Source organism: Alkalibacter mobilis (assembly GCF_015594845.1).
Lineage (GTDB): Bacteria > Bacillota > Clostridia > Eubacteriales > Alkalibacteraceae > Alkalibacter > Alkalibacter mobilis.
In genome coordinates this window covers 1-57671 of sequence record NZ_JADNRK010000004.1, presented here as the reverse complement: position 1 = coordinate 57671, position 57671 = coordinate 1, and the positions used below count along the sequence as shown (strand labels likewise).

Annotated in this window: 60 protein-coding genes (1 of these 60 running past the window's edge); 57 read left to right on the top strand and 3 right to left on the bottom strand. The window is 41.1% G+C overall.

Annotated features, from left to right (window positions below; all coding sequences use genetic code 11):
* The 34 genes from IWB18_RS03385 to IWB18_RS03220 all read left to right on the top strand — a co-directional run.
* Positions 1-857, top strand: the 3' portion of a protein-coding gene (locus IWB18_RS03385) for a hexokinase family protein (RefSeq protein WP_195682196.1). The gene continues 442 nt to the left of window position 1, outside the view; 857 of the gene's 1299 nt are visible here — the last part of the coding sequence; its start codon lies beyond the left edge, outside the window; it ends in the stop codon at positions 855-857.
* Positions 858-1256: 399 nt separating this feature from the next.
* Positions 1257-2366: an aminopeptidase gene (locus IWB18_RS03380; RefSeq protein WP_195682195.1), complete on the top strand. Its 1110-nt coding sequence runs from the start codon at positions 1257-1259 to the stop codon at positions 2364-2366.
* A gap of 102 nt (positions 2367-2468) precedes the next feature.
* Positions 2469-2894, top strand: coding sequence for a CBS domain-containing protein (locus IWB18_RS03375; protein ID WP_225877745.1), 426 nt, complete (start codon positions 2469-2471; stop codon positions 2892-2894).
* A gap of 85 nt (positions 2895-2979) precedes the next feature.
* Positions 2980-3522: a chromate transporter gene (locus IWB18_RS03370; protein WP_195682194.1), complete on the top strand. Its 543-nt coding sequence runs from the start codon at positions 2980-2982 to the stop codon at positions 3520-3522.
* 3 nt (positions 3523-3525) lie between these two features.
* Entirely contained in the window at positions 3526-4053 is a 528-nt protein-coding gene (locus IWB18_RS03365) for a chromate transporter (RefSeq protein WP_195682193.1), read from the top strand.
* Positions 4054-4121: 68 nt separating this feature from the next.
* Positions 4122-5186, top strand: coding sequence for a peptide chain release factor 1 (gene prfA, locus IWB18_RS03360; RefSeq protein WP_195682192.1), 1065 nt, complete (start codon positions 4122-4124; stop codon positions 5184-5186).
* 358 nt (positions 5187-5544) lie between these two features.
* Positions 5545-6609: an L-threonylcarbamoyladenylate synthase gene (locus IWB18_RS03355; RefSeq protein ID WP_195682191.1), complete on the top strand. Its 1065-nt coding sequence runs from the start codon at positions 5545-5547 to the stop codon at positions 6607-6609.
* Between the two features lie 29 nt (positions 6610-6638).
* Complete coding sequence (locus IWB18_RS03350) at positions 6639-7097, top strand: low molecular weight protein arginine phosphatase (protein WP_195682190.1); 459 nt, start codon at positions 6639-6641, stop codon at positions 7095-7097.
* A 17-nt stretch (positions 7098-7114) separates the two neighbouring features.
* Complete coding sequence (gene rpiB / locus IWB18_RS03345; protein ID WP_195682189.1) at positions 7115-7564, top strand: ribose 5-phosphate isomerase B; 450 nt, start codon at positions 7115-7117, stop codon at positions 7562-7564.
* A 12-nt stretch (positions 7565-7576) separates the two neighbouring features.
* Positions 7577-8206, top strand: a complete 630-nt coding sequence (gene upp / locus IWB18_RS03340; RefSeq protein ID WP_195682188.1) for a uracil phosphoribosyltransferase — start codon at positions 7577-7579, stop codon at positions 8204-8206.
* Positions 8207-8471: 265 nt separating this feature from the next.
* Positions 8472-8912 (top strand): deoxycytidylate deaminase, encoded by a 441-nt coding sequence (locus IWB18_RS03335; RefSeq protein WP_195682187.1) that lies wholly within the window; start codon positions 8472-8474, stop codon positions 8910-8912.
* 185 nt (positions 8913-9097) lie between these two features.
* On the top strand, positions 9098-9361 hold the full coding sequence (locus tag IWB18_RS03330) for an AtpZ/AtpI family protein (RefSeq protein ID WP_195682186.1): 264 nt from the start codon (positions 9098-9100) through the stop codon (positions 9359-9361).
* A complete protein-coding gene (locus IWB18_RS03325; protein ID WP_195682185.1) occupies positions 9339-9722 on the top strand; it encodes an ATP synthase subunit I in 384 nt (127 codons plus the stop codon). The genes IWB18_RS03330 and IWB18_RS03325 overlap by 23 nt, the downstream gene beginning before the upstream one ends.
* Before the next feature lie 69 nt (positions 9723-9791).
* Positions 9792-10454, top strand: a complete 663-nt coding sequence (atpB, locus tag IWB18_RS03320) for a F0F1 ATP synthase subunit A (RefSeq protein WP_195682184.1) — start codon at positions 9792-9794, stop codon at positions 10452-10454.
* A gap of 30 nt (positions 10455-10484) precedes the next feature.
* The gene (gene atpE, locus IWB18_RS12780; RefSeq protein ID WP_225877744.1) at positions 10485-11276 is read left to right on the top strand and encodes an ATP synthase F0 subunit C; all 792 of its coding nucleotides are present in this window, start codon (positions 10485-10487) and stop codon (positions 11274-11276) included.
* A gap of 80 nt (positions 11277-11356) precedes the next feature.
* The gene (atpE, locus tag IWB18_RS03310) at positions 11357-11611 is read left to right on the top strand and encodes an ATP synthase F0 subunit C (protein WP_269747898.1); all 255 of its coding nucleotides are present in this window, start codon (positions 11357-11359) and stop codon (positions 11609-11611) included.
* Positions 11612-11630: 19 nt separating this feature from the next.
* Positions 11631-11882, top strand: a complete 252-nt coding sequence (atpE, locus tag IWB18_RS03305; RefSeq protein ID WP_195682182.1) for an ATP synthase F0 subunit C — start codon at positions 11631-11633, stop codon at positions 11880-11882.
* A gap of 72 nt (positions 11883-11954) precedes the next feature.
* Positions 11955-12458 carry a F0F1 ATP synthase subunit B gene (locus IWB18_RS03300; protein WP_195682181.1) on the top strand — a complete coding sequence of 168 codons (504 nt, stop codon included), beginning with the start codon at positions 11955-11957 and terminating at the stop codon, positions 12456-12458.
* Complete coding sequence (gene atpH, locus IWB18_RS03295) at positions 12455-13012, top strand: ATP synthase F1 subunit delta (protein ID WP_195682180.1); 558 nt, start codon at positions 12455-12457, stop codon at positions 13010-13012. The genes IWB18_RS03300 and atpH overlap by 4 nt, the downstream gene beginning before the upstream one ends.
* A complete protein-coding gene (gene atpA / locus IWB18_RS03290; RefSeq protein WP_195682179.1) occupies positions 13013-14518 on the top strand; it encodes a F0F1 ATP synthase subunit alpha in 1506 nt (501 codons plus the stop codon). It begins immediately after the preceding gene.
* Between the two features lie 27 nt (positions 14519-14545).
* Entirely contained in the window at positions 14546-15418 is an 873-nt protein-coding gene (gene atpG, locus IWB18_RS03285) for an ATP synthase F1 subunit gamma (protein WP_195682178.1), read from the top strand.
* A 31-nt stretch (positions 15419-15449) separates the two neighbouring features.
* Positions 15450-16853: a F0F1 ATP synthase subunit beta gene (gene atpD / locus IWB18_RS03280; protein WP_195682177.1), complete on the top strand. Its 1404-nt coding sequence runs from the start codon at positions 15450-15452 to the stop codon at positions 16851-16853.
* Between the two features lie 13 nt (positions 16854-16866).
* Positions 16867-17265, top strand: coding sequence for an ATP synthase F1 subunit epsilon (gene atpC / locus IWB18_RS03275; RefSeq protein ID WP_195682176.1), 399 nt, complete (start codon positions 16867-16869; stop codon positions 17263-17265).
* A 419-nt stretch (positions 17266-17684) separates the two neighbouring features.
* On the top strand, positions 17685-18695 hold the full coding sequence (gene mreB, locus IWB18_RS03270; RefSeq protein WP_195682175.1) for a rod shape-determining protein: 1011 nt from the start codon (positions 17685-17687) through the stop codon (positions 18693-18695).
* 129 nt (positions 18696-18824) lie between these two features.
* On the top strand, positions 18825-19850 hold the full coding sequence (locus IWB18_RS03265) for an LCP family protein (protein WP_195682174.1): 1026 nt from the start codon (positions 18825-18827) through the stop codon (positions 19848-19850).
* 11 nt (positions 19851-19861) lie between these two features.
* Positions 19862-20677, top strand: coding sequence for an ABC transporter permease (locus tag IWB18_RS03260; RefSeq protein ID WP_195682173.1), 816 nt, complete (start codon positions 19862-19864; stop codon positions 20675-20677).
* A gap of 9 nt (positions 20678-20686) precedes the next feature.
* Positions 20687-21889, top strand: a complete 1203-nt coding sequence (locus tag IWB18_RS03255) for an ABC transporter ATP-binding protein (protein ID WP_195682172.1) — start codon at positions 20687-20689, stop codon at positions 21887-21889.
* Positions 21890-21912: 23 nt separating this feature from the next.
* On the top strand, positions 21913-23499 hold the full coding sequence (locus IWB18_RS03250; RefSeq protein ID WP_195682171.1) for a CDP-glycerol glycerophosphotransferase family protein: 1587 nt from the start codon (positions 21913-21915) through the stop codon (positions 23497-23499).
* Entirely contained in the window at positions 23496-24641 is a 1146-nt protein-coding gene (locus tag IWB18_RS03245; protein WP_195682170.1) for a CDP-glycerol glycerophosphotransferase family protein, read from the top strand. Before IWB18_RS03250 ends, IWB18_RS03245 begins: the two co-directional genes overlap by 4 nt.
* 1 nt (position 24642) lies before the next feature.
* On the top strand, positions 24643-25788 hold the full coding sequence (locus IWB18_RS03240) for a CDP-glycerol glycerophosphotransferase family protein (RefSeq protein WP_195682169.1): 1146 nt from the start codon (positions 24643-24645) through the stop codon (positions 25786-25788).
* Positions 25789-25813: 25 nt separating this feature from the next.
* Positions 25814-26536, top strand: a complete 723-nt coding sequence (locus tag IWB18_RS03235; protein WP_195682168.1) for an IspD/TarI family cytidylyltransferase — start codon at positions 25814-25816, stop codon at positions 26534-26536.
* Positions 26533-27633, top strand: coding sequence for an alcohol dehydrogenase catalytic domain-containing protein (locus IWB18_RS03230; RefSeq protein ID WP_195682167.1), 1101 nt, complete (start codon positions 26533-26535; stop codon positions 27631-27633). The genes IWB18_RS03235 and IWB18_RS03230 overlap by 4 nt, the downstream gene beginning before the upstream one ends.
* A gap of 15 nt (positions 27634-27648) precedes the next feature.
* On the top strand, positions 27649-28515 hold the full coding sequence (gene galU, locus IWB18_RS03225) for a UTP--glucose-1-phosphate uridylyltransferase GalU (RefSeq protein ID WP_195682166.1): 867 nt from the start codon (positions 27649-27651) through the stop codon (positions 28513-28515).
* 65 nt (positions 28516-28580) lie between these two features.
* Complete coding sequence (locus IWB18_RS03220; RefSeq protein WP_195682165.1) at positions 28581-29597, top strand: glycosyltransferase family 4 protein; 1017 nt, start codon at positions 28581-28583, stop codon at positions 29595-29597.
* Between the two features lie 384 nt (positions 29598-29981).
* On the opposite strand, the gene IWB18_RS03215 is transcribed toward IWB18_RS03220, so the two are convergent.
* Positions 29982-30539, bottom strand: coding sequence for a hypothetical protein (locus tag IWB18_RS03215; protein ID WP_195682164.1), 558 nt, complete (start codon positions 30537-30539; stop codon positions 29982-29984).
* A 271-nt stretch (positions 30540-30810) separates the two neighbouring features.
* Here IWB18_RS03215 and IWB18_RS03210 point away from each other — a divergent pair, with 271 nt between their 5' ends.
* The gene (locus IWB18_RS03210) at positions 30811-31035 is read left to right on the top strand and encodes a DUF1659 domain-containing protein (RefSeq protein ID WP_195682163.1); all 225 of its coding nucleotides are present in this window, start codon (positions 30811-30813) and stop codon (positions 31033-31035) included.
* 109 nt (positions 31036-31144) lie between these two features.
* Positions 31145-31363 carry a DUF2922 domain-containing protein gene (locus IWB18_RS03205; protein ID WP_195682162.1) on the top strand — a complete coding sequence of 73 codons (219 nt, stop codon included), beginning with the start codon at positions 31145-31147 and terminating at the stop codon, positions 31361-31363.
* 185 nt (positions 31364-31548) lie between these two features.
* Here IWB18_RS03205 and galE read toward each other — a convergent pair whose 3' ends face one another.
* Together galE and IWB18_RS03195 are read right to left on the bottom strand one after the other, a co-directional pair.
* Positions 31549-32541: a UDP-glucose 4-epimerase GalE gene (gene galE / locus IWB18_RS03200; protein WP_195682161.1), complete on the bottom strand. Its 993-nt coding sequence runs from the start codon at positions 32539-32541 to the stop codon at positions 31549-31551.
* A 234-nt stretch (positions 32542-32775) separates the two neighbouring features.
* Positions 32776-33786, bottom strand: coding sequence for an LCP family protein (locus IWB18_RS03195; RefSeq protein ID WP_195682160.1), 1011 nt, complete (start codon positions 33784-33786; stop codon positions 32776-32778).
* A gap of 255 nt (positions 33787-34041) precedes the next feature.
* On the opposite strand from IWB18_RS03195, the gene IWB18_RS03190 reads away from it, so the two are divergent.
* The 21 genes from IWB18_RS03190 to IWB18_RS03090 all read left to right on the top strand — a co-directional run.
* Positions 34042-34731 (top strand): YveK family protein, encoded by a 690-nt coding sequence (locus IWB18_RS03190; RefSeq protein ID WP_195682159.1) that lies wholly within the window; start codon positions 34042-34044, stop codon positions 34729-34731.
* A 42-nt stretch (positions 34732-34773) separates the two neighbouring features.
* Positions 34774-35427, top strand: coding sequence for a CpsD/CapB family tyrosine-protein kinase (locus IWB18_RS03185; protein ID WP_195682158.1), 654 nt, complete (start codon positions 34774-34776; stop codon positions 35425-35427).
* 21 nt (positions 35428-35448) lie between these two features.
* Positions 35449-36318 carry a glucose-1-phosphate thymidylyltransferase RfbA gene (gene rfbA, locus IWB18_RS03180; protein ID WP_195682157.1) on the top strand — a complete coding sequence of 290 codons (870 nt, stop codon included), beginning with the start codon at positions 35449-35451 and terminating at the stop codon, positions 36316-36318.
* A gap of 4 nt (positions 36319-36322) precedes the next feature.
* Positions 36323-37336 carry a dTDP-glucose 4,6-dehydratase gene (gene rfbB, locus IWB18_RS03175; protein ID WP_195682156.1) on the top strand — a complete coding sequence of 338 codons (1014 nt, stop codon included), beginning with the start codon at positions 36323-36325 and terminating at the stop codon, positions 37334-37336.
* Between the two features lie 154 nt (positions 37337-37490).
* Positions 37491-38759: a glycosyltransferase family 4 protein gene (locus tag IWB18_RS03170; protein ID WP_195682155.1), complete on the top strand. Its 1269-nt coding sequence runs from the start codon at positions 37491-37493 to the stop codon at positions 38757-38759.
* A gap of 29 nt (positions 38760-38788) precedes the next feature.
* The gene (locus tag IWB18_RS03165; RefSeq protein WP_195682154.1) at positions 38789-40096 is read left to right on the top strand and encodes a nucleotide sugar dehydrogenase; all 1308 of its coding nucleotides are present in this window, start codon (positions 38789-38791) and stop codon (positions 40094-40096) included.
* An 8-nt stretch (positions 40097-40104) separates the two neighbouring features.
* Positions 40105-41190, top strand: a complete 1086-nt coding sequence (locus IWB18_RS03160) for a Gfo/Idh/MocA family protein (protein WP_456298275.1) — start codon at positions 40105-40107, stop codon at positions 41188-41190.
* The gene (locus IWB18_RS03155; protein ID WP_195682152.1) at positions 41187-41759 is read left to right on the top strand and encodes an N-acetyltransferase; all 573 of its coding nucleotides are present in this window, start codon (positions 41187-41189) and stop codon (positions 41757-41759) included. The genes IWB18_RS03160 and IWB18_RS03155 overlap by 4 nt, the downstream gene beginning before the upstream one ends.
* A gap of 354 nt (positions 41760-42113) precedes the next feature.
* Entirely contained in the window at positions 42114-43256 is a 1143-nt protein-coding gene (locus tag IWB18_RS03150) for a DegT/DnrJ/EryC1/StrS family aminotransferase (protein ID WP_195682151.1), read from the top strand.
* Position 43257: 1 nt separating this feature from the next.
* A complete protein-coding gene (locus tag IWB18_RS03145) occupies positions 43258-44376 on the top strand; it encodes a glycosyltransferase family 4 protein (RefSeq protein ID WP_195682150.1) in 1119 nt (372 codons plus the stop codon).
* Positions 44377-44386: 10 nt separating this feature from the next.
* Positions 44387-45511: a glycosyltransferase gene (locus tag IWB18_RS03140; RefSeq protein ID WP_195682149.1), complete on the top strand. Its 1125-nt coding sequence runs from the start codon at positions 44387-44389 to the stop codon at positions 45509-45511.
* Between the two features lie 29 nt (positions 45512-45540).
* A complete protein-coding gene (locus IWB18_RS03135) occupies positions 45541-46827 on the top strand; it encodes an O-antigen ligase family protein (RefSeq protein WP_195682148.1) in 1287 nt (428 codons plus the stop codon).
* Positions 46824-47855 carry a glycosyltransferase gene (locus IWB18_RS03130; RefSeq protein WP_195682147.1) on the top strand — a complete coding sequence of 344 codons (1032 nt, stop codon included), beginning with the start codon at positions 46824-46826 and terminating at the stop codon, positions 47853-47855. The genes IWB18_RS03135 and IWB18_RS03130 overlap by 4 nt, the downstream gene beginning before the upstream one ends.
* A 24-nt stretch (positions 47856-47879) precedes the next feature.
* A complete protein-coding gene (locus IWB18_RS03125) occupies positions 47880-49112 on the top strand; it encodes a glycosyltransferase (protein WP_195682146.1) in 1233 nt (410 codons plus the stop codon).
* Between the two features lie 29 nt (positions 49113-49141).
* A complete protein-coding gene (locus IWB18_RS03120; RefSeq protein WP_195682145.1) occupies positions 49142-50644 on the top strand; it encodes a lipopolysaccharide biosynthesis protein in 1503 nt (500 codons plus the stop codon).
* Positions 50645-50784: 140 nt separating this feature from the next.
* Positions 50785-52845 (top strand): copper-translocating P-type ATPase, encoded by a 2061-nt coding sequence (locus tag IWB18_RS03115; protein ID WP_195682144.1) that lies wholly within the window; start codon positions 50785-50787, stop codon positions 52843-52845.
* A gap of 408 nt (positions 52846-53253) precedes the next feature.
* On the top strand, positions 53254-53874 hold the full coding sequence (locus tag IWB18_RS03110) for a sugar transferase (RefSeq protein WP_195682143.1): 621 nt from the start codon (positions 53254-53256) through the stop codon (positions 53872-53874).
* A 53-nt stretch (positions 53875-53927) separates the two neighbouring features.
* Positions 53928-54791 (top strand): NAD-dependent epimerase/dehydratase family protein, encoded by an 864-nt coding sequence (locus IWB18_RS03105; protein ID WP_195682142.1) that lies wholly within the window; start codon positions 53928-53930, stop codon positions 54789-54791.
* Complete coding sequence (locus IWB18_RS03100; protein WP_195682141.1) at positions 54791-55621, top strand: glycosyltransferase family 2 protein; 831 nt, start codon at positions 54791-54793, stop codon at positions 55619-55621. The genes IWB18_RS03105 and IWB18_RS03100 overlap by 1 nt, the downstream gene beginning before the upstream one ends.
* Before the next feature lie 28 nt (positions 55622-55649).
* Positions 55650-56897, top strand: coding sequence for a TolB-like translocation protein (locus IWB18_RS03095; protein WP_195682140.1), 1248 nt, complete (start codon positions 55650-55652; stop codon positions 56895-56897).
* Positions 56898-56913: 16 nt separating this feature from the next.
* Positions 56914-57671, top strand: a 758-nt coding sequence (locus tag IWB18_RS03090; protein ID WP_195682139.1) for a glycosyltransferase, incomplete at its 3' end; no start/stop codon positions are given.

The following is a 57671-nucleotide window of genomic DNA, read 5'->3' as shown; positions in this document are numbered from 1 at the left end:
TCATGATATCCATGACAAAAGAAGTAAAGGTCAAAGACATAGAAGGTATAAAAGTTGCAGAAGCGCTGAATTATAAACTAAGAAAACCCAAAAATATAACCGTATTGAATGATACGGTGGCAGGATTATTGGGAGGTGTCGCAACTCATTGGGGAGCTGGTTACGACGATTTCATCTGTTTGATCCTTGGAACCGGAATGAATGTGTGCTATATAGAAAATAATTGTGAGATCTTAAAGGAAGATGACCTGAAAAATAAACCCGGTTTCACTATCATAAATTTGGAATCCGGAGCCTATGATAAATTCCCGAGAGGATCTGCGGATATGCGATTAGATGAAAAGACAGAAAATCCCGGAAAACAACTGACGGAAAAGATGCTTTCCGGAGCATATCTCGGAGACCTGGTTTTGGAAATCTTAAGGCTGGCCGCAGAGGAATCCTGCTTCAAATCCGTGTCAAAAGATGATCTTCGGGAGCTTGAAACTTTGCAGACAGCGGATGTCCTGGATTTTTTCGATTTCCCCGACAATGAGAAAGGAATTTTGAACAAATTTTTTAAGGATATCGAAGACAGACGGTTTGCCCATGAAGTGATAAAAAATCTTTTGGAAAGGTCGGCCAGGTATATAGCTGCAAGTATTTGTGCAATACTGATGAAGACTGGTAAAGGCAAAAATCCGCACAAACCGGTATGCCTTATAGTAGAAGGAACAACTTTTTACGCTTCTTCTAAATATCAGAAGATTTTTGACAATTACTTAAAAATGATCAAAGATGAATTCGGGTTTCATGTAAAGCGAGTTAAGGTCGAAAACGGAGCCTTGATAGGGGCGGCTTTCAGCACCCTGCTGTAAAACTATGGAACTCATCAAGTATCATAAACCGTCATACCGATCTTGTTGAAGGATCTTGTAAATGCCGTCATTCTGAGTGAAGCGAAGTAGCTTATCAAAAATCAAACTAAATAGATTCTTCCCTCGGTAAACTCTGGTCAGAATGGCGATCCATAGCGATTGTCACCCTGAACAAATGTGAAGAGGCTCATCAAGTATCATAAACCGTCATACTGATCTTGTCGAAGGATCTTGTAAATGCTGTCATACTGAGTGAAGCGAAGTAGCTTATCAAAAATCAAACTAAATAGATTCTTCCCTCGGTAAACTCTGATCAGAATGACGATTCATAGTGTTTGTCATCCTGAACGAATGTGAAGGATCTACTCAATTATTAAAACAAACGAAAGGGGCAACAAAATGGACGAAAGAATAAAAAAACTGGCTCACAACCTTGTAAACTACTCCTGCGAGGTAAAAGAAGGAGAAAAAGTACTCATTTGGGTAAATGGAGAAAGTGCGAAGCCTCTGGTTCGCCAACTCGTAAAAGAAGTCCACGCCAAAGGGGGCTACCCTTTTGTATCCATTGTGGACAGTTCAATAAACAGGGAGCTGTTGCTCGATGCAAAGGAAGAGCAGCTTAAAATATTGAATGATTATGAACTTTATCAGATGAAAATGATGGATGCCTACATAGGTGTAAGAGCATCTGACAACATAACTGAACTGGCCGACGTCCCGGCTGACAAGATGGCCATGTACAGCAAGCTGACAAGACCTGTTACGGATGAAAGGGTCAACAATACAAAATGGGTCGTTTTAAGATATCCAAACGCTTCCATGGCTCAACTTGCAGGATCGAGCATAGAATCCTTTGAAGATTTTTATTTCAAGGTGTGCAATCTGGATTACAACAAGATGTCCAAGGCCATGGATCCCTTGCTTGAAATGATGAATGAAACTGACAAGGTAAGGATAACCGGACCGGGAACAGACCTGGAATTTTCCATAAAAGACATACCAGCTGTAAAGTGCGACGGAAAACTCAACATTCCAGACGGAGAAGTTTATGCAGCTCCTGTCAAGGACTCGGTAAACGGAGTTCTATCATATAATGCACCATCCCAGTATCAGGGTTTTACTTATGAAAACGTGAAATTTACTTTCAAAGACGGTAAAATCATAGAAGCTACGGCCAACAACACAGAAAAGATAAATCAGGTATTGGATACCGATGAGGGCGCAAGATACATAGGAGAGTTTGCCATTGGGGTAAATCCGTACATACTGGGTCCAATGAACGACATTTTGTTCGATGAAAAGATAATGGGCAGTTTCCACTTTACTCCGGGAATGTGCTACGAAGATGCTTCAAATGGAAATCAATCTGCAGTGCACTGGGATCTCGTGTGCATACAGACAAAAGAGTACGGTGGCGGAGAAATTTATTTTGACGATGTTCTGATCAGAAAAGACGGATACTTCGTCCACCCAAGGTTGGAAGGTCTTAATCCCGAGAACCTTGTTTAAACAAAAAATGATAAAATGAGAGTTTGTTAAGATCTAGTTAAGCTATAACCTTTATAATGGTGTATAATGATAGTATGATCACTATACAAAGAGGTGAAGGATTTGGATAGCATTTTATTTTTGCTTGTTCCAAAAAGAGACGTGGTTTTTCTACCCAACAACTGCTCAGTACAATTTGCACTTGATGTCATGGAAGAAAATGCTTACAGCGCCATTCCCATTATAAACGAAAAGGGCAGGTATGTAGGGACGTTGACCGAAGGGGATCTCCTTTGGGAAATCAAGAATAACCCCGGTATGAATTTTGACAATACCCGCAAGTTTACCTTAAAGGACATAAAAAGAAAGCGCAAGGTACAATCGGCGGGAATAAACGAAGATCTGGGCATCATCATCGAACTTAGCAAAACCCAGAATTTTGTTCCCATAACTGATGATGACGGGGTCTTTATTGGCATCATCACCAGACAGGAAGTTATAGATTATTTGTTGAAAAAAGATAGCATCATAAAAGAAGAGGCTATATGAAACGTGCCCACTTTGATTTCGGCCAGTCCGCAAAAGAAGTGGGTTTTTGACCGTAAAAGGACATATAAGTTTCGAAGGAGGGAAAATGAAGATCTTATTCGAAATATTCAAATCGTTTTTTAAAATAGGTGCATTTACAGTAGGCGGGGGTTATGCCATGCTCCCACTCTTTGAGGATGAATTCATAAATAAAAAGAAATGGTTCACCGACCAGGATTTTTTGAACATGCTGACGGTGGCTACTGCTTCACCCGGACCACTTGCTGTCAACAGCGCCGTATACACGGGTTATCATGTGGCGGGAGTCAAAGGCATAATTGCCGCAGTTGTCGGCGTAATAATATCACCGGTGGTGATAATCCTGATACTGGCCGCAAATTATGAAAAGTTTCGGAGCTTGGAATTTGCAAATCCCATATTCAGTGGAATCAGACCGGCTGTAGTAGGTCTGATGTTTGCTGCGGTTTTCAATCTGGTCAAAAAAAACAGGCTCAGATGGACATGGTACACTTTATCCATCCTGTCTTTCGCTCTGATCAGTTTTATAAAAGTAGATCCGGTCATTGTCATAGGCGGGGCCGCACTTTTGGGGGTGCTGTTTCAGAAGTACCTCGAAAGGAGGCGCTAATTCATGTTCGATGCAATAATCGAAGTGTTCGTCACATTTTTTAAGATCGGTATGTTTACTTTCGGCGGCGGATACGCAATGATCCCCATCATGCAAAGGGAGATCATAAACGTTCAGGGCTGGATGTCTGCGGCGGAGTTTCTTGACATCGTCGGGGTGGCCGAGATGACTCCCGGAGTCATCGCCGTCAATATGGCCACATTTTTGGGTTATCGTTTAAGCGGAACGGCCTGGGGAGGTATAATTGCGACTTTGGGAGTGATACTGCCTTCATCGGTGATCGTGTATCTGTTGAGCCACTATTTTAATAAATTCAAAGATTCATTATATGTAAGAAGAGCGCTGGAGTTCATCAGACCGGTGGTAATAGGAATGATCGCATCGGCGGGATTTCTTTTGATCGAGGACGCAATCGTCGATTACATGGGGATAGCCATAGCAATAGTTACATTCTTGCTGTCGGCCATCAAAAGGGTCAATCCCATCATAATCCTTTTGACAATGGGAGCTTTTGGATACTTCTTCTACTAGCTATGTGATTGTATTGAAAGGCGAATAGTGGTATAATCCCAACGTGAAGTTAATTGGAGGATGAAAAAATGCTTGATAAATTGGAATTTATAGAATCAAAATACGAGGAACTTGGCGAAAAGCTGAGCGATCCGGATATAATAGCAGATCAGGACAATTGGAGAAAGTACGTCAAGGAGCACTCTCATCTTGAGCCCATAGTAAATCAGTACAAGGAGTACAAAAAGGTTGAAAAAGGCATAGAAGAGTCAAAAGAAATGCTTAGAGACAAACTGGACAAAGATTTTAAGGATATGGTGGAGTCGGAACTTTCCGAGCTTAACGAAAGAAAAGAAGAGCTTGAGGAAAGTCTCAGGATTTTGTTGTTGCCTAAAGACCCTAACGACGACAAGGGAGTAATGGTCGAAATCAGAGCAGGTGCAGGCGGAAGTGAAGCGGCTTTGTTTGCCGGCGAACTTTACAGGATGTACACCAGATACGCCGAGAGAAACGGCTGGAAATACGAAATAATGAGCTCCAACATTCCGGACATGGGCGGGATCAAGGAGATAATATTCTTGATAGATGCAGACGGAGCGTACAGCAGATTAAAATACGAAAGCGGCGTTCACAGGGTCCAAAGGATACCGGCCACGGAATCGGGGGGAAGGATACATACTTCCACCGCTACGGTTGCGGTACTGCCGGAAGCTGAAGACGTTGAAATTGAAATCAATCAGAATGACATAAGAGTTGATGTGTACAGATCTTCCGGAAATGGCGGTCAGAGCGTTAACACCACGGACTCTGCGGTAAGACTTACCCACGTTCCTACAGGATTGGTAGTTACCTGCCAGGATGAAAAAAGCCAACTCAAGAACAAGGAAAAGGCAATGAAGATCCTTAAAACCAGGCTTTATGAGATCGAGCAGGAAAAGCAAAATGCCGAACAGGCTCAAAACAGAAAAAGCCAGGTAGGAACAGGTGACAGAAGCGAGAGGATCAGAACGTACAACTATCCTCAGGGAAGGATAACCGACCATAGGATCGGACTTACCCTGTACAAGCTCGAAGAGTTTTTAGACGGTGCCTTGGATGAAATGATCGACGGACTTACTACGACTGATCAGGCTGAAAAACTGAAAATGCAGTAAACTTGACAGAGAAATTTCGAAAGGGATTTCTCTGTGATTATGTGGACCCGTCCCTACCGGCACCTGAGCTTGTCGAAGGATCGATTCAATTACGTCATATTGAGTAGATTCTTCTCTTCACTGCGTTTTGATCAGAATGACGATCTATGATGCTTGTCATCTTGAGCTTGTCGAAGGACCAATTCAATTACGTCATACTGAGTGAAATGAAGTATCTAATTAAAGACCTGAACTAAGTAGATTCTTCTCTTCACTGCGTTTTGATCAGAATGACGATCTATAATGCTTGTCATCCTGAGCTTGTCGAAGGATCTACTTAGCAATAGAATAATCAGCACTAAACGGAAGCAGGAATAATATGAATACAAAAATAATAAAAATAGAATCTGACGATCTTGCACGCAATGATGAACGGGAAAAAATCCAATACGCCGCAGAGGTCATAAAAGGCGGAGGAACCGTGGTTTTCCCTACCGAGACCGTATACGGCCTTGGCGCAGACGGCATGAGAGCCGACAGTGTCAAGAAGATATATACGGCAAAGGGCAGACCTTCAGACAATCCCATGATACTGCACATAAGCAATCTGGAAATGTTGAAGAAACTTACGGTCCACGTAAGCTCCAAAGCCAGAGCCTTGATGGAAGAATTTTGGCCCGGACCACTTACCCTGGTCATGAAAAAGACGCCGGAAGTTCCATTGGAAACGACCGGAGGGCTTGATACCGTAGCAGTAAGGATGCCCGATCACCCTGTCGCAATGGCTTTGATAGAAGCAGCAGGAGTTCCTTTGGCCGCTCCAAGTGCCAACCTGTCGGGAAAACCATCCCCTACAAGTGCGGCTCACGTAATAGAAGATTTAGACGGCAGGGTGGATGTGATCATTTCATCACAACGGTCAAGGATAGGGCTTGAATCGACGGTGGTGGACGTGACAGAAGAGGTGCCTGTACTTCTCAGACCGGGGGGCATAAGTCTTGCACAACTTCAGGATGTTGTTGGAGAAGTGAAAATCGACAAAGGTGTAAAAGAGAGTCTCAAGGAGGGGGAAACTCCAAAAGCTCCCGGAATGAAATACAGACATTATGCACCTGAAGGTAAAATGATTTTGGTTAAAGGACCCATCCAAGGGGTAATTTATAGGATGAAGAGTATCCTTGAAGACGAGAACTTCTCAGAAGAGAATCGAGTGGCATTGGTGCCCACGGAATTTTTAGATGAATTTGCAGGATATGCTGTCATCGACATGGGATCCATCAACAGCCCGCAAGAAATAATGGAGCGACTTTACAGTTCCCTGAGAAAGTGCAATCAAATCAAGGCGGATACAATACTTGCACCGCTTTTTGAAGATGAAGAAAAATTCTTGGCTGTAAACAACAGGCTGTCAAAAGCTGCCGGTTACAACATAGTGACCGTTTGAATTTAACAGCGGATACACAGGGGGAAAAGATGAAAAGAATACTTTTGGTTTGTACGGGAAATACATGCAGAAGCAGCATGGCAAAGGGTATTTTTGAGCAGATCATTGAAAAAGAGGGTCTTAAAGATCAAATATCCATTGATTCTGCAGGCACATCCGTATATTATAGTGAAGGGGCAAATCCCAAGGCCATCGAAGCCGTGGGAGAAATGGGGATAGACATTTCAGGCCACGTTTCCAAACAGATAGATGAAAAGCTGATTGCAGATGCAGACATGGTCTTGACCATGACCCGGACTCAAAAGTCCCATCTTCACCATCTGTTTCCCGGATATGCATTCAAGATCACTACCATCAAGGAACAGGCTGAAGAGAATTTCTACATAGATATTTCCGACCCCTTTGGGTCAGGACTCAGCACATACAGAAAAACCGCATATGAACTGCAAAAAACCATTAAAACTTTGGTTGAAAATAAAAAAATATAAATCAGGAGATGATAAGCATGAAAATCGCAATAGGATCAGATCACGGCGGATTCCAACTGAAAGAGACTGTAAAAGAATACCTGCTTGATAAAAACTACGAAGTTGAAGATTTTGGAGCATACGATACCGAATCGGTGGATTACCCTGAAATCGGCGAGAAAGTGGCGCTGTCCGTAAAGGACGGAGAATCCGAGAAGGGAATAATCGTCTGCGGCACAGGTCTTGGGATCTCTATTTCCGCCAACAAAATACCGGGAATAAGAGCGGCTTTGGTAAGCGATACATTCTCCGCAAAAATGTCTAGAGCACACAACGATGCGAACATTCTTGCCCTGGGCGGAAGGGTTCTTGGAACCGATCTTGCCTTGGAAATAGTCGATACCTGGCTTAAAACCGACTTTGAAGGCGGCAGACACGAAAGAAGAGTCAACAAGATAAAAGATTTGGAATCCAAATACAATAAATAAGAGGAGGCTAATATGTCAAAATTAATAGTAATGGACCATCCCCTGATCGTCCACAAAATCAGCATGATAAGGGACAAAAACACAGGAGCCAAGGAGTTTAGGGAACTGGTCAATGAAATCTCCATGTTGATGGCATACGAAGCAACCAGAGATCTTCAACTTGACGAAGTCGAAATTGAAACACCCATAACTACCATGAAAACCAAGGTTTTTTCCGGCAAGAAACTTGCCATCGTGCCCATTTTGAGAGCGGGCCTCGGCATGGTCGATGGACTTTTATCATTGATACCAGTCGCCAAGGTAGGCCACATCGGACTTTACAGGGATCCTGAGACTTTAGAACCAGTTGAATACTACTGCAAGCTTCCCACTGATATAGCAGACAGAGAGATCATTCTTGTGGATCCGATGCTTGCAACAGGAGGATCTGCATCTGCAGCCATCGATTTCTTGAAGGAAAGAGGAGCTGCAAACATCAGGTTCATGTGCCTGATCGCATCAAAAAAAGGCGTGGAAGTCCTTCAAAATGCCCATCCTGACGTTGACATTTACGCAGGAGCTGTGGACGAAGTACTAAATGACCACGCGTACATCGTGCCCGGTCTGGGAGATGCAGGAGACAGATTGTTCGGAACTAAATGATTTGATTGCAATGATAACGGACAGTGACCATTTTTATTGGTACACTGTCTTTTTTTTATATGATCCAAACCGTATCTCATGCAACGGACTGATTTTGATATTTCCACTATAATGGGATTGACGACAAAACGGCGATAGTGTGAAGAGATTGTTTTTAACATTGATACACGTTATAATAGGGATTATACTTAAGCCACAGTTTGTAATCGTGTCCACAGTACATTGTATACAATTGTTTGAATAATTTCGTCAGGAGATGTTTGAAATGGATAGACCCTCGTGGGATGAATATTTTTTAGAGATACTTCAGGTGGTCAAAAAAAGGTCCACATGCCTCAGAAGGCAGGTTGCCGCCATAATAGTCAAGGATAAGAGAATAATAGCCACCGGATACAACGGAGCTCCCAGCGGGATCGCACACTGCGGCGAAGTTGGGTGCCTGAGAGAAGAGATGAACATACCTTCCGGATCCAGACACGAACTTTGCAGGGGGATCCATGCAGAACAAAATGCCATCATACAATCCGCCATGCACGGCGTCAGCATCAAAGATTCAACAATATACATAACCCATTCTCCATGCATATTGTGCGCCAAGATGATAATAAACAGCGGAATAAAAAGAATAGTCTACAGTGGAGATTATCCCGATTACATGTCTCTGAGATTTCTTGCGGAAGCAAAAATAATTGTAGATAAGGCATAATAATTGTTGTAAATTTAACATTCATGTAGTAGAATAAAATAACTACTTGTATATACAGCAGTACAATCTGATCAAAAATGAATGCTTTTTCATCGTTTTACAATATAAATATCAAGCAAATGCAAAGTGGATTTACGCAATTCCAAATGGAATTGACATATAATTAACCAAAATCGAGGTGTAAGATGAATAAAAAGAACCCCTGGGCGAATTTGGCCTTGCTGACCCAACTGGGGATATCCATGTTCGTGCCCATAGCCGGATGTTTTTTCATAGGGAAATATTTGGACAGCCGCTTTGGAACGGGAAATCTGTTTTTATTCATAATGACGATAATGGGTGTCTTGGCTGCATTGAGAAATATGTTTGTAATTGGAACCAGAGCCTCAAGAAACAACGAAAAGGATAGTGAAGAGGATAATGGAAATGACTCAGAAAGCAAACTATGATTTTGAAGCAAGTACGGTAATCAAAGCAACTGTGATCGCCGGTGCTGTAATCGGCGCCGCCATGTTTTTACTAAGCGATGACGGTCCCAGTCTTCTTATGGGTCTGGTGTTCGGGATGGTATTCAGCATCCTTAATTTCAGGCTTCTGCAATTAACCATCAAAAAATCCATGTCAATGCCTGCATCCAAAGCTCAGGCATACGTCACCAGCAGATATTTCGTTAGATATCTTCTTGCAGGGGCGGTCCTTTATGTGTCCATAAACAATGAAACCATGAACGTACTCGGTACTGTAATCGGTCTTCTTCTTATAAAATTCGTGATATTCATACTAAATATATATACGGGAATCAAAAAGTAGGTGCCCTTTGCCGAAATAAAATTCGGCTTGAAATAAATGACAAAATACTTTTAATCGAGAGGTGAAAAAATGAGCGGTCCAAAGATTTACGCCGAAATACTCGGCTTTCCCATAACCGAAACCATGGTGAACACCTGGCTGGTAATGGGACTGATCATCATCTTTGCGTTTCTATCCACCAGGAACATGAAAAAAGTTCCCGGCAAGCTTCAGGTTGTGGCAGAGATGGTGGTAAGTGCAATCGACAACCTGACAGAAAACACAATGGGCAAAAAAAACATGGCTTTCGCTCCTTACATGCTGGCATTATTCATGTATCTGGGCATTGCCAATCTACTCGGTCTGGTGGCTTTGAGGCCTCCAACTGCAGATTTGACCATGACTTTTGGTTTGGCGCTGTTGACCTTCTTCATGACACAGTTCTTCGCGATCAAATCAAAGGGGATAGGCGGGTTTTTAAAAGGGTTCATCGAACCGATACCTTTGCTTCTTCCCATCAACATCATCGGCGAGTTTGCAAACCCCATATCATTGTCCTTCCGTTTGTTCGGAAACATGCTGGGTGGAGTCATTATCATGTCACTTATCTACAGCGGACTTACGAATCTGATGTTCTTCGCAGCCGGGATACCCATCCTTGCCCACCTGTACTTTGACATTTTCTCAGGATTGCTGCAGAGTTTTATTTTCGTAATGTTGTCCATGGTATTTATTTCCATGGCGATGGACTAAACGGATGATCAACAGGAAGGAGGTTTGATGATGGAAACCAATTTTATCCAATGGTTCTTTGACTTTATTATGGGATATGAGCCAAAAGTAATTATAGCCTGTGCATCCGTTCTAGGAGCCGGATTTGCAATGATTGCTGGTATTGGCCCGGGAATCGGTCAGGGTTATGCTGCCGGAAAAGGCGCAGAAGCCACAGGACACAGTCCCAAGGACAGCAAGAATATCATATCCACAATGCTTCTTGGAGCTGCAATAGCCGAGACTTCAGGCATACTGGCTCTTGTAGTAGCACTTATTCTGATTTTCGGAAATCCACTGGTAACTTCCACAGGGGGGATGGTAGTAATAGCCAGCTCCGCATTGGGAGCGGGTATTGCCGTTATAGCTGGAATGGGCCCGGCCATAGGTCAAGGTTACGCAGCAGGGAAAGCCACTGAAGCGGTAGGGATAAATCCAAGGAACTCAAAAGGTGTGACCCTTGTAATGCTGGTAGGCCAGGCAGTTGCTCAGACTACCGGTATCTTGGCTCTTGTTATATCACTTATTCTATTGTACGGTAACCCTTTTGCTTCCATGGAAGGTGCTTTTATAATAGTGGGTGCATCCGCTCTTGGAGCGGGGATCGCCATGATTGGCGGTATCGGACCGGGTATCGGCCAGGGCTATGCAGCGGGCAAGGCAGCTGAAGCCACGGGCAAGAGACCGGATCAGCAGAGCAATATAACCAAGATAATGTTTTTGGGCCAGGCAGTTGCCCAGACAACAGGTATATACGCTCTTATTGTATCTTTGATACTTATGTATTCGAATCCATTTGTATAAAATGCACTTTATCAAAAAATAATTGAATATGAAAACCCAATCAAAAACAGCACGAAACGTGCAATAACAAGAGGAGGATAATGATGATAACAGGTATAGAACTAATAAAAGCATGTTCCGCAATCGGCGCCGGATTGGCCATGATAGCAGGTATCGGACCTGGGATCGGCCAGGGATACGCAGCCGGCAAGGGAGCCGAAGCCGTCGGAAGACAGCCTGAAGCGCAGGGAGATGTTACAAGAACAATGCTTCTTGGAGCCGCAGTAGCAGAGACTACCGGTATCTACGGACTTATCGTAGCGATGATATTATTGTTTGCAAATCCATTTATTTAAGCACAGGGGAGGATAAAAAATGATAACAGGTATAGAACTAATAAAAGCATGTTCTGCAATAGGAGCAGGACTGGCAATGATAGCAGGTATCGGACCTGGGATCGGCCAGGGATACGCAGCCGGCAAGGGAGCCGAAGCCGTTGGAAGACAGCCTGAAGCTCAGGGAGATGTTACAAGAACAATGCTTCTTGGAGCCGCAGTAGCGGAGACTACCGGTATCTACGGACTTATCGTAGCAATGATACTGTTGTTTGCAAATCCGTTTATTTAAACGCGGTATGGTTGTTGAATCGTTCGATGCACCCTGGGTGCAAAATATAGACCTGAGAGGGGAGGTAACCTAATGGGAAACACTGGAATGGTAAATCTGGATTTTATGCAAATCGCAGCAAATATATTCAACTTTCTGGTACTGGTTTTCATCGTTAAAAAGTTCTTCTATGACAAGATAAAGGCATTCATGGAGTCCAGAGCTCTAGAGATAAGCTCTGAAATGACGGAGGCTGAAAAATTAAAGGCAGAGGCCGAAAAATACAAGGTGGAGTATCAGGAGAAACTAAGCAATATAGAAAACGAGTCAAGAGATATCATCAGAAGCGCCACAACTAAAGCCAACGAAAAAAGAAACGAGATCCTCAAGCACGCCGATATGGAAGCCGACAGAGTTTTTGAAAGAAATCAAATTGAGATCCGACGCGAGAAGGAGAAAGCGCTGGAAGAACTCAAGGGTGAGATCGTTGAATTGTCGATCCTGGCAGCTACAAAAGTCGTAGAATCGGAAATGGACAACGAGAAACACCGCAAACTTATCACAAACTTTATTGAAGAGGCGGGAGAGGCGCAATGAGTCTGGTAGGAAAAAAATATTCCCAGGCTTTGCTGGAAGTCGCTAAGGAACAGAAAATCGTCGATGAAATCTACGAGCAATTCAGGATGGTCATGAGAAGTTTCAGAGATAATCTGAAATTGTGGGAAATTCTTATATTGCCGAGCACTCAGACCGACGAAAAAAAGATTATCCTTGAAAAGATCTACAAGGATCAAATCAACGGGTACCTTTACAATTTCCTTATGTTGTCCGTGGACAAAAATCGAATCGAAGATATCAAGGATGTCTTTGACTCTTTCAGAGAGTTGTACTTTGCGGAGAACAACCTGGTCGAGGCAAACGTGGTAAGCGCCATCGAACTGGACGAAAAGGACAAAGAGCGACTGAAAGACAAGCTTGAGAAAAAATACAATAAAACAGTCATGTTGACCACTGAAATTGACAAGAGCATCATAGGCGGATTGATAGTATACATAGGCGACCAGGTAATCGACGGAAGCGTTAAGAGAAAAATATCTTTGCTCAAGAATGAGTTGAAAGAAATAAGACTACAAGAGTTAGGGGTGAATTAATTGAATCTCAGACCTGAAGAAATTAGCAAGGTGATCAAGGAACAGATTTTACAATATGAGCACAAGCTGGAAACAGCTGATGTAGGTACAGTGATTCAAGTAGGAGACGGTATTGCCCGTATCCACGGACTGGAAAATGCCATGGCCGGAGAGCTTTTGGAATTTCCCCAGGATGTATTTGGAATGGTATTGAACTTGGAAGAAGACAACGTCGGTTGTGTACTTTTAGGTGACGACACCAAGATAGTCGAAGGCGACAAGGTCAAGTGTACAGGAAAAATAGTAGAGGTTCCCGTAGGAGAGGCCATGATCGGAAGAGTTGTAAATTCTCTTGGACAACCTATCGACGGTAAAGGACCCGTTGTCACATCCAACACCAGACCGGTAGAAGTAAAGGCACCCGGCGTTATCGAAAGACAATCGGTCGATACTCCGCTTCAAACTGGTTACAAGGCCATTGACTCAATGATCCCAATAGGCAGAGGCCAAAGGGAACTTATCATCGGAGACAGACAGACCGGTAAAACAGCACTGGGAATAGACACCATCATCAATCAAAAGGGTGAGGACGTAATATGCATATACGTCGCCATCGGACAAAAGGCATCTACCGTAGCTCAAATCGTAAGCAAACTTACTGAAATGGGAGCAATGGATTACAGTATAGTAGTAGCATCTACAGCCAGCGAGCTGGCACCACTTCAATATCTGGCTCCTTACACCGGAGTCACCATAGGTGAATACTTCATGGCCCAGGGAAAAGACGTCCTTATAATTTACGACGATCTTTCCAAGCATGCGGTGGCATATCGTGCAATGAGTCTTCTTCTTAAAAGACCACCAGGAAGGGAAGCTTACCCTGGAGACGTATTCTACCTTCACTCCAGACTTTTGGAAAGAGCGGCCAAGCTGAAAAGCGGGGGTTCATTGACGGCTTTGCCTATAATCGAGACACAAGCCGGAGACGTATCCGCATATATCCCTACCAACGTAATATCGATAACAGACGGACAGATATTTTTGGAGTCGGAATTATTCTTCGCAGGTATCAGACCGGCCGTAAACCCAGGTATATCAGTATCCAGGGTAGGTGGCGCGGCTCAGATAAAAGCCATGAAGAAGGTTGCCGGACCGCTTAGGATAGAGTACGCCCAGTACAGGGAACTTGCCTCTTTCGCACAATTCGGTTCCGATCTTGACGAAGCCACCAAGGCGCAACTTGCCAAGGGAGAAAGAGTTGTTGAACTTCTTAAGCAGGATCAATACGCACCGATGAAAGTTGAACATCAAGTTTTGGTCATCTACGCCATAACCAATGATTTTGCAGCAAAAGTACCTGTTGACAAGATCAAGGAATACGAAAAAGGACTAGTCGAATACGCCGACTTGAACTATCCTGAAACCCTTAAGTTCATAAAGGACGAGGGAGCCCTTTCAGATCCTATAGTCGATCAGTTGACGGAGTTGTTGACTAAATTTACGGATTCGTTTGTAAAGGAACTGTAAAATGTCCATTAACGGAGGTGAATGACCATGGCGGAGAATATTCGTGATATTAAAAGAAGAATAAAAAGCGTCAACAGTACAAAGCAGATCACCCATGCCATGGAACTGGTTGCTTCTTCCAAGTTGAGAAAAGCCAGGATGAGAGCTGAAGCCAGAAAGTCATACTTTGAAACCATGCTTACCAGCATGCGTGAAATGGCAGCCCAGTGCGAGAGGATAAAGAGCGTTTATCTCGAGCAAAGGGAAATCAAAAAGACATTGTACATAGTCGTGACCGCTGACAGGGGACTTGCTGGAGGCTACAACGCCAACGTAATAAAGCTGGTGACCAATGCAGTCAAGGACAAGGAACAGGCGGCACTTATCACTTTGGGTTCCAAAGGAAGGGATTACTTTCAAAAGAGAGGTTACGACGTGATCCACGACGTGATCGGAGTTTCGGAACAACCTACCTACGCCCAGGCCTGTGAAATAGGCAAAATGGCAATGGACATGTATAAAAGTGGAGAAGTTGATCAAGTGGTACTCAGCTTCACAGAATTTGTGTCCACCATCACTCAAAGAGCAAACATGATACAACTTCTGCCTTTGAGCAGAGACGAGTTTGATGAAGTGGAGATGCCCCAAAAGGACGAAATTCCTTTGATAATGACTTTTGAGCCCTCTCCCGAGAGCCTTCTCAATTATCTTATGCCAAAGTATATCTGCACCACTATCTATGGCGCCATGATAGAAGGAAGCGCATCGGAGCAAGGTGCAAGAAGAATGGCCATGGAAACTGCTACTGACAACGCAAATGAAATGATAGACGTTTTGACACTTCACTATAATAGAGCTAGACAGGCACAGATCACTCAGGAATTGACTGAGATCATCGGTGGCGCCAACGCTCAGAAATAATTACCGATAAAAGAAGATTGGAGGCAATATAATGGCACAAAATGTAGGACAGATCGTGCAGATAATAGGCCCGGTTATAGACGTTAAGTTTAAAAGAGAACATCTGCCCAAGCTGTACAATGCGATAACCATTGACCATATGGGTGAAAAGCTCGTTGTTGAGGTTGCCCAGCACTTGGGAGATGACATAGTCAGATGTATAGCGATGGATTCAACAGACGGACTTAGAAGGGGAATGGATGCATTTGACACAGGACTTCCCATACAAGTTCCAGTTGGGAAAGACACCTTGGGAAGAATGTACAACGTACTTGGAGAGCCCATAGACGGCAAACCTGTACAGGAGGGTATCGAAAGACACCCTATCCACAGAAGCGCTCCTTCCTTTGACGAGCAGCAGACGGAACCTGAAATGTTCGAGACCGGCATCAAGGTCGTTGACCTTATTGCACCATACACAAAAGGTGGAAAGATCGGACTTTTTGGTGGTGCGGGTGTAGGAAAAACCGTACTTATCCAGGAACTTATAAACAACATTGCTACCGAGCACGGCGGACTTTCAGTATTTGCCGGAGTAGGAGAGAGAACGAGAGAAGGAAACGACCTTTACTACGAGATGATGGAGTCCGGAGTAATCAACAAGACGGCTCTATGCTTCGGTCAAATGAACGAGCCACCGGGAGCAAGGATGAGGATCGCCCTTACGGGTCTTACCATGGCCGAGTATTTCAGAGACGAAGAGGGACAGGACGTACTTCTTTTCATCGACAACATATTCAGATTTACCCAGGCGGGTTCGGAAGTATCCGCACTTCTGGGAAGGATGCCTAGTGCGGTAGGTTACCAACCTACTCTTGCAACTGAGATGGGTGCCCTTCAAGAAAGGATCACATCTACAAGCAAGGGTTCCATAACATCGGTACAAGCCGTATACGTACCTGCCGATGACCTTACCGACCCGGCCCCTGCAACAACATTTGCCCACCTTGACGCAACTACAGTACTTAACAGGGCAATATCCGAAAAAGGCATCTACCCTGCAGTAGATCCGCTGGACTCTACTTCAAGGATCTTAGATCCGCAGATAGTAGGTGAGGAACACTACAGAGTTGCAAGAAACGTTCAGGAAATTCTTCAGAGATACAAGGAACTTCAAGACATAATCGCCATACTGGGTATGGATGAGCTTTCTGATGAAGACAAGGTCATTGTAACCAGAGCGAGAAAAGTAGAGAGATTCCTGTCTCAGCCTTTCAGTGTTGCCGAGCAGTTTACCGGTATTGAAGGTAAATATGTACCTATCAATGAAACCATAAGAGGATTTAAGGAAATCATCGAAGGCAAGCACGACAACCTTCCTGAATCTGCCTTCCTTCTGGTTGGAACGATTGATGATGCCATTGAAAAAGCCGAGAGAATGAAAGCTAAAAATTAAGGAGGGTGATCTGATGTCCACGTACAGGCTGCGAATCATCACGCCCGATAGAGTGTTTTATGACGGTGAAATCGAAAAAATAGTACTTAAGGGAGCAGAAGGGGACATGGCTATCCTGGCCGATCACACACCCTTGATGACCACCCTTGCCTTGAGTGAACTCAAGGTTTTTACGGAACCAAAGAATTTCAAGATGGCGACCCTGCTGGGGGGATTCGCCAAGATAATGCCTGACAATGTGGTTATTTTGGCGGATGCCGCCGAATGGCCTGAAGAAATCGATGTTGAGCGTGCGGAACAGGCGAAAAAGAGAGCTGAAGAGAGACTTAAAAAGAGCGACCAGGATCTCATCAGGGCTCAAGCCGCATTGAGAAGGGCAATAGCAAGGATCAAGGTAAGCCAGTACAAGTAAACACAAAGGGATGCACTCGGATATTCAGATTCGGGTGCTTTTCTTTTATATTGATTGTCATCCTGAGCTTGTCGAAGGATCTCTACAAATACTTAGATTTTTCACATGTGTTCAGAATGACACCTTGTATTGATACGTCATCTTGAGCCTGTCGAAGGATCTCTACAAATACTTAGATTCTTCACATGCGTTCAGAATGACGCCTAGTATTGATTCGTCATCCTGAGCTTGCCGAAGGATCTCCTTTCTTAAAATTCCCTTAACTCCCGAAAATTTTATTCTCCAAAATCTCCTTCTATGTTACAATTAACCTGATTTTGCGATAATTATTTTACAACACCTATATGGTAATGTATTTTCCTTATGATATAATAAGTTGTTGTACAGTCGAACACAAAGATGGGAGTGAAAAGTTAACAATGGCATTTAGAAAAGATATTGGGATAGACCTGGGCACCGCAAACATACTTGTTTACGTAAAGGGTAAGGGGATAGTTTTGCAGGAACCTTCGGTTGTTGCTATTGATACAAATACAAATGAGATAAAAGCCATAGGCGCTGACGCCAGAGCGATGCTGGGAAGAACCCCGGGAAACATCCAGGCAATCAGACCTTTGAGAGACGGAGTCATCTCCGACTTTAAGATAACTGAAAGAATGTTGAAATACTTCATAGCAAAAGTAGCGGGCAATAGAAGGATATTCAGACCAAGAGTGGTAGTTGGTATCCCCAGTGGTGCTACGGAAGTTGAAAAAAGAGCTGTTGAACAAGCGGTCCTTTCTGCAGGTGGAACCAATCCTGTAATAGTTGAAGAGCCTGTAGCTGCAGCCATAGGGGCGGGGATCGACATCACCCAGCCTACGGGAAACATGGTAGTAGACATCGGTGGCGGTACTACTGACGTAGCCGTACTGTCATTGGGCGGAATAGTCGAGAGCACATCCATCAAAATTGCCGGAGACAAATTTGACGAATCCATAGTCAGGTACATGAGAAAGAATCACAACGTGCTTATCGGTGAAAGAACTGCCGAAGATCTTAAGATCAACATAGGAAGCGCATATCCCGGCGAAGAAGAGCAGACCATGGACATCAGGGGTCGAGACCTTCTCAGCGGTTTGCCTAAAACCATAACAGTTACATCCGAAGAGATAAGAGAAGCTTTGGCAGACAACATAGTTGCAGTGATCAATGCGATTCACGGCGTTTTGGAAAAAACTCCACCTGAATTGGCATCCGACATTAGCGACACCGGAATTTATCTTGCTGGCGGTGGAGCACTGCTGAAGGGATTAGACAAATTGATATCTGAAAGAATGGGCGTGCCCGTCAATATAGTTGAGAATGCAGAATCCTCTGTGGCTTTCGGAACAGGAAAGATACTGGATAACGTACATCTGCTTGGAGGCGGAAAAAGATCCTACGATTAAGGCGCTGATAACCGAGACACGGAGATTTCCGTGTCTTTGTCTTAATATGGATTAAAAATTTTAACATTATAAATATTTTAATGTTAAAATAAAATGGTACGCCTGATAAAAGATCGAAGGAGCTGTCACATGAAAAAACTGACAAAAAACAAAAAAATAGCAATCGTATCAATTTTGATAGTCGTACTCCTGGGAACGGCTTTTGGAGTTTATCAATACAATCAGATAAAAGACGCAAAGGCGGTTTTCTTAAAGCAGCAGGAAGCTGAGCGAAAATTGCAGGAAGAGCTGGATTCTCAGCAGGAGGCAAAAGACGGAGTTTCAACAATTTATCAGCAGGACAGGATAAACATCCTTCTTATGGGCTTTGACAAAAATGAGGCGAGAGACGAGTATTACAGGCTGTTCAGACCAGATGCCATAGTCCTGGTTTCCATGAATCTGAGCGACGACACCGTAGACCTCATATCTTTTCCCAGAGACAGCAAGGTATGGATAGCTCACAGACCAGGAATGGACAAGATAAACGCTTCATTTTATTACGGGCACGATCTTGGAGGCGGAAAAACGGATGAAGAAAAGGAGCTTATGGGCTATAAGTACGTAGTTGATACTGTAAGTGAATTTTTGGGAAATATCTATATAAACAATTACATAGCCATCGACATGGATGGGTTCATCAAGCTGATAGACGACATCGGAGGAGTAGAGGTATTTGTTGAGGAAGATGTTTATTACGCCAACTATGAGAATCGGTTGATTGCAGAAGCCGGACAGCAGACCATGATGGGTAAACAGTTTCTTGCGTATATAAATGATCGCGAAGGTGATGCCACCAAGGATGTGGACAGGGCTTCAAAAATGCAGGAAGCTTTTCAAATGGTGTACGATCAACTTAAAAAGCAAAACAAGATATCAATAATCCCCAAACTTATTTCCAATTACAATGAAAATATTGATACGGACCTTTCCCTTAAGGAAATGAGCGCTTTGGGATTGTATGTTCAAAAGATAAATATTTCAACCATGAACAAGTACGTGGTCAAAGGGGAGTATGAGTATATCGACAACAACATATACTACATTCCCGATCAAAACGAAAGATTTGAATTGGTGAAAAATGTATTCGGGTTTGAATTTACCCCCGAAAGATAAGAGGTCGTCAAATGATGGATTTTTTCAGGTATCCCTGGATAATGATCAAGGAAAATTTCATAAATACGGGAAGGACTGTGGAAATGTCCCTGAAGGAATTGAACAAGAGGTACAGCGGTGCGGCTCTCGGTGCTTTCTGGGCACTGGTTAAACCCCTTTTGTTCATCGGTGTCTACTGGTTTGCCGTCTCTGTGGGCATAAGGGGCGGAAAGGATATAAACGAACATCCCTACATCCTTTATCTGGTAGCTGGCATAATACCCTGGTTCTTCATATCCGAGACACTGGTCTATGCCGGAAAATCCCTGCGCAACAACAAGCATCTGGTAACTAAGATGGTCTACCCTGTATCCACCATACCCACATTCAGCGTTTTGTCCCAGTTGTACGTCCATCTGGTCATGACTTTTATCGTTGTGGTGATATTTGCCCTGGCGGGGCAGGCCCCAAACTTATATTACCTTCAACTGCTTTACTATAGTTTCGCCATGTTTGTATTCATGACGGTGTTGTCGTGGACCACGTCTGCACTCATCGTAGTTAGCAGGGATTTTGAACATTTGATAAAATCCGTAACGCAGATGCTATTTTGGCTGACCCCCATAATATGGCACATAGGCAACGTAACGGGGGTTTTAAAGCTGGTGGTGATGGCAAATCCCATCAACTATTTCGTCAGCGGTTATAGAGACAGCCTTTTAAATCAAAGGTGGTTTTACGACAACCTGGGATACACCTTTTATTTTTGGGGTGTTACGATCACTCTTGCACTTGTGGGAGCATTTTTGTTTGGCAAGCTCAAGGATGAATTTGCGGATATTCTGTAAGGAGCGCATATGGAAAATAGTATAGAGATAAAAAACCTCACAAAAATATATAAGATATACAAGAGATCCTGGCACAGGGTGGCGGACATTTTTTTAAAAAAGAAAAACTACTCTCAATTTCATGCCTTGGACGATCTTACCATTTCAATCCCCAAGGGAGAAGCTTTGGGAATATTGGGGAAAAACGGTGCTGGAAAATCCACGTTGCTTAAGATGATAACCGGAGTAACGTCGCCTACAAGTGGAAGTATAAGGATTAACGGTAAAATCAGTGCTCTGCTTGAACTTACAAGCGGGTTCGATCCGGAACTTACAGGTATGGAAAATATCTACCTTAAAGCTCTGGCCATGGGTATCCAGAAGAAGGAAATGGACAAGCAGATCCAAAACATCATCGATTTTGCAGATATAGGGGATTACATAAACCAACCTGTAAGGACCTATTCAAGCGGCATGAAATCCAGATTGGGATTTGCAATCAGCGTAAATGTGGATCCCGACATCCTCATAGTCGATGAGGCCTTGGCGGTTGGGGACGACGTATTCAAGCTTAAGTGCATCGAAAGAATGGAAGAGTTCAAGGAACAGGGCAAGACGATCCTGTTTGTAAGCCACTCCCTTTTTACGGTAAAATCATTTTGCAACAAATGTGCATGGATAAAGGACGGAAAACTCATGGATTACGGGGATACTGGTCCCGTAATGCTCAAATACGAAACCTTTTTAAAGGAAGAACGTGCAAAAGAAAAGGCTCAAAAGCTCATGAAATCCGAAAAGAAGCAGTCCATACTGGGTAAAGAAGACATCCTTGAGTACAAAAACTTCAGGATGATAGACAGCAACGGATCTGTCACCGACAGGTTTTCGTACATGGAGGACGTAAGATTCTCCGTGGATTATACGATCAAAAAACCCATGCAGAATCTCAGGTGGTGCTTTACAGTAAGAGATGCGGAGACCAATGAGATTTTCGGCAGCGACAAAAGAAGCGAAAATCATAAAATAGAAGACTCCTTGGGTACGCACACGTTGAAAGTTAGAATAAAGGATCTGAAACTATTGCCCGGGAAATACCTTCTATCTGGAGAGATAAGGGACAACAAAGGGGCTCTTCATTTCGGTTATTCCAACAAGACTCCCTTTTACGTGGATTCCGATGAATTCCACGGTACGGGTATCCTATACATGGATCACGAGTACGAAAACAATTGAAAGATATTTCGGAGGAATTAAAATTGTCATACGATCATATTTTAAACGACGGGATTTTTGCCGATGACATCAGTTGGGAAAGAATAAATTTAATATTACGTATCCAAGCGGATCTTGATGACCGTGAAAGATTTGATAAGATCCAAATCGTGTCAAAGGATGGAAAACGTTCTTTCGAACTTCCGTTGACAAAAGACGATAAAAATCTTGTGGCCAAAATCAATGTAATGAGCATCAACAAGGCATTCCCTTTAGCGGAAGGGATGTACAGGTTTGTATTAAAGGATCCCAAGGGAAAAAGCCTTCCCGTAAAGGGTAAGATCACTGTTGCAGAAGGGGCGCAAAAGGACTTTATATACGGTAAAAGCTGCTATTCTGTAAACCCCATGATAGGATCTGACAACGACCTGGTGGTGGAGATAATCGATCATGTAAACTTCAAGGTAAAACCAAAGTCGGACTTGAAGAATTTCATAAAGGCGACAAGAAAATATTTGTACGCCTTACTGTACAAGGTGTGCACATACACCACAAAAGTCAAGGAGAACAGGGTTTTGTTCGCAACGGATTCAAGGATCAGTCTTGGGGGGAATCTAAAGTTCGTCCATGACAGATTGGTCCAGAAGTATCCCGGTTACGAGATAAAATATTTGTTCAAGGAAAAAGTGAGCAAAAAAAGAGGACTGTCTGACAAATTCAAGATGCCCTGCTTGCTGGCCACTTCGAAATACATAATTATAGACGATTATTATCCTATGATATACGGACTTAAGCTAAGAAAAGGTGTGGAACTTGTACAATTGTGGCACGCAGTAGGGGCTTTTAAGACCTTCGGATACTCAAGGGTGGGCAAACCCGGGGGGCCAACCCCATTTTCAACACATCACAAAAATTATACAAAGGCCATCGTCAGCTCCAGAGAAGTTGCAAAATACTATGCGGAAGGCTTCGGTATAGAGGAATCAAAAGTACATGCAACAGGTGTGCCTCGGACGGACGTGTTCTTTGACGAGGATTATTTAAGAGACAAAAAAAGAGAAATATACCAGGCATTTCCCATATTTAAAAACAAAAAGGTCATAACCTTCGCTCCTACCTTCAGGGGAGCGGGAGCAAAATCGGCTTATTACGATTATGACAAGATAGATTTCAAGGAATTCTACGAAATGTGCAAGGACGAGTATGTTGTCATATTCAAGATGCACCCATTTGTAACAAAAGGTTTGAAGATCCCGGAAGAGTACAAAGACAAGTTTTTCGATCTTTCCGGCGAAAGGGACATAAATGACCTGCTTCTGGTTACTGATCTGCTTATTACGGATTATTCATCCACCTGCTTTGAATACTCCCTGCTGGGAGGACCCATGCTGTTTTATGCCTATGACCTGGATGAATATATTTCAGGCAGGGATTTCTACTACAAATACGAAGATTTTGTTCCAGGCAAGATCTGCAGGACATTTGAAGAGCTGTTGACATCCATAAGAGATGAGGACTATATGCAAAAAAAGGTGGAACCTTTCAGGGATAAATTCTTTGAATATGCCGACGGAGGAGCTACGGAGAGAGTGGTGGATCTGCTGTTTTCGAATGAAGGGGATATAAAGTGATAAATTCCATAAGAAAAAACATCATAAAATTTGCCTGGATATTTTTGTCCATGCTGCCGGTCAGAAACAAGATAACCCTGGCAAACCTTAGCACCGGAAAACTTGATGGAAATCTTAAATATATATACGAAGAACTTTTAAGGCAGGATACCGGTCACGAAGTCAAATTGTTTCTTCATAAATCTCAAGATGATTTTAATGGAAAGATCGTATACTTGATGAGGATGATCCAAGCTGCCTACCATATTGCAACAAGCAGTTTCTTTATCGTGGACGATTACTTATACCCACTGTATGTAGTCAAACCTAAAGATGAGACTACAGTAGTGCAGGTATGGCATGCCTGCGGGGCTTTTAAGAAATTTGGATACAGCGTTGTAGACAAAAGCTTCGGGGTCGGCAAAAGTTTTTTAGAAAAAGTGAAGATCCACTCCAATTATGACTGCGTTTTAGTCAGTTCAAAAGAAGTGGCCAAACATTATGCCGACGGATTTCACATGGATATAAACAAGATAATATCCATAGGGATTCCAAGAACGGATATATTTTTTGATGAAGAAAAAAAAGAACAGATAATAAAAAAGCTAAGAAACAAATATGACATATTCGGAGATAAAAAGTTGCTTCTTTACGCTTCTACATTCAGAGGAAACAGCAGATTCGATGCAAAAGGCGGTTGCAATCTGGATATGGAGGATCTAAAGAAGCAGTTGGGTGACGACCATGTGCTGATATTGAAACTTCATCCTTTTGTAAGCCAAGGATTCCAGATGGACGACAAGTACTCCGATTTTGCAATAGATTTGTCCAAAGACGAAGACATCAACGAGCTTATGATACTTTCAGACATCTTGATCACAGATTATTCTTCCGTGGTTTTTGAGTTTGCCCTGATGGAAAAACCTATGGTTTTCTATGCCTACGACCTTGAAAGCTACATGGATGAGAGGGACTTTTACTACAACTACGAAGATTTCATTCCCGGTCCTATAGCGAGAGATCAGGATGAGTTGGCAAAGATCATCAAAAATGATGTTTGGGATATGGATAAAATCAGGCAATTCAAGGATAAATTTTTCGATTACAAGGACTCGGGATCTACAAAAAGATTTATCGACAAGATAATCAAAGGGCGGGATTGATATGACCGGAACAGAATACGTATTGACCAAAATGTTTTTAAGATTTTTTTACATATTGTTCAAGCCGCTGATGGTGAACGAGAGAAAGATCCTCTTTGCAACGCCTAGAAATGATGTGTTGCAGGGAAATCTTAAATATATAAATGATGAAATAAAAAGGCAGGGCTTAAATTACAAGTCGGTCTTTCTAATAGATTCCTATGGATACAGTTTTTTTGAAAAGATAAGATATCTGTTTAAACTGGTAAGGGGACTTTACCACGTTCAGACCTCTGGTATAGTGTTTTTGGACAATGCATATTTGCCTGTCCATCTATTTCCACACAAGAAAGCAACAAAGGTAATACAGACCTGGCATGCCTGCGGATCCTTCAAGAAGTTTGGCCGAAGCACTCTGGGGCTTAAAGACGGCATAAAAGGCGTTGAGGCCGATTTTCTTCACAAGTACTACGACTACGCCGTATGTACTTCACAAAGCGTTGCTTGGGATTATTCTCAGGCTTTTGGGGTACCACTTGAAAATGTTATCCCCATAGGAGCACCCAGGACGGATTTCTTTTTTGATGAAAAGAAAGTTGAAAAGCAAAGAAAAAAAGTTTTAAAAGACTTTCCGGACATCAAAAACAAAAAAGTGATACTCTATGCTCCCACTTTTAGAGGAAGGGGAAAGGACAAGCATTCGGTATTTCCCATTGACACCGGTAAGTTTCTAAAAGAGTTGGGAGATGAGTATATTTTACTGGTAAAACCACATCCCCATGCAATCATGAAAAACCTTGAAAAAAATGGAGAAAATATTTTGATAGTTCCCTCAAAATATCCTCTTAATGGACTGCTTACGGCTACAGACGTTCTATTGACGGATTATTCGTCTGCTATATTTGAATTTGCACTGTTAAACAAACCCATGGTATTTTTTCCCTACGATCTGGAAGAATACGAGCAGAACTCGGCTTTTTACAAAGACTACAAGACTTTTGTCCCGGGACCCATAGCCTATAAGGAAGAGGATCTTATGCGGATAATAAAAAATGAAGAGTGGAAAGACTACGATATAGATAAGTTTGCCAGGGAGAATTTTGACCATCTAGACGGAAAGAGCTCCGAAAGACTGGTAAACAAGTTTTTAAAACCCTTGAATCTCTAACCCCTGTAATGAAAGGAGCACCAAAATGTCCAAAAAAACAACCGCATCCTGCATACTTCTTTCAGCCGGAAAAGGCGAAAGAATGGGATCTCAAATACCAAAACAATTCATTGAATTCGACTCTGTACCCCTTATCATCCACACCATGAGGGTGATAGATGCGTGCGAGAGAATAGACGATATCGTAATAGTAATGAATGAAGAATTCATGGACTATACCAGGGAACTTATATCCAAATACCACTTTAACAAACCCGTAATGGTGGTACAGGGTGCGGTCACCAGGCAGGGCTCCACTTACAACGGTTTAATGGCTCTTAAGGAAAAGAAACCTGAAGTGGTGGTGATCCATGAAGCTGTCCGGCCTTTCATCGGAGAAGACATGATTAACGAAACTATTGACGAGGCAATGATACACGGAGCAGTCGATACAGCCGTTAAAACAACGGATACGATGATCCAGGTGGAAAACGGAATGATAATCGGCATGCCAGACAGAAATCTTTTATACAACGGTTTAATGCCCCAGACGTTCAAATACGACCTTATCGTCATGGCCCATGACAAAGCCATAGAGGACAACTTTACGGAGACCACCGACGATGTACGATTGGTATACAGGCTGGGTCTTCCTGTAAAAGTGGTCATTGATACCTACGACAACAAGAAGCTCACTACGCAAGAAGATATTGAGCTTTTTAAAAAAATATATTATGCTAGAAACATGAAGAAAGAAGAATTGAAATGACAAAGATAATATCCGAAGTTACACAACTCATAAGTCCTTACAGGTTCGAGATTGTCGAAAAAGAATTGAATAAAAGAGACAGTGACCTTGTTATAAGACCTACCCTCGCCTGCATATGTGCCGCAGACCTAAGATACTACACTGGCAACAGGCGAAAGGAAGCCCTAAAGAAAAAGCTTCCCATGGCGCTCTTGCACGAAGGCATAGGAGTAGTATTAAAAGACAGCCAAAACGGCTATAGAAAAGGCGACAGGGTCGTTATAGTGCCTAATGTCCCCGGCTATATTTACGATGAGATCAAATACCCGACTCCGGAAGATTGCTGTGAAGCCTGTAAAAAGGGTGTCCACTTTGAAAACCACTGCAAGAACGTCCATTTCCTTTCCAGCGGATTTGACGGCATGACCCAGTCAAAAATGGTCCATCCCGGATTGTGTGCGGTAAAAATCCCTGACGAGGTGCCAGACAATGTGGCCGTTCTGTCAGAACTTGTAACAGTAGCATATAATGCTGCTTACAAAGCATATCAGGCTGAAAAGTTGAATTCAAAGACCAAGGTTCTCATATTTGGTGACGGACCTGTTGGATATAGCCTTTATACGGTACTGCACCACATTTTCAACCTGCCTAAAGAGATGATCCACGTGGTTGGGAAAAGCTCCGACAAACTGGCTCACTTCAAGCACGCTACAAAGTACATCTTTGGAGATGAGCTAAAAGATGATTTCTCCCTGTCCTTTGAGTGTGTAGGCGGAAAGGGCATAACTTCAGCCGTAGATCTGTCCATCAAAAAGATGGTTCCCGGAGGGATGATAGTTTTAATGGGCGTAAGCGAAGAAGATGTGCCAATAAATACCAGAGATATCCTTGAGAAGGGCCTGACTCTGGTGGGTAGCAGCAGAAGCAGCCGCATAAACTACAAAACAGTGCTTGAACACATGAAAGACCCTGATTTCCAAGAAAGTCTGAGAGAACTTGACAGAAGCGAGAATTTTATCATAGAACAACCCACAGATCTAAATCTGGCTTTTGATTTTGCAGCATCTAAGGATTACTGGGGCAAGATATATTTGAAACTCAATCAAAAAAATTATTAAACCAGGAGGAATGACATGAAAGTAAGAAAGGCGATAATACCGGCAGCGGGACTTGGCACCAGATTTTTACCAGCCACAAAGGCAATGCCCAAGGAGATGCTGCCTATAGTGGACAAACCTACCATACAGTACATAATAGAAGAGGCCATAGCTTCAGGGATCGAAGAGATCCTAATAGTAACTGGAAGAAGCAAGAGAGCCATAGAAGACCATTTTGATAAGTCCATAGAGCTTGAGCTCGAGCTTAAAGAAAAAAACAAGGATGAATTGTTAAAGTTGGTGCAAGACATTTCGGACATGGTAAATATAAATTACGTTAGACAAAAGGAACCTAAAGGTCTTGGACATGCAGTTCTTTGTGCAAAGACCTTCGTAGGCAATGAGCCATTTGCAGTCCTTCTGGGTGATGACGTGGTATACAATGATGAAAATCCTGCCTTAAAACAGCTTATGGATATCTTTGATGAAAAGCAGGCTTCAGTTTTGGGAGTCCAGACAGTAAAACCGGAAGACGTAAGCAAGTACGGGATAGTATCTGGAGATAAAATCGAAGACAGGGTGTATACTGTAAAAGACTTGGTAGAAAAACCAAAACCGGAAGATGCCCCAACAAATGTGGCTATACTTGGCAGGTACATAATAACTCCCGGAGTGTTCGAGATCCTGGAACATACTGAAAGAGGAGCAGGCGGAGAAATCCAACTGACAGATGCCCTTAAGGAGCTTGCTGACAAGGAAGAGATGTTTGCCTGTGATTTTGAAGGAAAAAGATATGATGTAGGAAACAAGCTTGGTTTTTTAGAGGCTACCGTAGAGTACGCCCTAAGAAGAGATGATTTAAAGGACGACTTCAGAAATTACCTGAAAAGCTTGGATATCTAACATCTATGTATAGTAAGTGGTCTATGGACTAAAATAACGGCCTTAGGCCATATAAGGAAAATGATATGAACCCATTGCTTATTTATATCACCTGCCTAGCCATCGCAATAGGACTGACACCGCTGGTGTCTAAGGTTGCCATTGCCGTTGGAGCGGTAGACAAACCCAATAAAAGAAAAGTTCATAAGGTGCTCATGCCTACTCTGGGTGGCCTGGCAATATTCGGGGCGTTCTATGCGGGACACTTGTTGTTCAGATACCCTCATTACCAGTTCAATGCAATTTTTATCGGGAGCTTGATTATCCTGGTTACAGGGATAATAGACGATATCTTCGATTTGAGCCCCAAGATAAAACTTTTGGCGCAGTTTACGGCTGCTTCCGTGGTAATATTTTACGGACAGCTTTATTTCAGGTCTTTCACATTTCCTTTTATTGGAGTTGTTGATCCCGGTTATTTGGGCTGTGTGGTTGCTTATCTTTGGATAATAGGAATGACCAATGCCATAAACCTTATAGACGGGCTTGACGGTCTGGCTTCAGGGGTTTCATCCATAACTTTCCTTACAATGTACTATCTTGCTGCGCAGATGAACGATTATTTTATCATGACTTACGCACTTATACTGGCCGGAAGCACTATGGGTTTTCTTATATATAATTTTCATCCCGCCAAGATTTTCATGGGAGATACGGGGGCTATGTTTCTCGGTTATATAATATCAGTAATGGCTTTGATGGGTTTTAGAAACGCAACCTTTATTTCCTTTGTTGTACCCGTGTTAATACTTGGGGTCCCTGTGTTTGACACACTTTTTGCCATAATAAGAAGAAAACTCAGTGGAAAATCCGTAATAGAGGCGGACAAGGGACATCTTCACCACGTATTGATGGCTCAAAACGCTTCTCAGACAAAATCCGTGTTGATAATTTATGGAATAAGCATCTTGTTTTCTTTGGTGGCAATAGTGTATAATACGATTTCGGCACAAATGGGTGTGGTGCTTGTTGTGTGCGTGTATCTGATGATCAGGATATTATCCAGAAAAATGTTTAAAAACAAGGAGGAGCCCAATGAATAATAAAACAAAAAAGATGATTACCGGAGGCTTGGCTTTGGTAATGGCACTAAGCATAATTTTAGTACCGTTGCTGGCCATGCTGTAATTTGAATCATATAAGCAAAGAGGGTAAGGCAGATAATATTATCGGCCTTACCCTCTTTCTATAAATCCAGTCATCCTAAGCTTATAAACCACGTCATCCTGAGGCTTGCCGAAGGATCTCCTCAAATACTAAGATTCTTCACATTCGTTCAGAATGACGTCCCGTATTGATTCGTCATCCTGAGGCTTGTCTAAGGATTTCCTCAAATACTAAGATTCTTCACATTCGTTCAGAATGACGTCCCGTATTGATACGCCATCCTGGGCTTGCCCGAAGGATCTCCTCAACTTTCCAACTTTTTACTCTTTTGTCTGTTTAGTAGTATACAAAAAGAATGCCTCTAAAAGCTTTTCAAGATGCTCTCTCTCGTCCACTTCTTTGGAAAAATAGTTTTTCTCTATCAATTTTGCATTTACATAACTTCTCTCCAGGCTCTTTAAAGATTGAGGGCTGAAAAGTTCAGTCGTGTCGTTGAATAGCACTTTGGATAATGATTCCTGATTGTCTGACTTTAGGATATTGTCGATAAACCGGATATTTGCGTAACCGTAAGAAGTTTCTCCTTGTAAAGGTATCCTTGTTTTGACTGGCATGAATATGATATCGCTTGAGATTGGTACCGTTGATAACGTTTTCTTTCGTGTAAATTCATAAACGCTGTCTCGAGCATAGCTCTCGTTTATGTTGTTGATCATGTAATACTTTTTCAATACCGTTTTAATATGGAAGTTCACCAAACTGCTGCTTGTAAGGGTTTTAATTAGGGTGCAGTTCCTTTGGCCCTCCGGATAAACCGGTATTATGTACATCGTCTCATTTGCTAAAATATTCCTTTTCTCAAAAAAGTCCACCTTCATAGAATCACTCCGATCGTCATTGTTGTATTTTGGTCCACTGGTAATTTATGGACACCATAATATTTTAACCGATTAAAAATAATAATTCCACAAAAAACATAAAAAAATTTAAAATATTAAAAATTATGGGTTTATATTTTTGAATAATGCCATTCTATTTAATGTAAAGGGTCGGAAAGCGTCATCTTGAGCTTATAAATTACGTCATCCTGAGTTTATCGAAGGATCTCCACATGGATCAATGACCCCGAACACGAAAGGAGGTGATTAAATGGCTGTTGAATCTTCAATCCTATCAACAAAAATGGTTCTTAAACTTAATGGTGGAACCGACGAGAAGGGAGAACCTATCGTAAGAAGCAAAACATATTCAAACGTAAATACCCAGGCTTTGGACCAGGATGTTTACGACGTGGCTGCCGGAATGGCGGCACTTCAAACCAATCCTTTTGAAGGAGTCCACAAAGTGGAAGAGACCATACTTGTAAACCTGTAAAAGGGTACAGGTAACTTGATCGGTGACAATTAAAAGTCGCTACCAGTTTAGAGAAATGACCTCTAACTGAAACATGCTTTAAACAAATATATTTGGAAAGGAGTAGCCCATGCCAGAATTTAAACTTGATATGAACTTTAAACGAGCTGACGGATACAATTCAAAATTGTCCGTTGCAGATGCCAGAACCGATTTGACCGGCGTAGAAGCCGCGGCATTTATGGATCTTGTGATCAGCAAGCAGATTTTCCACCCAAGTGGATCGCCAATTGCTGAAAAAGTCAGCGCACAGTTGATTTCAACTGATGTAACCGAACTTACATTGTAAAAATAGAAGCTCCTGCCGATTTTCTGGCAGGAGCTTTACTTAAGTATAGTCCATCATCCTGAGCTTATAAATTGCATCATCCTGGGATTGCCCGAAGGATCTCCACAAATACTTAGATTCTTCACATTCGTTCAGAATGACGTCCCGTATTGATTCGTCATCCTGAGCTTGCCCGAAGGATCTCCTCAATAATTTTTCCTTTCAAAATTCCAGGAATCCCTAACCATGTCTTCAATCGTCTTCTTGGTCTTCCACCCAAGTTCCTGCTCTGCTTTGGAAGCATCTGCGTAGCAGGAGGCTATGTCTCCCGGTCTGCGTCCTTTTATTTCATATGGCACGTCAATATCGTTTATCTTGATAAATGCATTTACAAGCTCCAGTACGGAAGTTCCTTTTCCCGTACCAAGATTGAACACATTCACGCCAGTATCCAGATTTTCAATGGCAGCAACGTGTCCTTCGGCAAGGTCGACTACGTGAATGTAGTCTCTAACCCCTGTTCCGTCAGGAGTGTCATAATCGTTGCCGAATACACTTAGTTTTTCAAGTTGGCCCGTGGCCACCTTTGAAACAAATGGCATTAAATTATTGGGTATTCCGTTTGGATCTTCTCCGATAAGACCGCTTTCGTGAGCCCCTATCGGATTAAAGTACCTTAACAGCGACACTGAAAAATCTGGATTTGCCTTTGCCGTGTCAGTCAGGATCCTTTCACTTATGGCTTTAGTTTCTCCGTAAGGATTGGTTGTGGGTAGAAGTTCCATAGTTTCTGTGAATGGGACTTGGTTTTCTCCATACACTGTGGCAGAAGACGAGAAAACAAATTTGTTCACTTTATATTTCAAACAAGCTTTAGCCAGGATCAGAGTACTTACAACGTTATTGTAGTAATACTCTAGAGGTTTTTCTACTGATTCACCAACGGCTTTTAATCCTGCAAAATGTATCAGACCGTCAAATGAATTCTCTGCAAATATTTTTTCTACTGAAACCTCGTTTGTCACATCAGCTTTATAAAATTTAAAATCCTTGCCGGAAATTTCCTTAATTCTATCCAAAACTTCTTTTTTGCTGTTTATGAAGTTGTCCACTATTGTTATATTATGACCTGCCTCCATAAGTGAAACGCAGGTGTGGCTGCCGATGTAACCGGCGCCACCTGTAACTAGTATGTTCATGTTGGGCCTCCTATAAAATTTCGTCATCCTGAGCTTGTCGAAGGATCTCCACAATGATTTAGATTCTTCACATTCGTTCAGAATGACGCCCCGTACTGATTCGCCATCCTGAGGCTTGCCCGAAGGATCCCCCAATTGCTTAGATTCTTCACATTCGTTCAGAATGACGACGCGTATTGATTCGTCATCCTAAGGCTTGTCCGAAGGATCTCCTCAATCATTCAGGTTTTTCAATTACTTTCCAATCTCCTCGCTGATTTCAAGCATTCTGCTGGTTGGCACATAATCCTCATTCTCGTATATGAAGCTATGCAGATATCTTACGTTGTCTTCCAAGGTGGAAGGTTTCAAATAATAAACGCCGTCTATCATTGCATCTTTACCGTGTCCATCGATGGGCAGCCTGCTGTCTTCCATGTTGGTGGCACCTGAAGTAACCAATTTTGTAGCAAGGCTTAAGATCTCTCCTCTGGAAAGACTTGTCTGCACGTACGGAAGAAGTGAATCTGCAAAGCTCATTATCTTGGTAATGGATCTATCTTTTAAGAGTTTGTTGATAACTTTCTCCAAAACTTCCCTTTGTCGCTCTGTTCTCGCAAAGTCGGTTCCTATTTTTCTGATTCTGCTGAATGCAACAGCTTGCTGGCCGTTAAGGGTGTAAGTGCCTGCTCCACTTATGCCGGGTATGGATTGGGATTCTCCTGCGGTAACAGTTATTTCCACACCGCCTACAGAATCAACAATTTTCTCCATGGCCTTAAAGTTTACTGTTGCAAAGTCTGTAATGTTCATGTCGTAATTGGTATTGATTGTCTTGATGGCTAGTGACGGGCCGCCATATGCATATGCATGACCAATCTTGTCATATTTTTCTCCGGGGATGCTTACATAAGTGTCTCTCATTAGAGAGGTCAGCTTGATTTTCTTGTGATCAAGATCTAAAGTTGCAATTATTATGCTGTCAGATCTGGATTCATCGTAGGTGTTATCCCTTGTATCTATGCCAAATAGTGCAAAATTTAGCACATTTTCATTTGACAGGTTTGTATCTTTTTCTTCATCAGTGACAACTCCCAGATCTTCTTCGTCTATCTCCACTTGGTCTACCTGACCAAGCAGACTGTTTAGGTAAAAATAACCGGATGCGGCAAGTATGCCCACTACCATCAAGGTTATTGTTATTATCTTTCTGACTTTTCTCTTTTTATCTCTTTTGTTTTTTCTTATTCTGGCTGCACTTGGCATGGCGACACCTTCCTGTATGTTAGAATTTATTCTTAATGAAATATAGACAGTACACCTTTGAATTATACCATTTAGAGTTATAATCGCAATGTTAAAATGTAAACATTGCCTCAAAAAGTTGTAAACTATATTCCAAATGATTATTATAGCCTTAAATCCCTTAAAATTGCCTTAAACTAAATTTTTATTTATGGTATAATTATTAATCGAATCAAGAAATAAAAAACGTGAAATTTAAAATGACGGAGGTACGAAGTGGAAGAAAAGCAATACGCAAACTATGAAGATGAAATAGAACTTAAAGAACTCATATCGATTTTGCTAAGTAAAAAGAAGTTTATTGTCAGGATAACTCTAATAGTAGGGTTGGTGGCCTTGCTTGCAAGCACTGTGATGTACTTTATTAAGCCACCTGTAAAACACTACATGGCTTATACAACCATAGAAGCTATAGCATCGGAAGAAAATCCCCAGCAGGTCAATGCTTATTTTGAGCTGGCTGGAAGCGTAACTACATCCAGCAGGGTCAAAGACAGATTGAAGCTTCAAGATGAAGCAACGGCGATAAATGAAAAGACTAATGTTGAAAAAGTGTCAGGTACCAATGAAATAAGGATTAAGTATACTGATGCCAGCGGAGACAGTGCCAAGGAAATCGTAGATATAATTGCAGAAGAATCTGTGAAATTTGCAAATGAAGTCATGACCATGGATACTCTTGAGGTAAGAGAAAACGCAGCATTATCGACTGAAATGGTGGAGATCAAGGAGCCTGTAAATATTGTATTAAACGTAGTAATAGGTTTGATACTGGGGCTAATGGCTTCCGTGTTTACAGTATTTATGATGAATTACTTCAATGACAACGTCAGGACAGTAAAAGATATTGAAGAAAAACTAGGAGTAAGGGTTTTAAGTTCCATACCCAAACACTCAACAAAATAAGAAAATATTTCTTGTAAAGGGGCAATTATGAGCAAGCAGAATATGAAACTATTTAAATCAGATGATTACGAAGTCGTCGAAGCATACAACATGTTGGTGGCCAATCTAAAAATATATGCAGAAAAGTCAAAAAAGATCCTTGTGACAAGTGCAAAAGAACTTGAGGGAAAGACCGAAGTGGCTTACAAGCTGGCAAAAGGTTTGAGCGAATCCGGTGAAAAAATATTACTTATAGATGCAGATATCAGAAAATCCAGGTTTGCGGAAACATACGGATTTGAAAGCCCAAAATTCGGCTTGGTTGAAATCCTCAGGGACAAAAGAACTGTCACGGAAGGCTTGTATAAAGACCTTGAGTCCGGTCTTACCATCTTGTTTGCCGGTGAAGCAAGTGGCAATGCAAATTTACTTCTTGCCGGTGAAGACTTTTCAAGACTTTTGGACTTCTGTGCAGAAAGATACGACAGGGTAATAGTAGATGCGCCTGCACTTTTGGGAATATCTGATGCCAGGCTTATAGCGGACAAGTGCGATAGCGCTGTGCTGGTTATTCAAGAAGACAGGGTTAGTACTGCGGAAGAGAGAAAAACATTGCAGGTTCTTAAAGACATGGACGTAGATATTATCGGAGCAGTTATGACCAAGGCCACAATGAAGGAAAATTTGAACAAGGAAATGGATTATTATAAACTGTAACCTTGATCATAGAGGTGACACATGAAAGGCATAATCCTGGCAGGTGGAAAGGGTACCAGGTTGTACCCAATGACAAAGGCGGTAAGCAAACAGCTATTACCCATATACGACAAACCTCTCATATATTACCCCATGTCAGTATTGATGCTTGGAGGTATAAAGGAAATACTTATAATATCCACTCCGGAAGACATAGGCTCTTATGAAAGACTTTTCGGAGACGGATCGGATATAGGTGTTTCTATATCCTATGCGATACAAGATGAACCCAGGGGTTTGGCCGATGCATTTATTATCGGAGAAGAATTCATCGGTAATGACAAGGTTTGTGTGATCTTGGGTGACAACATGTTTTACGGCCTGGATCTTACAAAAATTCTAAATGAAGCCCAAAAACACGATTCCGGTGCCGTGATATTTGGCTATCCCGTGAAGGATGCCAGAGCATTTGGAGTAGTGGAGTTTGACGATGAGGGTAGAGTCTTGTCCATCGAAGAAAAGCCTGAAAAACCAAAATCCAATTATGCGGTGCCAGGTCTTTATTTTTACGACAATAAAGTAGTTGAAATGGCTAAGAAGTTAAAACCCTCCCACAGGGGTGAAATAGAGATAACCGACATCAACAACGAATATTTAAGGCAGAAGGAGCTTCATGTCATAACCATGGGACGTGGTATGGCCTGGCTCGATACGGGAACGCCTCATGGTCTGATAAAAGCTGCTGAGTTTGTGGAGGCCGTTCAGGCACGACAAGGATTCTATATTGCTTGTCTGGAGGAGATCGCCTGGCGAAGGGGATTCATTGACAATTCCCAGCTTCAAAAAATAGGTGCAAGTCTGAAGATGACGGATTACGGCAAATACATACTCTCTTTGCTGGATGAAAGGTGATCGTATGAAAACCATTCTTGTTACCGGCGGAGCCGGATTCATAGGGAGCAATTTTATAAGGATGATGCTTAAAAAACATCCCCATTACAAAGTCATAAACATAGATGCCCTAACATATGCGGGAAATTTGGAGAATCTTAAAGATATAGCAAATAATAAAAACTACCGATTCATAAAAGCTGATATAAGTGACAAAATAAAAATCGAGAGAATATTCAAGGAATTTGAAATAGATTGGGTGGTCAACTTTGCCGCAGAATCTCACGTGGACAGAAGCATCACAGGCCCGGAAGTATTTGTTACAACAAACGTGCTGGGCACCCAGGTGCTTCTTGATGCTGCAAGAAAAAGCTGGCTTGTGGAAACAAGTGAGAAAGGTTTTAAATACAAAGGCGGGGTAAAATTCCTTCAGATTTCCACCGATGAGGTCTATGGAGACCTTGGGGGAAAAGGTAAGTTTACTGAAGACATGCCCCTACTTCCAAACAGCCCATACTCCGCATCAAAAGCGGCTGCAGATATGATGGTGAGAGCCTACTATAAAACTTACAACATGCCCATAAACATAACAAGATGCTCCAATAATTACGGTCCGTATCAGCATCCCGAGAAACTGATTCCCCTAATTATAAAAAATGCCTTTGAGGAAAAGGCACTGCCCGTATATGGCGATGGCATGCAGGTAAGGGACTGGCTTCACGTTAAAGATCATTGCTCTGCAATAGATACGGTGCTTCACAAAGGCCAAAACGGTGAAGTGTACAACGTTGGTGGAAACAATGAAAAAAGAAACATAGACATCGTAAGGCTGGTTCTTAAAACCTTGGGAAAACCTGAGGGTTTGATAATGTATGTAAAGGACAGGCCGGGGCACGACAGGAGATATGCCATTGACAACACAAAAATCACTACTTCTCTTGGATGGAAACCCGAATACGACTTTGATCAGGGTTTAGCCCAGACTATTGAGTGGTATAGAAACAATAGGGAGTGGATGGAGAGTGTTTATATTTATTAAATAAAGGATAAGTGTTATAATTCTTAAGGAACTTTATAAAAGAGTTTCCTTAAGGATTTTTTAGATTTCAGGAAAATTTAATGAAATAATGATACATTGTCTTTGGCCATCGAAGGGAGAATCACAATATTAAATTATGGAACACGATAATAAAATGAGTGAGTTTAACAATAAAAATAAAACCATATGGATCATAAATCAACACAATATGCCACCGGAATACGGTCACTTGAACCGGCACTACAACTTGGGTAAATTTCTCAAGAAAAACTTGCACGATCCGGTCGTTTTTGTGGGGAGTTTTCTTCACAATAAAAACAGGCAAGTGATCGAGGATGGTTCTCTTTATAAAGTATATGACAAAAGTGATTATCCCTACGTCTTCATTAAGACCATGGATTACTCCAAAAGCATGTTTAAGAGGGTACTGTCCATGTTCCAATTCTACCTTAACCTGATGAAGGCTGAAAAAGAATTTAAAAAGCCGGACGTGATTTTGGGATCTTCATCCCACCCCCTCTCAGCTTTTGCGGCAATAAAACTCGCAAGAAAATACAAATGCATGTCGGTGGTGGAAATAAGAGATCTTTGGCCGGAAAGTTTTTTTGCATACAACATAATAAAGAAATCAAATCCTCTGGCAAAACTCTTTTACAGAGGAGAAAGATGGCTCTACGATAATGCAGATAAAATTATCTTTACAATGGAGGGCGGCAGGGATTATATTTTAGAACAGAGATGGGATAAAGCCTCAGGCGGAACCGTGGATATAGATAAGGTGCATCACCTAAACAACGGTGTAGACTTGGCCCTGTTCGATAAAAACAAGGAAATATATAAATTCAACGATCCGGATTTGGACGATGAAACAACATTTAAAGTAATTTACACAGGCTCCATAAGACTTGTCAACAATGTTAAAGCCATAGTGGATGCAGCGGAATACCTTAAGAAGAACGGTCATGAAAAGATCCAGTTTCTTATTTACGGCGAAGGAGAAGACAGAAGAGATCTTGAAAAATATTGCACTGAAAATAGTGTGGACAATCTGATTTTCAAAGGTTATGCAGACAAAAACACCATACCATTCATCTTGAGCAGATCCGATCTTAACATTGTCCATTTTGAACAAAGCAATCTCAAAAAATACGGAGCCAGTCTAAACAAGTTGTTTGAATACTTCGCAAGTGGCAAGCCGACTGTTTCGGATTGTGAATTCGGCTATGATTTAATAAAAAGATATGACTGTGGGATAGTAATTGACAACGCTTCAGCCAGAGAGATAGGAGAGGCAGTGTTGAAATTCAAAAACATGGAAAAAGAAACTTACCAACGATACTGTAAAAATGCCAGAAAAGCCGCCGTTGACTACGATTATGAGATTCTGGCTAAAAAGTTTATAGAGATCATTGGCAGCAAGTAAAATACACTGAAAAATCGGAGGCATTTCTGATGGGAAACATCAAAGAAAAGATAATCAATAAAACTGCGGTTCTAGGAGTCATAGGTCTGGGATACGTGGGACTGCCCCTGGCAGTTGAAAAGGCCAAGGCAGGATTCAAGACCATCGGGTTTGATGTAAAGGAGTCAAAAGTAGAAATGGTCAATAATGGAGAAAACTATATAGGAGATGTGGTCAACGAGGATCTAAAAGAAATCGTAGTATCAGGTTACTTAAGCGCTACAACTGATTTTGCCAAAGTTGCCGGCGCTGACTGCGTGTGCATATGCGTGCCGACGCCGCTGGATAAGCATCAGCAACCCGACATCAGCTATGTGGAATCATCTGCTAGGAGCATACTTCCATATATGCACAAGGACATGATGATCATTCTGGAGTCCACAACATATCCCGGCACGACACAGGAGCTTCTAAAACCGATTTTGGAAGAGTCGGGTCTTGAATGCGGCATCGACTTTTACCTGGCTTTTTCCCCCGAGAGAGTAGATCCGGGAAATATAGCATACAAAACCAAAAATACCCCGAAAGTGGTGGGGGGAGTCACTGAGAATTGCACGGAAGTAGCAGCGCTACTCTATGAGAATATATTGAATGCTCCCATACACAGGGTATCATCTCCTTCAGTTGCGGAAATGGAGAAGATCCTCGAGAACATATACAGAAACGTAAACATTGGACTTGTAAATGAACTTGCCGTCTTGTGCAATAAAATGGGCATAGACATTTGGGAAGTCATTGAAGCAGCAAAGACCAAACCTTACGGATTTCAAGCCTTCTATCCAGGTCCCGGTCTTGGAGGGCACTGCATACCGCTAGATCCATATTACCTGTCCTGGAAGGCAAGGGAATTTGGATTTCATACATCTATGATAGAGTCATCCATGATGGTAAATGACCGGATGCCGGAATATTGCGCTGAGCGAGCAAGCAAAATTCTCAACAGATATAAAAAACCGCTTAACGGTTCAAAGATCCTTTTGCTGGGGATCGCCTATAAAAAAGATATTGCAGACTACAGGGAGAGTGCATCACTCAGAGTTTTCAGAGAACTGGAAAAGGAGGGTGCGATCCTTAAGTACCACGATCCATATGTGCCGCAATTCAACGATCGTGGAGTCATTTACACAGGAGAAAAGGTATTGTCAAAAGAATTATTGGAAGAGACCGACTTGGTAGTTATCACCACAGATCATTCAAACATAGATTACGCATATGTCCAAAGACACGCAAAAATGATATTTGACACAAAAAATGCGACAAAAGACGTCGAAATAAAAGAGAATATAGAACTTCTATAGGAGGGTACATTTTGAGTTTAAAATACGCTATTATCGGATGCGGAAGGATCTCACCAAACCATATCGCCGCAGCTTTGGAAAACGGTTTGGAGATCACAGCCCTTTGTGATATTGTGATCGAGAATATGGATGACAAGATCGTCAAATTTGAATTATCAGAAGAGACAAAAAAATATACCGACTACAAAACGATGCTAAAAGAAGTAAAACCCGACCTTGTGGCTATCTGCACTGAAAGTGGTCTGCACGGAAATATCGCACTTGACTGCATTGAGGAAGGATGTAATCTGATAATCGAAAAGCCCATCACCCTTTCTATAGAAGAAGCGGATAAAATTATCGAGAAAGCCAAACAAAAAAACGTTAAAGTTTGTGCATGTCATCAGAACAGATTCAACAAGTCCGTTCAAAAGATAAGGGAAGCAGTCGACAAAAACAGATTTGGCAAGCTTTTTTACGGTACCGCCCACATAAGGTGGAACAGGGGTTACGAATATTATTCCAGAGCCAAGTGGAGAGGAACCTGGGAGCAAGACGGAGGAGCCCTTATGAACCAGTGCATCCATAACATCGATCTGCTCAGGTGGATGATGGGAGATGAGATAACTGAAGTTGTCGGAATGACCGACAATTTGAGCCATGATTATATAGAAGCAGAAGATTTGGGTATCGCTTTGGTTAGATTTGCCAATGGAAGCTACGGAATAATCGAAGGGACTACGGACATCTATCCTCAGAACCTGGAAGAGACCTTATATATATTTGGAGAGAAAGGAACTGTAAAAGCGGGAGGCCAATCGGTAAATCTGATCGAAGAATGGCAGTTTGCAGATCTATTGGATGATCCAAACGAAGTCAAGGCAAAATATCATGAAAATCCACCCAATGTTTACGGGTTCGGGCACGTCCCACTTTATGCGGATGTGATGGATGCCATAAAAAATGACAGACAGCCATATGTAACGGCAGAAGATGGGAAGAGAGCACTTGAACTTGTCCTTGCCATATATAAATCAGCAGCAGAGGGAAAAAGCGTCAAGCTTCCCCTTGAAAAATGCTCCACTATGGATTTTAAGGGAAGGTTCGACAAATGAGTTATTTCGTACATGAAAGCAGTTATGTAGACGATGGATCCAAGATCGGTGAAGGCACAAAGATATGGCACTTTTGCCACGTGCAAAAGGGTGCGCTCATTGGGGAGAACTGTTCTTTGGGGCAAAATGTAAATGTCGCTGACAACGTAGTTATCGGAAACGGTGTCAAGATCCAAAACAACGTTTCCGTTTACCAGGGTGTGACTTTGGAAGACTACGTTTTCTGCGGTCCTTCCATGGTATTCACCAATGATTTGACACCAAGAAGCAAGTATCCTAAAGGTGTGGCAGGTTACAAGCCGACACTCGTTAAGTATGGTGCTTCCATAGGAGCTAATGCAACCATCGTATGCGGCAATACCATAGGCAGGTGGGCCATGATAGCTGCCGGAGCTGTGGTGACAGGCGATGTGAAGGATCATGCTTTAATGGCGGGTGTGCCTGCAAGACAGATCGGCTGGGTATGCGAATGCGGAGTGCCTTTAGGGGATGACTTGGAGTGCACGGATTGTGGTAGGATATACCATATGGAAGATGACCACCTGGTTGAGCATCCGCCCTTGTCCTGATATGCTACGTCATCCTGAGCCTGTCGAAGGATCTACATAGTCTACGTCATCCTGAACGAAGGTGAAGGATCTCCATAAACAATGACATATGAGTAGATTCTTCTCTTCGTTACACTTTGGTCAGAATGACGATTTTTAACATAGTCTACGTCATCCTGGCTTGTCGAAGGATCTCCATGTTTACGTCATCCTGAACGAAGGTGAAGGATCTCCATAAACAATGACATATGAGTAGATTCTTCTCTTCGTTACACTTCGATCAGAATGACGATTTTTAACATAGTCTACGCCATCCTGAGCTTGTCGAAGGATCTACTCAAATACCCTAAAATTTAACTCTTGGGAGTGATATCAGTGGAATTCAGAGATCTAAAATCTCAATACAATAGATATAAATCAGAAATAGACCAAGCGGTACAAGATGTAATGACTAAGGGCACCTTTATTGGTGGAGGCCCAGTCGCAGATCTGGAGATGGAACTATCCCGCTACGTGGGCACCAAACACGCCATAACCTGCGCCAACGGCACAGAAGCCATGACTCTTGCACTCATGGCCTGGGGCATAGGTGAAGGAGATGCAGTTTTTGTTCCTGACTTTACGTTTTTTTCTACGGGTGAGGTAGTCGCCTATAGTGGTGCCACTCCAATATTTGTAGACGTGGAAGAAGATACCTTCAACATGGATCCTAAAAAACTTGAATTGGCAATCCAAAATGCCATCAAAGAAGGCAAACTTAAGCCAAGAGTCATTATACCTGTAGACCTTTTTGGACTTCCGGCAGACCACCCGGCTATAGAAAAGATCGCAAAGAAACATCAGATGCTTATTTTGGAAGACGGCGCTCAAGGTTTCGGAGGAAACATAGACGGAAAAAAGGCTTGCAGTTTTGGCGATGCCGCAACCACGTCATTTTTTCCTGCCAAACCTCTGGGTTGTTACGGCGACGGGGGAGCTATTTTCACTGATGACGACCATTTGGCAAAACTATTGCAATCCCTCAAAGTTCACGGCAAAGGTGAAAACAAGTATGACAACGTGCGTATCGGTCTTAATTCAAGACTTGACACCATGCAGGCGGCCATACTAAAAGTAAAGTTGAAAGCTTTTGAAAATCACGAGCTTGAGGATGTAAATAGAGCCTATTGCAATTACAATGACATGCTGGGTGATTGGGTAAAAACACCAAAAATCCCCAAAGGATATTATTCCAGTTTTGCCCAGTATACTATCATTCTAAAGGATAAATCCGAACGGGATCATCTACAAAAGAAACTAAAAGATGAAGGCATCCCCACCATGATTTACTACATAAAGCCAATGCACAAGCAGGAAGCTTTTGAAGGAAATGCCTTTGAAGAAAATGATTTTGAAGTGACAAATACTCTATGCGATAGAGTCCTGTCGCTCCCAATGCATCCCTACCTTACAGAAGGTGATATCCACAAGGTTTGCACTAATATAATAAAAATCTTGAAAGAAGCAAGGTCCAACTGATATGACTTCAAACTCAAATGACAAGAACCGTAAAGTTTGCCACATTACCAGTGCACACCCCAGGTTTGATATAAGGATATTTCACAAGGAGTGTGTATCCTTATCAAATGCAGGATACGAGGTGTTTCTTCTGGTAAACGACAGCCAGCCTGATGAAACAAGAGACGGAGTAAATGTTGTTTCAACTGGCTTTAGCCCCAAAAACAGATTTGAGAGAATGATCCTTTCCCATAAAAAGATTCTTGAAAAAGCACTTTTGATAGATGCGAAAGTTTATCATCTTCACGATCCTGAACTTCTGGGAGTTGGAACCAAACTCAAAAAGGCAGGCAAGAAAGTCATATACGATTCTCATGAAGATGTTCCAAGACAAATTATGGCAAAGACCTGGATACATCCCGTATTAAGAAAGACCGTTTCAAAAGTATTTGAGATTTATGAGAACAAAAGAGTCAAAAAATTTGACATGATCGTGGTTCCAACGCCGCATATATATAAAAGATTCAACCATATCAACGAAAATGTTGTAGAATTGTGCAATTTCCCCATGCTCAAGGAATTCCGAAATATTCCTGAGCAGATCGAAAACAAAGTTGGAGTCTGCTACGTTGGTGCAATATCAAAGGTTAGAGGCATATATGAGATATCAAAGGCTACAAAAAAACTGGGTATCCCACTCAAGATATGCGGCAAATTTGTACCGGATAGCATCAAAGAAGAGATCCTAAGTGAAAATCCGCAGATAGAATATTTGGGTTTTCTAGACCGAAAAGGTGTGTCAAATGTCATAGCGCAGTCGGTTTTAGGCCTTGTAACGCTTCTTCCCACACCCAACCACGTAAATTCCTATCCCATAAAGATGTTTGAATATATGGCGGCAGGGATCCCGGTTGTAGCTTCGGATTTTGAGCTTTGGAGAAACATAGTAGAAAAATCCGATTGCGGCATTTGTGTGGACCCTTCAAATGTAGAAGAAATAATAACAGCGATAGATAAACTGATCAATGATCCTAAAAAAGCTGCGAAAATGGGTCAGAATGGAAGAAAAGCCGTTTGGGATATTTACAACTGGGAAAAGGAAGAGATAAAGCTGGTTGGAGCTTACAAAAATTTGATTTAGGGTGAAGCTGATGAAGATCATGATCTTGGCAAGGGGAATACCCACCAATAAAAGTAAAACCTACGGGATATTTGAATTCGACCAAGCCAAGGCCCTGCATAAAGCGGGGGTAGATGTAATATACGCAGCAGTCGACATTCGTTCGATCAGGCATTGGCGCAAATGGGGGTTAAGCAAGAAGGTTATTGATGGTATCAAAGTTTACACCATTAACATCCCTGGTGGAAATCTACCGGGTACTATGGTCAGATTTCTACGGAGATATGGTTTTGAAAAACTATTTAGGCACATCCAAAAACATGAAGGAACTCCGGATCTTATACATTCACATTTTTATTACATGAGTAGATCCGCGGGAGCTCTTTGCAGAGAGCTAAAAATACCCCTTGTTATAACCGAACACTCTTCCAAGTTAAATATGGATGTGGTTGACGGGTCGGTAAAAGACGAAGCTATTGAAGCTTACTCTTTAGCAGACAGGCTTATTGCAGTAAGTCCGGCTATAGGCGATTCCATCAAAAAACACCTTGGGATCGATCCATTGATAATTTCAAATGTAGTAGACACTGAAGAATTCAAGGTTTCAGAAAACCAGAATGAAGATATGTTTACAGTTGTCTCAACGGGAAATCTCATACCTCAAAAGCAGATGGATATGCTTATAAGGGCTTTCGGAAAGGTCTTTAGTAGTGAAAAACAGGCCAAGCTGATTATCTTTGGAGATGGGCCGGAAAAGGATAAGCTTTTAAAGATCACCAGGGAACTTGGACTGGAAAACATGATAGAGTTAAAAGGGATCAGGGAAAGATCCGAGATCGCCTCTGCCCTTCAAAGAGCAAACCTATTTGCCCTTGCATCAAAGTCTGAAACTTTTGGAGTTTCATACATCGAGGCACTGGCTTCTGGGGTACCGGTCATTGCCACCAGATGCGGCGGCCCCGAGTATTTTGTCAATGAACAAAATGGGATCCTCATAGAGCCAGATGATTTTGAAGGCCTTGTCAGTGCACTTGAGCTCATGAAGTTTCATTCAAATGATTACGACAGATCCAAGATAGCTAAAGAAATCGATGAAAGATTTTCTTCAAAAGCCGTTGCTTCAAGATTGATCGAATTATACAAAGATATTATTTGATCAATCTTCATTAAACAAGAAGGTGAATTATGAAAAGCAAAACAATAAACGTGAGGGAAATTATGCTGCCGGCGATAGCGGCTTTTATACTACTCACCCCCACCATAAAGCCCGGTAGATTGCCAGGCATCAGATTGGAGCAGGTGGTTTTGGTCTTGGTGACTCTTTACCTTGTGTACAGTTTGGTAAAAGGCAGAGACCAGTTAGTCCATAAATCCATTTTTCCCGTTGGATTGCTGTTTTTTTCCGTTTTCGTACTTGTTTCCATACTTAACGGTTATCTAAATGGCTACGATATTATTTTTAACGATTTCTTCGAGTTGTATAAAATATATATTTACGTCGGTATATTTACATTGACTGCATCTTTAGCTTTAGATGACGAGACCAAGTTCAGAGTGTTAAAGTTCATGCATTTGTATTTTATTATTACAGCGGTAGTAGCAGTTACCCAGTATTTTGATCCCTTTGGAATAAACGAATTGTATCTTCCCATTTTAGCACCCACCCATTCCATAACACTTATCAACGATTATCCATCACCCAGGGTGGTAGGACTCTCCGACAATCCAAATGTTTATTCCTTCATGATGGCGGTAGCCACAAATTTGTCCTACATGTTGTATTTAAAGTTTAGAAACAACAAATACATCGTTGGGATGGTCCTCAACTTCATAGTGCTTCTTATGACAAAATCCAGAACAGGGTTTGTCTTTTTTATAATAGCCTTTGTCATTTTGACGGCTCTTATGCTTAGAGGCAGGATGGAGAGAAAGAAAGTCAGGATAGTAAAAAGAATTGCCATTTTTATAGGGATCATAATGATCTCTCTTGTGGTATTCACACTGGCACTTTTCATACTTCCAGATGATCTTACTTGGAGGGTCAAGCAAATGGCTGATTTTACGAAGCAGACTTCTTGGGTAAACAGGATAAACAACTGGCAGGAGAATATTAGCTACATAAAAGAGCATCCAATCCTCGGCATCGGTCCCGGGAAGGCGGTGGAGTTCAAATACTCACCTGACAATGAATGGATATTTTTGCTTAGAAGGTACGGGGTGTTGGGAACCACATACCTCATAGCAATATTTGCAGTATCAATAAAGAAAAGGTGGGGTCATTTGTCCAATACCTACCCGGGAAGATTATACATTTCGTTGATCATCGGTTCAGTATTCTTTATGATAACTGCAGGCTTGTACCACTCATTTCAACTTATGGCCATGATGATGATGATTGCCGGTTTGGCATACGGTAGAAAAGAGGATTTGATGTCTGTAAAGGAAATACTTAAGATAAGGGGTAATCCATGAAGGTGATATTTATAACCTATGCCGATTTTGAGAATCTTGCTAGCGGTTCTTCAGTCAGGCCGTATAAAATTTATAAAACGTTTATTTCCCTTGGCTATGAAGTGATCCTGATTCAAGGGAACCTAAAATCCAGGCGAAAAAGCTACCTCGAATACAAGAAAAACGGTGAACTCAATAATGCAGATTACTGTTACATAGAACCTTCAACTTATCCAGTACATCCCTTGGACTATTTTATGTTTTATGACATCAACAAAAAGAATATCCCCATAGGGCTGTTTTATCGGGATATGTATTACAAATTTCCAGATCTCTTTCCAAAGAAGGGCTTTAAAAAGTGGATGCTTCTATTTAGATACAAGCTGGATTGGTTTGTATTTACAAAAATATCTGACACCATATTTTTTCCAAGTGAGACAATGGCTGGTTACTTTGATTTTAGCTCCAAAGCAGCTTTGCCCCCCGGAGGAGAAAAAATAGACTTGCCTCCAAAAGAACTTAAGAGATCTGTAGTCTACGTTGGTGGAGTAAGTGAAAGATACGGAACCGGCATATTGCTTGAGGCGTTTAAAATCATCAACGATAAAGGCGCCGAAATCAACTTGAACCTGGTTTGCAGAGAGCGAGAAAGTGATTTTCTCAAGGATTACAGGAAAGAAAAGTGGCTTAGTATAATCAGTGCAAAGGGTGACGAACTGGCTGATGTATACAACAAATCAGATTTGGCTGTGATACCCTTAAAGCGAAGTGAGTATAATGATTTGGCCGTATCTGTCAAACTGTTTGAATATATGTCTTATGGTCTTCCCGTTGTTTCTACAGATTGTACGGAAATGGCAAGGATCATAAATGAAAATAATATAGGAGTCGTGGTAGAGGCCGATCCAGACTCAATGGCAGATGCAATAATCAAGTTGTACGATGATAGGGACAAACTGGAAAGTTTAAAAAAACAAACGATAAGTGCACTTGCATCAAAGCATTTGTGGGAGCACAGGGTAAAATCCATAGAGGATTCCTTGTTGTAAAATGAGTCATAAGAGGAGATGTAAATGAAAAATAAATTGATTCTGATTACGGACAATTATCCCTTCGGAAGAGGAGAGGAATTTATCATCGATGAGATACCCTTTCTTGAAAGCCGCTTCGACTTGACCATTATAGCTTCCAACGTAACAGAAGAAAAGACAAAAGAGTTAAACCCAAGTGTTATAGTGCACAGGTATTCTCCATTTAAAAAAAGCTATCAAGCTTTAAAATATATTCCTCAAATGATCACGGATTTGGAATTTTGGAAAGAAGCTTTAAGGATCTTAAAGACTAAAAAACTTGTATCAAAAAGATTAAAGGACATATTTCTTTTTTATGCAAAAGGCCTGGATTTTAGAAAGTATTTGTTTGCTAGTGGTATTATAAATAAGAATTCTGAGTGCATCCTGTATTTTTACTGGATGAATTACAAGTTGTTGTCGGTACTTGCCAAAGGTTTAAATTTGTCAAACTGCAAGGTAGTTGCAAGGACTCACGGATATGATCTTTACGACTTCAGAAATATTTATGGCAGACAGCCCTTCAGAGAACTGATAGACAAAAAAATAGACAGAATATATTTTGTTTCAGATTATGGCAAGGGTTACTACCTGTCAAATCACAAAAAAACTGATGGCAAAAAATACACTGTAGCAAAATTGGGGATCATCAATGAGGGGAAAATAAATCCCATAGAAAAGCCACATACATTTACCATGGTCAGTTGTTCAAACATGATTCCACTCAAGAGGATCGATCTGATTATATGGGCTCTGTCCATGATAGAGGACTTTAGCCTAAACTGGATCCACTTTGGAGACGGCAGCGCAAGAGAAAATTTAGAAAAACTGGCAACGGAACTTTTGTCAAATAAACAAAACATAAAATATGAATTTAAAGGCCACGTGAATAATTCCGTGATACACGAATTTTATCAAACAACTCCGGTAGATAGTTTTATAACCACTTCCTCCACTGAGGGTGGTTGTCCTGTATCTATACAAGCTGCCATGTCATATGGAATACCGATCATAGGGACAAATGCAGGGGGTATCCCAGAGACTATATGTGGAAATGGATTTTTGTTGGAAGCAGACTCCACCCCGGAAGAAGTGGCAAAAGCCATAATGAAGATCGGCAACATGGATAAGGATTCCATTGCTTTTATGAGAGAAAAATCCCGAAGCAAGTGGGAAAAAGAGTTTGATGCAAACATCAACTTCGAAAAATTCGCAGATGATTTAAATGATATCTAAGTATTTAAAATGAGGGAAAGGAGCAGGTTATGTCCAGGATAGAAAACAGCATCAAAAACGTAAAATTTTCTCTTGGTGGGCAGATGATAAGCCTGCTCCTTAGCTTTGTTTCAAGAACTGTATTTGTCAGATATTTAAGTGCCGAGTACCTTGGACTTAATGGACTGTTCACAAATGTGCTTTCCATTCTTTCCCTGGCGGAACTTGGCGTTGGCACTGCCATTATTTACAGCCTGTACGAACCTTTGGCAAAAAATCAAGAGTACCGGCTAAAAGCCTTGATGAGGATATTTAGAAATGTATACATAACCGTAGGCATCTGGATGTTTGTTGCCGGTTTGGCCCTTACCCCATTTTTGGACTTTTTCATCAAGGACATGCCGGACATTCCGAATATCAATTTGATATACATCATGTTTGTAGCAAACTCTGCAACTTCGTATTTTTTCTCTTACAAGAGATCCCTTGTAATTGCAGACCAGAAGAAGTACATCGATTCCTTTTACCACTTCGTATCTTTGATACTGATCCACTTGATTCAAATAGTGGTTTTAGTTTTGACCAAAAATTACATCCTGTTTTTAACTGTAAGAATTGTAGGATCTTTTGCTGAAAATTATTTAATTACCCTTAAGGCAAACAAGCTGTATCCGTATTTAAAAAAATATAATGGGGAAAAGCTGGAAGCAGATGATAAAAAAACCATAGTAAAAAATATAAAGGCTCTGTTCTTTCACCGTATAGGCACCATAGCAGTTACTGGGACGGACAACCTTTTGATGTCCAAGTTCGTAAGTTTGATTTCAGTAGGACTATATTCAAACTACCTGATGATAACAGCCTCTTTGACCATGGTGTACAAGCTCATATTCCAGTCATTGATCGCCAGTGTAGGTAATCTTGGAGTCAGTGAAGATAAGAAAAGGTTGATAAGTGTATTTAAGTCAGTAGACTTTTTCGGATTTTGGATCTTTGGGTTTTCTTCCATAGCGCTGTTTATTCTATTTAATCCTTTCATAGAGCTGTGGCTTGGAGAAGAATATCTATTTGAAATGCCCATAGTGTTTTTGATTTCACTGAACTTCTACCTTAAAGGCATGCGGACAGGCGTGCTTACCTTTAAAGATGCCTTGGGCCTTTACTACCAAGACAGGTACAAGCCACTCATCGAAGCGGTGATCAACCTGAGTGCATCAATATTTCTAGCCATAAACTTCGGAGTGGCTGGAGTATTGATAGGTACCACCATCAGTACCCTGACCACTTCATTTTGGGTGGAACCGTATGTTTTATACAAGTACGGCTTTAATGACAAGATATACCATTACTTTAAGACGTATGTCTTAAGAAGTGCCCTGGCTTTCGGCATCGGATATGTTACTTACTTGGCAAGTCGGCTCGCAAATGGCGGTTCCTTAATGGAATTTGCGCTTAAGGCAGTGATAACTGCAGTCATACCAAATCTATTTTTCTTAATAATTTTTAGAAAAAAAGAAGAATTCAAATATATAATCAAAGCTTTGAAAAGATAGAGATCTTCATTTTCCGTATGTGGAAAATGAAGATTTTATTTATTTCGCCATCCGAAATAATCCGCATAATATTCTTGGCTATGGGTATACAAAAATGTAAGCAGTGAATTTAGGCGCGGAATATTTCAGGAGGTTATACAATGGAAAATCACGATCACGAGAAACACGATGATCATATGCAACATGAGAAACTCGAGCAGCACGAGCACGGAGAACATGACCATATGCAGCATGAACAACACAATAATCACCAAGGAGGTTCCCACCATGAGATGATGGTGGAAGATTTTAAGAAGAGATTCTTTGTATCATTGGTAATAACAGTTCCAATTTTGATCCTTTCGCCCATGATCCAGATGTTCTTAGGTGTAGATTGGAGATTTGTCGGAGACTCCTACATTCTTTTTGGACTGTCCACCATTCTTCTGATCTATGGGGGAAAACCCTTTTTAACGGGATCGGTCGATGAACTTAAAAAGAAAGAACCAGCAATGATGACTCTTATAGCTTTTGCTATATTGGTTGCTTATTTTTACAGCACACTTACCATTTTTGTTCTTAAAGGCAACGATTTCTTCTGGGAGCTTGCTACTCTTATCGTGGTAATGCTTCTTGGTCACTGGATAGAGATGAGATCTGTTATGGGAGCATCAAGGGCTCTTGATGAACTTATAAAACTAATGCCGGATATGGCTCATCTGGTAAAGGAAAATGACGAAGTTGTAGAAGTGCCTGTAGAGGAACTTAAGAAAGGGGATCTGGTTTTAGTTAAACCGGGAGAAAAAATACCAATTGACGGAATAATAGCCAAGGGAAGTTCATCGGTAGATGAATCCATGATAAGCGGAGAATCTGTTCCTGTAGAGAAAAATGTAGACGATGACCTTGTTGGAGGTTCCATTAACGGTGAAGGAGTTTTGACTTTTTCCGTAGAAAAGACCGGTGATGATACGTTCCTGTCTCAGGTGATAAAATTGGTTGAAGATGCCCAAAAATCTAAGTCAAACACCCAGAGACTGGCTGACAAGGCAGCAAAATGGCTGTTCTATATAGCAGTTTCCGCAGGAACAATAACATTTATTGCTTGGATGATTATCGGGGGGGATTTGAACTTTGCCGTTGAGAGGGCAGTTACGGTAATAGTAATATCCTGTCCCCATGCATTAGGCCTTGCCATACCCTTAGTGACTTCAATGTCCACAGGGATCGCCGCCAAGAGAGGACTTTTAATTAGAAACAGGTCTGCATTTGAAAATGCAAGAAAGTTAAGCACTGTAGTATTTGACAAGACCGGTACCCTGACAGAAGGAAGATTTGGTGTCAGCGATATGATCCCTTTGGATATTAGCAAGGAAGATCTGCTGCAAATAGCTTACTCCATAGAAAAAAACTCTGAACATCCCATAGCAAAGGGCATCATAGATGAAGCTGAAAAAATGGGGATCAAATCTATTGAAGTGGAAGATTACCAAAATCTCACCGGCAAAGGTTTACGAGCAACACTTGAAAACAAGGAAATGATGGCAGTAAGCCCAGGGTATTTAGATGAAAAAAATATAGAATACGACAAAGAAGACTATAAAAGACTGGCAGGTGAAGGAAAGACAGTAGTATTTATCTTGGAAGAGAGAAAACTTATTGGATATGTAGCTCTTTCAGACGTCATAAGAGAATCTTCCAAAGAAGCTATAAAAACTCTTAAAACCATGGACATAAAATCAGTGATCCTTACAGGGGACAATGAAAGCGTTGCCCGTGAAGTTGCAAAAACTTTAGGAATAGATGACTATATAGCAGAGGTGCTGCCTGAAGAGAAATCTTCAAAGATTGATGAAATAAAAAATAGTGGAGAGATAGTTGCCATGACAGGTGACGGCGTCAACGATGCTCCGTCTCTTGCCAAGGCAGACCTTGGTATAGCCATAGGAGCAGGTACTGATGTTGCCATTGAAACTGCAGATGTTATTCTAGTTAAAAGCGATCCAATGGATGTAGTCAGTTTGATTCAACTCTCAAAAGCGACTTACAAAAAAATGGTTCAAAACCTTATTTGGGCTACTGCCTATAATGCAATTGCTCTGCCTCTGGCAGCAGGTGTGCTGTACAACCAGGGCATAATGATAAGCCCTGCAGTAGGGGCTGTCTTGATGTCACTTAGCACCGTGATCGTATCAATCAATGCAAGGTTGTTAAGACTTTGAAAATGTAATCGGAAACAGGCTGTATTAAAGATTATATTTCCCCTATTTTATGTACAATTTTATTTACTTATGGTAAAATTATTTGACGTGAATACCAAGTATTTCGTCGGGCATGTGTTTATACTTGAATAAATACCGCCGTAAATTCTTGCTGCAAATATTATTGCATAGTACTGCAGCACCGAGGTTGTCTTAAATATGAATTTTATTACCTTCTACCATATAGAGTTGGAGTTCGCAATTGAATAAGATGTAAATTTTGATATCCTTGGAAATTTGGGTTGCCTCAGTTCCAAGGCTAGTTTTGTTTAAATAATATGAAAGTGGCAAGAGGAAAGAAAAAACTTTTAAACTTACTTGCCAGCCGACTTACAGACCAAATAGATTACAAATTCGGAGGGTTCACATATGTACATGAAAGTTAAAAGATTAATTGACATATTACTATCGGCGATCGGCCTAATTATCCTATCCCCGATATTTGCTATCCTAATCATCGCAATTAAGCTTGACTCAAAAGGGCCTGTCTATTTTAAACAGAAAAGAATAGGGATCCACAAGAGTCATTTCAATATTTTAAAGTTTAGAACTATGAGAATAGATACTCCCAAGGATACACCCACGCATCTTTTAGAGAATCCAGATCAGTGGATCACTAAGATGGGCAAGTTCCTAAGAAAGACCAGCCTCGATGAGTTGCCCCAGATATTTAATATTTTAAGAGGTGAAATGAGCATTATTGGGCCGAGACCGGCTCTTTGGAACCAGTATGATCTTATCGAAGAAAGAGATAAATACGGAGCAAACGATGTGCCCGTTGGCCTTACAGGTTGGGCTCAGATTAACGGTAGGGATGAATTGCCTATAGAAATAAAAGCTAAGTTAGATGGAGATTATGCAAAAAAAAGAAGTCTCAGGTTTGATTTTATATGCTTTATTGGGACCTTTACTGCTGTTCTTAAAAGTAAAGGAGTTATAGAAGGTGGAACTGGAGTTATTGCAAAGATGACAAAGGACAAAGAGGATTAAAGAATCTTTTCCTGGCTATTTTCTATTCTTGGATTTTACTACGAGGTGAATTGATGAAACAAGTACTAATAACAGGCGAAAACAGCTATATAGGTACATCTCTTGAGAATTGGCTTATGAGAGAACCTGATAAATATAAAGTAGATACCTTTGATATGAAAGACGGGTCATGGAAAGAGAAGGATTTTTCAGGTTATGATGTTGTATTTCACGTTGCTGGGATTGCTCATGTTTCATCTGATCCCAAAATGGAAGTGCTTTACTATAAAGTAAATAGAGACTTAACGATCGAAACTGCTGAAAAGGCCAAGGCTGAAGGTGTCAAACAGTTCGTTTTTATGAGCAGTATCATTGTTTATGGTGAAAGTAGCAGTAGAGAAAGAATCATTGATAGAAATACAATTCCTACACCTAGTAACTTCTATGGGAATAGTAAGCTGCAAGCAGAGGAAGGCATCAAGCATTTAGAGACAGATGATTTTAAGATTGTGGTGCTAAGGCCACCTATGATTTACGGTAAAGGATCCAAGGGAAACTATCCAAGGCTTGCAAAATTAGCCAAGAAGATACCGGTGTTCCCTGATATTGATAATAAGAGAAGCATGCTTCATATAGATAATCTTTGTGAATTCATCAAAGTTATAATCGATTACGAAGAATCAGGAGTATTCTTTCCACAGAATGCAGAGTATGTAAAGACCAGTGAACTTGTAAAAACTATTGCTGAAGTTCATGGGAAGAAGATTATAATGACTAGGATTTTTAATCCGATTTTAAAATTGATGTTTGGAATGGAAATTGTAATCAAGGTGTTCGGGAACTTAGTGTATGAAAAGTCTATGAGTGAGTACGATGAAGTAAACTACAGAATAAGAAACTTTAAAGAATCTATCGAGTTGACGGAGAGTGTAGATTAATGGATACAAAGTATAGTGTATTAATGTCAATATATATAAAAGAAAAGCCAGAATACTTTGTTCAAAGCTTAGAGAGTATGGTGAATCAAACGCTCATGCCAGACGAAATTGTGATTGTTAAAGATGGTGAGTTGACAAAAGAATTAGAAGAAGTAATAGATATGTATAAATGCAAGTATCCAGGCTTGTTTAATATTGTTCCACTTAAAAAGAACGTTGGATTAGGACGAGCATTAGATGAAGGCCTAAAACATAGTAAAAATAATTTAGTAGCAAGAATGGACACTGATGACATCTCATTGCCGAATAGATGCGAGTTACAAATTGATCAATTCAATAAAAATCCTGAACTTTGTATCGTAGGCACAATGATTGATGAGTTTTATGATAAACCTGATAATATAATTTCGTCTAGAGTTGTACCAACTACAAATGATGCTATATATAAATTTATGAAGCGTCGAAGTCCATTTAATCATCCAACAGTTATGTATAAAAAAACTGAAGTGATAAGATGTGGCGGATATGGAAAGATGAGGAGAAAACAAGACCTGGATCTGTTTTCTCGGATGATTAATAATGGGTGTTATGCCCAGAATATTAATCAATCTTTGCTATTGTTTAGATCAAATGAGGATAACTTTAAACGTAGAAAAAGCTGGTCATATTGTAAGAGCTATATCGATGTGCAGTATGAAATATGGAAGAGAGGTCATTGTAGTTTAAGTGATCTGGCTTTTGTTACTACAGGACAACTCGTAATGTTTTTAGCTCCTATGGGGCTGCTTAAGAAGATTTCTAACAAATATTTGAGAAACAATAAGATTTAAAATATTTTACGATTCGAGAGGTGCAAATATGCTACGAAAGTTAGAAGGTAGAATAAATGCAGCATTAATGAAATTTCCTATAATAAAAAAAGTTGTTAAACGAGCTTATCAAGTTTCAATGTATGCAATATCTCCTAAAATAAAGTCTGAAGGAGAAATCATTAGAATTACACCTCAAGATGATTATGAATACTTCTTCGGTTATTATGATAAATCCCCTTGGGATGCTTCTAATCGATACATGCTTTGTTTAAGAGTTAAGGATACAACCAAATCTGTCGCGCCTGAAGAACCCGCAGATATCATTCTTATAGATACTACTAATAATAATTCATTTGAAGTAATTTCTAAAACCAACACTTGGAATGTTCAGCAAGGGTGTATGCTTCAATGGTTAGGTCCAGATTACTCAGAGAGGATCATATTTAATGATTTTCGAGATGGGGAATATTGCTCAGTAATTTTGAATATCAAATCAAGAGAAGAAAGAGTAATTGACATGCCGGTTTATATCGTTTCAAGCGATGGAAAGTTTGCTCTAACACTCGATTTTTCAAGGCTACATAGACTTAGAAAAGGTTATGGGTATTCGAACTTGTCAGAGAAAACAGCCAATGAGAAACTGCCGAATGAGCCTTGTATATGGCACATTAATCTTGAAACTAATGAAACTAAACCAGTTTTAAAATATACAGACTTTGCAAACTTTGAACCTAGGACAGAGATGGATGGAGCTGAACATAAAGTCAATCATATAATGTTGAATCCATCAGGTGATCGATTCATGGTTCTGCATAGATGGTTCAACGGTACGAAGAAGTTCACAAGACTGGTGACAGCTAATATTGCAGGCGATGAGCTGTTCGATTTGAGTGATGATAATATGACTTCGCACTGTTATTGGAAGTCTGATAAAGAAGTATTAGCTTATGCCCGAAAGAAAGAAACGGGGAATGGCTATTATCTGATGAAAGATAAGACAAATGAGTATACCCAAATGTGGCCAGAGTTAATATCTGATGGACATCCTAGTTATTCTCCGGATGGTAGTATGGTTGTCACAGATACGTATCCTAATAGATCGAGAGTGGCTTCAGTTTATGTCATTGAGCAAAACAAAATACGAACGGTAGCAAGAGTTTTTGCTCCTTTCAAATACGATAATGATTTGAGGTGCGATTTGCACCCAAGATGGAATCGAACAGGAGATGAAGTTTGCTTCGATTCTGTGTTTGAAGGGAAAAGGGAACTATATTACGTTAAAATCAGCAAATAAAAAGGTGGTTGCCATAATGGGTAAGATTAAAGTATTGTATATTGTTTCAACATTAAGGAGTAGTGGACCAACAAATCAACTGCTAGGGAAAATAAGTAATTTGGATAAGAAGAAATTTGAGGCCAAGGTTTTAACTTTATCGCCAGATCCATCAAACAATAGAAGAGATGATTTTGTCGCTGCTAATATTGAATTGGATTCTCTTAACTTATCTAGGGTTCAATTTCAATTAAAAGGAAAAACACTTTTAAAACAATACATTAGTGCGTATAATCCTGATATTGTTCATACAACAGGAGTGAGAGCAGATATTGCAGTTTCGAAGTTGAAAGTTGAATCTAAACATTGTATGACTATTAGAAATTATGCTTTTGACGATTATGTTGCTAAGTATGGTAATTTTATTGGGAAAAAAGCAGCAAAAAGCAGCATTAAAGCGATGCAAAAATGTGAATATGTAATATGTTGTTCAAAATCACTTAAAGAAATGTACTCGAAAATATTACCTCAGGAATTGTTTGTAGTACAAAATGGTGTGGATACCATAAAGTATGCACCACTAGATAAAAAAGAAAGCAAAATCAATCTAAGAGAATCCCTTGCTTTGCCAATTGACAAAGTTATTCTAACTGCTGTAGGAAGCCTGATTAAAAGAAAGGATCCTATAACTATCATTAATGCTTTTAAAAATGCTAATAAAGAAAATAATGCTGTCTTACTTTTGTTAGGAGACGGTGATTTAATGGAAGAATGTAAGAAAATAGCTGATAACAA

Coding starts and splice junctions, on each gene's coding strand:
- IWB18_RS03380 (WP_195682195.1), top strand. CDS start 1,257: ATGGACGAAAGAATAAAAAAACTGGCTCACAACCTTGTAAACTACTCC.
- IWB18_RS03370 (WP_195682194.1), top strand. CDS start 2,980: ATGAAGATCTTATTCGAAATATTCAAATCGTTTTTTAAAATAGGTGCA.
- IWB18_RS03365 (WP_195682193.1), top strand. CDS start 3,526: ATGTTCGATGCAATAATCGAAGTGTTCGTCACATTTTTTAAGATCGGT.
- prfA (WP_195682192.1), top strand. CDS start 4,122: ATGCTTGATAAATTGGAATTTATAGAATCAAAATACGAGGAACTTGGC.
- IWB18_RS03355 (WP_195682191.1), top strand. CDS start 5,545: ATGAATACAAAAATAATAAAAATAGAATCTGACGATCTTGCACGCAAT.
- IWB18_RS03350 (WP_195682190.1), top strand. CDS start 6,639: ATGAAAAGAATACTTTTGGTTTGTACGGGAAATACATGCAGAAGCAGC.
- rpiB (WP_195682189.1), top strand. CDS start 7,115: ATGAAAATCGCAATAGGATCAGATCACGGCGGATTCCAACTGAAAGAG.
- upp (WP_195682188.1), top strand. CDS start 7,577: ATGTCAAAATTAATAGTAATGGACCATCCCCTGATCGTCCACAAAATC.
- IWB18_RS03335 (WP_195682187.1), top strand. CDS start 8,472: ATGGATAGACCCTCGTGGGATGAATATTTTTTAGAGATACTTCAGGTG.
- IWB18_RS03330 (WP_195682186.1), top strand. CDS start 9,098: ATGAATAAAAAGAACCCCTGGGCGAATTTGGCCTTGCTGACCCAACTG.
- IWB18_RS03325 (WP_195682185.1), top strand. CDS start 9,339: ATGACTCAGAAAGCAAACTATGATTTTGAAGCAAGTACGGTAATCAAA.
- atpB (WP_195682184.1), top strand. CDS start 9,792: ATGAGCGGTCCAAAGATTTACGCCGAAATACTCGGCTTTCCCATAACC.
- atpE (WP_225877744.1), top strand. CDS start 10,485: ATGGAAACCAATTTTATCCAATGGTTCTTTGACTTTATTATGGGATAT.
- atpE (WP_269747898.1), top strand. CDS start 11,357: ATGATGATAACAGGTATAGAACTAATAAAAGCATGTTCCGCAATCGGC.
- atpE (WP_195682182.1), top strand. CDS start 11,631: ATGATAACAGGTATAGAACTAATAAAAGCATGTTCTGCAATAGGAGCA.
- IWB18_RS03300 (WP_195682181.1), top strand. CDS start 11,955: ATGGGAAACACTGGAATGGTAAATCTGGATTTTATGCAAATCGCAGCA.
- atpH (WP_195682180.1), top strand. CDS start 12,455: ATGAGTCTGGTAGGAAAAAAATATTCCCAGGCTTTGCTGGAAGTCGCT.
- atpG (WP_195682178.1), top strand. CDS start 14,546: ATGGCGGAGAATATTCGTGATATTAAAAGAAGAATAAAAAGCGTCAAC.
- atpD (WP_195682177.1), top strand. CDS start 15,450: ATGGCACAAAATGTAGGACAGATCGTGCAGATAATAGGCCCGGTTATA.
- atpC (WP_195682176.1), top strand. CDS start 16,867: ATGTCCACGTACAGGCTGCGAATCATCACGCCCGATAGAGTGTTTTAT.
- mreB (WP_195682175.1), top strand. CDS start 17,685: ATGGCATTTAGAAAAGATATTGGGATAGACCTGGGCACCGCAAACATA.
- IWB18_RS03265 (WP_195682174.1), top strand. CDS start 18,825: ATGAAAAAACTGACAAAAAACAAAAAAATAGCAATCGTATCAATTTTG.
- IWB18_RS03260 (WP_195682173.1), top strand. CDS start 19,862: ATGATGGATTTTTTCAGGTATCCCTGGATAATGATCAAGGAAAATTTC.
- IWB18_RS03255 (WP_195682172.1), top strand. CDS start 20,687: ATGGAAAATAGTATAGAGATAAAAAACCTCACAAAAATATATAAGATA.
- IWB18_RS03240 (WP_195682169.1), top strand. CDS start 24,643: ATGACCGGAACAGAATACGTATTGACCAAAATGTTTTTAAGATTTTTT.
- IWB18_RS03235 (WP_195682168.1), top strand. CDS start 25,814: ATGTCCAAAAAAACAACCGCATCCTGCATACTTCTTTCAGCCGGAAAA.
- IWB18_RS03230 (WP_195682167.1), top strand. CDS start 26,533: ATGACAAAGATAATATCCGAAGTTACACAACTCATAAGTCCTTACAGG.
- galU (WP_195682166.1), top strand. CDS start 27,649: ATGAAAGTAAGAAAGGCGATAATACCGGCAGCGGGACTTGGCACCAGA.
- IWB18_RS03220 (WP_195682165.1), top strand. CDS start 28,581: ATGAACCCATTGCTTATTTATATCACCTGCCTAGCCATCGCAATAGGA.
- IWB18_RS03215 (WP_195682164.1), bottom strand. CDS start 30,539: ATGAAGGTGGACTTTTTTGAGAAAAGGAATATTTTAGCAAATGAGACG.
- IWB18_RS03210 (WP_195682163.1), top strand. CDS start 30,811: ATGGCTGTTGAATCTTCAATCCTATCAACAAAAATGGTTCTTAAACTT.
- IWB18_RS03205 (WP_195682162.1), top strand. CDS start 31,145: ATGCCAGAATTTAAACTTGATATGAACTTTAAACGAGCTGACGGATAC.
- galE (WP_195682161.1), bottom strand. CDS start 32,541: ATGAACATACTAGTTACAGGTGGCGCCGGTTACATCGGCAGCCACACC.
- IWB18_RS03195 (WP_195682160.1), bottom strand. CDS start 33,786: ATGCCAAGTGCAGCCAGAATAAGAAAAAACAAAAGAGATAAAAAGAGA.
- IWB18_RS03185 (WP_195682158.1), top strand. CDS start 34,774: ATGAAACTATTTAAATCAGATGATTACGAAGTCGTCGAAGCATACAAC.
- rfbA (WP_195682157.1), top strand. CDS start 35,449: ATGAAAGGCATAATCCTGGCAGGTGGAAAGGGTACCAGGTTGTACCCA.
- rfbB (WP_195682156.1), top strand. CDS start 36,323: ATGAAAACCATTCTTGTTACCGGCGGAGCCGGATTCATAGGGAGCAAT.
- IWB18_RS03170 (WP_195682155.1), top strand. CDS start 37,491: ATGAGTGAGTTTAACAATAAAAATAAAACCATATGGATCATAAATCAA.
- IWB18_RS03165 (WP_195682154.1), top strand. CDS start 38,789: ATGGGAAACATCAAAGAAAAGATAATCAATAAAACTGCGGTTCTAGGA.
- IWB18_RS03155 (WP_195682152.1), top strand. CDS start 41,187: ATGAGTTATTTCGTACATGAAAGCAGTTATGTAGACGATGGATCCAAG.
- IWB18_RS03145 (WP_195682150.1), top strand. CDS start 43,258: ATGACTTCAAACTCAAATGACAAGAACCGTAAAGTTTGCCACATTACC.
- IWB18_RS03140 (WP_195682149.1), top strand. CDS start 44,387: ATGAAGATCATGATCTTGGCAAGGGGAATACCCACCAATAAAAGTAAA.
- IWB18_RS03135 (WP_195682148.1), top strand. CDS start 45,541: ATGAAAAGCAAAACAATAAACGTGAGGGAAATTATGCTGCCGGCGATA.
- IWB18_RS03130 (WP_195682147.1), top strand. CDS start 46,824: ATGAAGGTGATATTTATAACCTATGCCGATTTTGAGAATCTTGCTAGC.
- IWB18_RS03125 (WP_195682146.1), top strand. CDS start 47,880: ATGAAAAATAAATTGATTCTGATTACGGACAATTATCCCTTCGGAAGA.
- IWB18_RS03120 (WP_195682145.1), top strand. CDS start 49,142: ATGTCCAGGATAGAAAACAGCATCAAAAACGTAAAATTTTCTCTTGGT.
- IWB18_RS03115 (WP_195682144.1), top strand. CDS start 50,785: ATGGAAAATCACGATCACGAGAAACACGATGATCATATGCAACATGAG.
- IWB18_RS03110 (WP_195682143.1), top strand. CDS start 53,254: ATGTACATGAAAGTTAAAAGATTAATTGACATATTACTATCGGCGATC.
- IWB18_RS03105 (WP_195682142.1), top strand. CDS start 53,928: ATGAAACAAGTACTAATAACAGGCGAAAACAGCTATATAGGTACATCT.
- IWB18_RS03100 (WP_195682141.1), top strand. CDS start 54,791: ATGGATACAAAGTATAGTGTATTAATGTCAATATATATAAAAGAAAAG.
- IWB18_RS03095 (WP_195682140.1), top strand. CDS start 55,650: ATGCTACGAAAGTTAGAAGGTAGAATAAATGCAGCATTAATGAAATTT.